Source organism: Bacillus sanguinis (assembly GCF_018332475.1).
GTDB classification, from domain to species: Bacteria; Bacillota; Bacilli; order Bacillales; family Bacillaceae_G; genus Bacillus_A; species Bacillus_A sanguinis.
The window spans coordinates 1-57,671 of sequence record NZ_BOQB01000031.1; the positions used below are offsets into that span (position 1 = coordinate 1).

68 protein-coding genes and 1 pseudogene (1 of these 69 running past the window's edge) are annotated in these 57,671 nt (G+C 36.1%); 8 read left to right on the plus strand and 61 right to left on the minus strand.

All coding sequences use genetic code 11. From position 1 onward, the window contains the following. Window positions 1–196, minus strand: a pseudogene (locus tag KI369_RS04830) (YppG family protein); the annotation flags it as partial. A 177-nt stretch (window positions 197–373) separates the two neighbouring features. Between KI369_RS04830 and KI369_RS04835 the strand changes: the two are divergent. Further along, window positions 374–565 (plus strand): YppF family protein, encoded by a 192-nt coding sequence (locus tag KI369_RS04835; RefSeq protein WP_000242661.1) that lies wholly within the window; start codon window positions 374–376, stop codon window positions 563–565. Window positions 566–591: 26 nt separating this feature from the next. On the opposite strand, the gene KI369_RS04840 is transcribed toward KI369_RS04835, so the two are convergent. Then, a complete protein-coding gene (locus tag KI369_RS04840) occupies window positions 592–936 on the minus strand; it encodes a YppE family protein (RefSeq protein WP_212955221.1) in 345 nt (114 codons plus the stop codon). A 15-nt stretch (window positions 937–951) separates the two neighbouring features. Continuing rightward, window positions 952–1,194 (minus strand): hypothetical protein, encoded by a 243-nt coding sequence (locus tag KI369_RS04845; protein WP_212955222.1) that lies wholly within the window; start codon window positions 1,192–1,194, stop codon window positions 952–954. A gap of 85 nt (window positions 1,195–1,279) precedes the next feature. Here KI369_RS04845 and KI369_RS04850 point away from each other — a divergent pair, with 85 nt between their 5' ends. Beyond that, a complete protein-coding gene (locus KI369_RS04850) occupies window positions 1,280–1,456 on the plus strand; it encodes a hypothetical protein (protein ID WP_001982922.1) in 177 nt (58 codons plus the stop codon). A 205-nt stretch (window positions 1,457–1,661) separates the two neighbouring features. Here the strand turns inward: KI369_RS04850 and KI369_RS04855 are convergent, their stop codons facing one another. Next, window positions 1,662–2,687 carry a DUF2515 domain-containing protein gene (locus KI369_RS04855; protein WP_212955223.1) on the minus strand — a complete coding sequence of 342 codons (1,026 nt, stop codon included), beginning with the start codon at window positions 2,685–2,687 and terminating at the stop codon, window positions 1,662–1,664. A 103-nt stretch (window positions 2,688–2,790) separates the two neighbouring features. Here KI369_RS04855 and recU point away from each other — a divergent pair, with 103 nt between their 5' ends. Both recU and KI369_RS04865 read left to right on the plus strand, forming a co-directional pair. Continuing rightward, the gene (gene recU / locus KI369_RS04860; protein ID WP_212955224.1) at window positions 2,791–3,393 is read left to right on the plus strand and encodes a Holliday junction resolvase RecU; all 603 of its coding nucleotides are present in this window, start codon (window positions 2,791–2,793) and stop codon (window positions 3,391–3,393) included. Window positions 3,394–3,458: 65 nt separating this feature from the next. Then, complete coding sequence (locus KI369_RS04865; protein ID WP_212955225.1) at window positions 3,459–6,149, plus strand: PBP1A family penicillin-binding protein; 2,691 nt, start codon at window positions 3,459–3,461, stop codon at window positions 6,147–6,149. Window positions 6,150–6,171: 22 nt separating this feature from the next. Here KI369_RS04865 and KI369_RS04870 read toward each other — a convergent pair whose 3' ends face one another. The 10 genes from KI369_RS04870 to panB form a co-directional block, all read right to left on the minus strand. Beyond that, on the minus strand, window positions 6,172–6,690 hold the full coding sequence (locus KI369_RS04870; protein WP_212955226.1) for a YpoC family protein: 519 nt from the start codon (window positions 6,688–6,690) through the stop codon (window positions 6,172–6,174). A gap of 3 nt (window positions 6,691–6,693) precedes the next feature. After that, window positions 6,694–7,341 (minus strand): endonuclease III, encoded by a 648-nt coding sequence (nth, locus tag KI369_RS04875; protein ID WP_000933025.1) that lies wholly within the window; start codon window positions 7,339–7,341, stop codon window positions 6,694–6,696. Between the two features lie 15 nt (window positions 7,342–7,356). Next, entirely contained in the window at window positions 7,357–8,064 is a 708-nt protein-coding gene (gene dnaD, locus KI369_RS04880) for a DNA replication protein DnaD (RefSeq protein ID WP_144610620.1), read from the minus strand. 121 nt (window positions 8,065–8,185) lie between these two features. Continuing rightward, on the minus strand, window positions 8,186–9,373 hold the full coding sequence (aspB, locus tag KI369_RS04885) for a pyridoxal phosphate-dependent aminotransferase (protein ID WP_212955227.1): 1,188 nt from the start codon (window positions 9,371–9,373) through the stop codon (window positions 8,186–8,188). Between the two features lie 18 nt (window positions 9,374–9,391). Then, window positions 9,392–9,895 (minus strand): cell wall elongation regulator TseB-like domain-containing protein, encoded by a 504-nt coding sequence (locus KI369_RS04890; RefSeq protein ID WP_212955228.1) that lies wholly within the window; start codon window positions 9,893–9,895, stop codon window positions 9,392–9,394. A gap of 7 nt (window positions 9,896–9,902) precedes the next feature. Beyond that, complete coding sequence (locus KI369_RS04895; protein ID WP_061679511.1) at window positions 9,903–10,073, minus strand: YpmA family protein; 171 nt, start codon at window positions 10,071–10,073, stop codon at window positions 9,903–9,905. 250 nt (window positions 10,074–10,323) lie between these two features. Then, complete coding sequence (dinG, locus tag KI369_RS04900) at window positions 10,324–13,128, minus strand: ATP-dependent DNA helicase DinG (RefSeq protein WP_212955229.1); 2,805 nt, start codon at window positions 13,126–13,128, stop codon at window positions 10,324–10,326. Between the two features lie 128 nt (window positions 13,129–13,256). Beyond that, window positions 13,257–13,640 carry an aspartate 1-decarboxylase gene (panD, locus tag KI369_RS04905; RefSeq protein WP_000490177.1) on the minus strand — a complete coding sequence of 128 codons (384 nt, stop codon included), beginning with the start codon at window positions 13,638–13,640 and terminating at the stop codon, window positions 13,257–13,259. A gap of 12 nt (window positions 13,641–13,652) precedes the next feature. Beyond that, entirely contained in the window at window positions 13,653–14,501 is an 849-nt protein-coding gene (gene panC / locus KI369_RS04910) for a pantoate--beta-alanine ligase (RefSeq protein WP_212955230.1), read from the minus strand. Then, window positions 14,501–15,337 (minus strand): 3-methyl-2-oxobutanoate hydroxymethyltransferase, encoded by an 837-nt coding sequence (gene panB, locus KI369_RS04915; protein WP_212955231.1) that lies wholly within the window; start codon window positions 15,335–15,337, stop codon window positions 14,501–14,503. The genes panC and panB overlap by 1 nt, the downstream gene beginning before the upstream one ends. Window positions 15,338–15,745: 408 nt before the next feature. On the opposite strand from panB, the gene KI369_RS04920 reads away from it, so the two are divergent. Continuing rightward, entirely contained in the window at window positions 15,746–16,135 is a 390-nt protein-coding gene (locus KI369_RS04920) for a cupredoxin domain-containing protein (protein ID WP_212955232.1), read from the plus strand. 26 nt (window positions 16,136–16,161) lie between these two features. Here the strand turns inward: KI369_RS04920 and KI369_RS04925 are convergent, their stop codons facing one another. From KI369_RS04925 to KI369_RS04955, 7 genes are read right to left on the minus strand one after another with little or no spacing between them, the layout of a single operon-like run. Next, on the minus strand, window positions 16,162–17,142 hold the full coding sequence (locus tag KI369_RS04925) for a biotin--[acetyl-CoA-carboxylase] ligase (RefSeq protein WP_212955233.1): 981 nt from the start codon (window positions 17,140–17,142) through the stop codon (window positions 16,162–16,164). Further along, window positions 17,127–18,320, minus strand: coding sequence for a CCA tRNA nucleotidyltransferase (locus KI369_RS04930; protein WP_212955234.1), 1,194 nt, complete (start codon window positions 18,318–18,320; stop codon window positions 17,127–17,129). The genes KI369_RS04925 and KI369_RS04930 overlap by 16 nt, the downstream gene beginning before the upstream one ends. Then, window positions 18,307–19,452, minus strand: coding sequence for an N-acetyl-alpha-D-glucosaminyl L-malate synthase BshA (gene bshA / locus KI369_RS04935; protein WP_166702173.1), 1,146 nt, complete (start codon window positions 19,450–19,452; stop codon window positions 18,307–18,309). Before bshA ends, KI369_RS04930 begins: the two co-directional genes overlap by 14 nt. Next, window positions 19,449–20,153 (minus strand): bacillithiol biosynthesis deacetylase BshB1, encoded by a 705-nt coding sequence (gene bshB1 / locus KI369_RS04940; protein ID WP_212955235.1) that lies wholly within the window; start codon window positions 20,151–20,153, stop codon window positions 19,449–19,451. The genes bshA and bshB1 overlap by 4 nt, the downstream gene beginning before the upstream one ends. An 11-nt stretch (window positions 20,154–20,164) precedes the next feature. Continuing rightward, window positions 20,165–20,560 carry a methylglyoxal synthase gene (mgsA, locus tag KI369_RS04945; protein WP_000684755.1) on the minus strand — a complete coding sequence of 132 codons (396 nt, stop codon included), beginning with the start codon at window positions 20,558–20,560 and terminating at the stop codon, window positions 20,165–20,167. 14 nt (window positions 20,561–20,574) lie between these two features. Continuing rightward, window positions 20,575–21,375, minus strand: coding sequence for a dihydrodipicolinate reductase (dapB, locus tag KI369_RS04950; protein ID WP_000658802.1), 801 nt, complete (start codon window positions 21,373–21,375; stop codon window positions 20,575–20,577). Next, a complete protein-coding gene (locus KI369_RS04955) occupies window positions 21,375–21,716 on the minus strand; it encodes a nucleotide pyrophosphohydrolase (RefSeq protein ID WP_001992677.1) in 342 nt (113 codons plus the stop codon). Before KI369_RS04955 ends, dapB begins: the two co-directional genes overlap by 1 nt. A gap of 268 nt (window positions 21,717–21,984) precedes the next feature. Here KI369_RS04955 and KI369_RS04960 point away from each other — a divergent pair, with 268 nt between their 5' ends. Then, the gene (locus KI369_RS04960) at window positions 21,985–22,866 is read left to right on the plus strand and encodes a YitT family protein (protein WP_000203305.1); all 882 of its coding nucleotides are present in this window, start codon (window positions 21,985–21,987) and stop codon (window positions 22,864–22,866) included. 28 nt (window positions 22,867–22,894) lie between these two features. Here the strand turns inward: KI369_RS04960 and KI369_RS04965 are convergent, their stop codons facing one another. From KI369_RS04965 to KI369_RS05105, 29 genes are all read right to left on the minus strand, one after another. After that, window positions 22,895–23,536: a uracil-DNA glycosylase gene (locus KI369_RS04965; protein ID WP_212955236.1), complete on the minus strand. Its 642-nt coding sequence runs from the start codon at window positions 23,534–23,536 to the stop codon at window positions 22,895–22,897. 100 nt (window positions 23,537–23,636) lie between these two features. Continuing rightward, complete coding sequence (locus KI369_RS04970; RefSeq protein WP_000499536.1) at window positions 23,637–24,317, minus strand: zinc metallopeptidase; 681 nt, start codon at window positions 24,315–24,317, stop codon at window positions 23,637–23,639. A gap of 112 nt (window positions 24,318–24,429) precedes the next feature. Continuing rightward, a complete protein-coding gene (gene ypjB, locus KI369_RS04975; protein ID WP_000831600.1) occupies window positions 24,430–25,218 on the minus strand; it encodes a sporulation protein YpjB in 789 nt (262 codons plus the stop codon). 107 nt (window positions 25,219–25,325) lie between these two features. Further along, complete coding sequence (gene lit / locus KI369_RS04980; protein WP_212955237.1) at window positions 25,326–26,012, minus strand: lipoprotein intramolecular transacylase Lit; 687 nt, start codon at window positions 26,010–26,012, stop codon at window positions 25,326–25,328. 25 nt (window positions 26,013–26,037) lie between these two features. Further along, window positions 26,038–26,628, minus strand: coding sequence for a lipoprotein heptaprenylglyceryl N-acetyltransferase LhaT (gene lhaT, locus KI369_RS04985; protein ID WP_212955238.1), 591 nt, complete (start codon window positions 26,626–26,628; stop codon window positions 26,038–26,040). A gap of 121 nt (window positions 26,629–26,749) precedes the next feature. Then, window positions 26,750–27,517: a menaquinol-cytochrome c reductase cytochrome b/c subunit gene (qcrC, locus tag KI369_RS04990; RefSeq protein WP_000554600.1), complete on the minus strand. Its 768-nt coding sequence runs from the start codon at window positions 27,515–27,517 to the stop codon at window positions 26,750–26,752. Window positions 27,518–27,560: 43 nt separating this feature from the next. Further along, a complete protein-coding gene (qcrB, locus tag KI369_RS04995; RefSeq protein ID WP_000932700.1) occupies window positions 27,561–28,235 on the minus strand; it encodes a menaquinol-cytochrome c reductase cytochrome b subunit in 675 nt (224 codons plus the stop codon). Then, window positions 28,236–28,748 (minus strand): menaquinol-cytochrome c reductase iron-sulfur subunit, encoded by a 513-nt coding sequence (gene qcrA, locus KI369_RS05000; protein ID WP_001290419.1) that lies wholly within the window; start codon window positions 28,746–28,748, stop codon window positions 28,236–28,238. 140 nt (window positions 28,749–28,888) lie between these two features. Next, window positions 28,889–29,344: a YpiF family protein gene (locus tag KI369_RS05005; protein ID WP_212955239.1), complete on the minus strand. Its 456-nt coding sequence runs from the start codon at window positions 29,342–29,344 to the stop codon at window positions 28,889–28,891. Between the two features lie 154 nt (window positions 29,345–29,498). After that, complete coding sequence (locus KI369_RS05010; RefSeq protein ID WP_001095923.1) at window positions 29,499–30,035, minus strand: ReoY family proteolytic degradation factor; 537 nt, start codon at window positions 30,033–30,035, stop codon at window positions 29,499–29,501. A gap of 73 nt (window positions 30,036–30,108) precedes the next feature. Continuing rightward, complete coding sequence (locus tag KI369_RS05015) at window positions 30,109–31,371, minus strand: tetratricopeptide repeat protein (RefSeq protein WP_212955240.1); 1,263 nt, start codon at window positions 31,369–31,371, stop codon at window positions 30,109–30,111. Window positions 31,372–31,691: 320 nt separating this feature from the next. Further along, window positions 31,692–32,804: a histidinol-phosphate transaminase gene (gene hisC / locus KI369_RS05020; RefSeq protein ID WP_212955241.1), complete on the minus strand. Its 1,113-nt coding sequence runs from the start codon at window positions 32,802–32,804 to the stop codon at window positions 31,692–31,694. 120 nt (window positions 32,805–32,924) lie between these two features. Beyond that, complete coding sequence (gene aroB / locus KI369_RS05025; RefSeq protein ID WP_212955242.1) at window positions 32,925–34,010, minus strand: 3-dehydroquinate synthase; 1,086 nt, start codon at window positions 34,008–34,010, stop codon at window positions 32,925–32,927. Beyond that, a complete protein-coding gene (gene aroC, locus KI369_RS05030; RefSeq protein ID WP_212955243.1) occupies window positions 34,010–35,182 on the minus strand; it encodes a chorismate synthase in 1,173 nt (390 codons plus the stop codon). The genes aroB and aroC overlap by 1 nt, the downstream gene beginning before the upstream one ends. Window positions 35,183–35,455: 273 nt before the next feature. Next, window positions 35,456–35,902, minus strand: coding sequence for a nucleoside-diphosphate kinase (gene ndk, locus KI369_RS05035; RefSeq protein WP_000415885.1), 447 nt, complete (start codon window positions 35,900–35,902; stop codon window positions 35,456–35,458). Between the two features lie 124 nt (window positions 35,903–36,026). Further along, window positions 36,027–36,989, minus strand: coding sequence for a heptaprenyl diphosphate synthase component II (gene hepT / locus KI369_RS05040; RefSeq protein ID WP_212955244.1), 963 nt, complete (start codon window positions 36,987–36,989; stop codon window positions 36,027–36,029). A 31-nt stretch (window positions 36,990–37,020) separates the two neighbouring features. After that, window positions 37,021–37,734: a demethylmenaquinone methyltransferase gene (menG, locus tag KI369_RS05045; RefSeq protein ID WP_212955245.1), complete on the minus strand. Its 714-nt coding sequence runs from the start codon at window positions 37,732–37,734 to the stop codon at window positions 37,021–37,023. A 29-nt stretch (window positions 37,735–37,763) separates the two neighbouring features. Then, window positions 37,764–38,513 (minus strand): heptaprenyl diphosphate synthase component 1, encoded by a 750-nt coding sequence (locus KI369_RS05050; RefSeq protein WP_212955246.1) that lies wholly within the window; start codon window positions 38,511–38,513, stop codon window positions 37,764–37,766. Window positions 38,514–38,725: 212 nt separating this feature from the next. Next, window positions 38,726–39,295, minus strand: a complete 570-nt coding sequence (gene folE / locus KI369_RS05055; RefSeq protein WP_001151482.1) for a GTP cyclohydrolase I FolE — start codon at window positions 39,293–39,295, stop codon at window positions 38,726–38,728. Window positions 39,296–39,415: 120 nt separating this feature from the next. Continuing rightward, window positions 39,416–39,688 (minus strand): HU family DNA-binding protein, encoded by a 273-nt coding sequence (locus KI369_RS05060; RefSeq protein ID WP_001043860.1) that lies wholly within the window; start codon window positions 39,686–39,688, stop codon window positions 39,416–39,418. Window positions 39,689–39,987: 299 nt separating this feature from the next. Next, on the minus strand, window positions 39,988–41,466 hold the full coding sequence (gene spoIVA, locus KI369_RS05065; RefSeq protein ID WP_000416522.1) for a stage IV sporulation protein A: 1,479 nt from the start codon (window positions 41,464–41,466) through the stop codon (window positions 39,988–39,990). Between the two features lie 242 nt (window positions 41,467–41,708). Then, complete coding sequence (locus tag KI369_RS05070; RefSeq protein WP_212955247.1) at window positions 41,709–42,422, minus strand: YphF family lipoprotein; 714 nt, start codon at window positions 42,420–42,422, stop codon at window positions 41,709–41,711. A 65-nt stretch (window positions 42,423–42,487) separates the two neighbouring features. Then, entirely contained in the window at window positions 42,488–42,691 is a 204-nt protein-coding gene (locus KI369_RS05075) for a DUF2768 domain-containing protein (RefSeq protein WP_212955248.1), read from the minus strand. Between the two features lie 265 nt (window positions 42,692–42,956). Beyond that, a complete protein-coding gene (locus KI369_RS05080) occupies window positions 42,957–43,208 on the minus strand; it encodes a stage VI sporulation protein F (RefSeq protein WP_000369753.1) in 252 nt (83 codons plus the stop codon). Between the two features lie 115 nt (window positions 43,209–43,323). Continuing rightward, the gene (locus KI369_RS05085; RefSeq protein ID WP_212955249.1) at window positions 43,324–44,346 is read right to left on the minus strand and encodes an NAD(P)H-dependent glycerol-3-phosphate dehydrogenase; all 1,023 of its coding nucleotides are present in this window, start codon (window positions 44,344–44,346) and stop codon (window positions 43,324–43,326) included. A gap of 18 nt (window positions 44,347–44,364) precedes the next feature. Further along, window positions 44,365–45,675 (minus strand): ribosome biogenesis GTPase Der, encoded by a 1,311-nt coding sequence (gene der, locus KI369_RS05090; RefSeq protein WP_048527026.1) that lies wholly within the window; start codon window positions 45,673–45,675, stop codon window positions 44,365–44,367. 124 nt (window positions 45,676–45,799) lie between these two features. Next, window positions 45,800–45,985 (minus strand): capping complex subunit for YIEGIA, encoded by a 186-nt coding sequence (locus KI369_RS05095; RefSeq protein WP_061677809.1) that lies wholly within the window; start codon window positions 45,983–45,985, stop codon window positions 45,800–45,802. Then, a complete protein-coding gene (locus KI369_RS05100; RefSeq protein WP_212955250.1) occupies window positions 45,982–46,875 on the minus strand; it encodes a YIEGIA family protein in 894 nt (297 codons plus the stop codon). The genes KI369_RS05095 and KI369_RS05100 overlap by 4 nt, the downstream gene beginning before the upstream one ends. Next, complete coding sequence (locus tag KI369_RS05105; protein WP_212955251.1) at window positions 46,868–47,479, minus strand: YphA family membrane protein; 612 nt, start codon at window positions 47,477–47,479, stop codon at window positions 46,868–46,870. Before KI369_RS05105 ends, KI369_RS05100 begins: the two co-directional genes overlap by 8 nt. Window positions 47,480–47,595: 116 nt before the next feature. Here KI369_RS05105 and KI369_RS05110 point away from each other — a divergent pair, with 116 nt between their 5' ends. Continuing rightward, window positions 47,596–47,730, plus strand: coding sequence for a YpzI family protein (locus tag KI369_RS05110; RefSeq protein ID WP_000513900.1), 135 nt, complete (start codon window positions 47,596–47,598; stop codon window positions 47,728–47,730). A 318-nt stretch (window positions 47,731–48,048) separates the two neighbouring features. Here KI369_RS05110 and KI369_RS05115 read toward each other — a convergent pair whose 3' ends face one another. From KI369_RS05115 to KI369_RS05130, 4 genes are all read right to left on the minus strand, one after another. Continuing rightward, on the minus strand, window positions 48,049–49,098 hold the full coding sequence (locus KI369_RS05115) for a type 2 isopentenyl-diphosphate Delta-isomerase (RefSeq protein ID WP_212955252.1): 1,050 nt from the start codon (window positions 49,096–49,098) through the stop codon (window positions 48,049–48,051). A gap of 12 nt (window positions 49,099–49,110) precedes the next feature. Further along, window positions 49,111–50,259: a 30S ribosomal protein S1 gene (rpsA, locus tag KI369_RS05120; RefSeq protein ID WP_212955253.1), complete on the minus strand. Its 1,149-nt coding sequence runs from the start codon at window positions 50,257–50,259 to the stop codon at window positions 49,111–49,113. Window positions 50,260–50,593: 334 nt separating this feature from the next. After that, window positions 50,594–51,271 (minus strand): (d)CMP kinase, encoded by a 678-nt coding sequence (gene cmk, locus KI369_RS05125; RefSeq protein WP_144610560.1) that lies wholly within the window; start codon window positions 51,269–51,271, stop codon window positions 50,594–50,596. Window positions 51,272–51,399: 128 nt separating this feature from the next. Beyond that, window positions 51,400–51,573, minus strand: a complete 174-nt coding sequence (locus tag KI369_RS05130) for a YpfB family protein (RefSeq protein WP_186327128.1) — start codon at window positions 51,571–51,573, stop codon at window positions 51,400–51,402. A 180-nt stretch (window positions 51,574–51,753) separates the two neighbouring features. Here KI369_RS05130 and ansA point away from each other — a divergent pair, with 180 nt between their 5' ends. Beyond that, entirely contained in the window at window positions 51,754–52,728 is a 975-nt protein-coding gene (ansA, locus tag KI369_RS05135; protein ID WP_071757508.1) for an asparaginase, read from the plus strand. A gap of 37 nt (window positions 52,729–52,765) precedes the next feature. Here ansA and KI369_RS05140 read toward each other — a convergent pair whose 3' ends face one another. The 7 genes from KI369_RS05140 to KI369_RS05170 form a co-directional block, all read right to left on the minus strand. Then, entirely contained in the window at window positions 52,766–53,746 is a 981-nt protein-coding gene (locus KI369_RS05140) for a YpdA family putative bacillithiol disulfide reductase (protein ID WP_212955254.1), read from the minus strand. Between the two features lie 109 nt (window positions 53,747–53,855). Further along, window positions 53,856–54,386, minus strand: coding sequence for a peptidoglycan recognition protein family protein (locus KI369_RS05145; RefSeq protein WP_212955255.1), 531 nt, complete (start codon window positions 54,384–54,386; stop codon window positions 53,856–53,858). 79 nt (window positions 54,387–54,465) lie between these two features. Beyond that, window positions 54,466–54,702, minus strand: a complete 237-nt coding sequence (locus tag KI369_RS05150; RefSeq protein WP_097949100.1) for a DUF3961 domain-containing protein — start codon at window positions 54,700–54,702, stop codon at window positions 54,466–54,468. 92 nt (window positions 54,703–54,794) lie between these two features. Continuing rightward, window positions 54,795–55,004 (minus strand): hypothetical protein, encoded by a 210-nt coding sequence (locus tag KI369_RS05155; protein ID WP_048527009.1) that lies wholly within the window; start codon window positions 55,002–55,004, stop codon window positions 54,795–54,797. A 78-nt stretch (window positions 55,005–55,082) separates the two neighbouring features. After that, window positions 55,083–56,369, minus strand: a complete 1,287-nt coding sequence (gene gudB / locus KI369_RS05160) for an NAD-specific glutamate dehydrogenase (protein WP_000225171.1) — start codon at window positions 56,367–56,369, stop codon at window positions 55,083–55,085. Window positions 56,370–56,718: 349 nt separating this feature from the next. Then, window positions 56,719–57,327, minus strand: coding sequence for a genetic competence negative regulator (locus KI369_RS05165; RefSeq protein WP_212955256.1), 609 nt, complete (start codon window positions 57,325–57,327; stop codon window positions 56,719–56,721). A 77-nt stretch (window positions 57,328–57,404) separates the two neighbouring features. Then, on the minus strand, window positions 57,405–57,671 hold the final stretch of the coding sequence (locus KI369_RS05170; protein WP_212955257.1) for a MerR family transcriptional regulator. Its footprint extends 609 nt past the window's final position; the window shows 267 of its 876 coding nt (coding positions 610–876); its start codon lies beyond the right edge, outside the window; the stop codon is at window positions 57,405–57,407.

Sequence of the window (57,671 nt, forward strand, 5' to 3'; positions counted from 1 at the left end):
GATCCATATAAGGTTGCTGCTGTTGTTGCGGTTGATTCATAAACGACACTTCAAACGGCTGGTAATAATTCTGATTTCCATAATGAGGCTCGAAAGGATACATATTATATCGTAAATATGTATCCGTGTTATATTGGTACATATTTTGCTGTGCATATGGATTAGATTGCTGATATACGTTAGATTGTTGAAACATGCATTCTCTCCTCCTTCACATAAGTTTCTACATATATAATATGTACTTTTAAAATAATTTGTGTGACGGAGTATCTGTCTATTTTTGTCGGAAGTTTAAATTTTTAAAAAATTAAAAAAGAAAACCCTTCCATGCTATGATAATAAAGAAGAAGATTCTCATGGGGGAGGAATCAACATGGTATTAGGGGATTTAAAACAAGCGTTTTCTCAAAAAAAAGGGTATTACACAGAGAATGTAAATGAACTGTTAGACTTTGCGAGACATTGGTATCTCGAAGGAAAAATATGTATTTCAGATTACCGAACATTAATAAAAGAATTAGAAATAAACGGTGCAACAAAACCTACAACAATGACAGAAGCATAAAAAAAACAAGAGGGCTCTCCCTCTTGTTACTTACATTGCTCAATTATATTTTGCAAAGTATACGAAATAGCTTGATGTGTTTCAAAGAATCGCTTACCTTTACCTTTATTTACAAAACATTGCAACACATTTGTCTGTAAATTATCGTACACTTGATCAATTTGCTGTACATGTATATACTTTGGTTTTTCTTCCTTAATCCATGTATAAGCTAATTCTTTCCACACCTTTAATTCCTCATCTACCATATCTACAAATGGTTTCATATCTTTATAAAAATCGTATTCAATCATTTCTCTTTTTTTTACATCAGCTTCATTATTATACTGCATGAGTTTTTCTGAAGACTGTATTAATGCTTCATACTTCATTTCATTCCCACCTTATTATGCACTCACTACGACGTTTTGAAATGCCTTCACCCAATTCCCTTTTTCTTCGTGATGCACTAATTTATTTTCCATATGCTCAATATGCATTTCTGTTATTTCTATCTTATTACATATTTTTTCACTCTTATCCTTCAATGCATGATTCATTCTAATCCCTATATTCATTTCCAGCAAATCGAGAGAACTTAACACTTGATCCATTGTCTTCATTACATCTTCCTTCTGAACCATCGCCATATACAAAACGCCCCCTTCTTTGCTTTTCCTTTGTCATGTAATTTCGCCGAATGATTCCTCACTCCTGCCCACATGACAAAACTAGTTGTTATTCGTCAAAGAAATCATTTTGTATGTCATTTATAGAAATGGTAACAATACAAAAAGGAGGTGTATGAAAATGGCAAAGAACAAAAACGAAAAAAAGAAAAAACAAAACAAACAAAATAAACCCGAGACTGGCAATCCAAAGTTAGATGGTCCAAACTTCCCTGCTACATAAAGTGAAACTTTAATCAGTCGGGGATTTTTACCCTCCATTGATTATTAGTCTTCACCAATCGGGCTTTTACAAAAAGCTAATTTTTGAAGCACCCTTAATCTCTTATGTTCATTACGTTTTGAGATTAAATTTTCCGAACACATGGCAGGATTACTTCACATTAAGAAGTCCCGTCTTCATAAATGAAGACGGGACTTCTTTTTTATTATATCACGAACTCATCCATCCTTTTAACAAAACGATTTACAATAGAAACAACATAGATTTGCTCCCTCTTTCTTTCATACCATTCTGTTATATCAACTTCACCTTTATACCCTTCCGGTAAAAACAACTCATTTATTTCCGTATCTCTACAAAACCAATCTCTCATACTTATTTCTTTATGTGCAACGACAGGATAAACCTCTCTAAGGGCTCGCGTACAAGATTTTCTCGCTCCTCTTACATAACATTCATAATCTGCTCTTGATCCTGTGTGTATAGTTTGCAATGCAAACCTATGGAATAAGCTTTTATAATTCGGATGAAACAGTAAATCCGCTAATTTCTTCCCTAATTCTATACGCTTTTGTAACGTTTCAAATTGATAAACTGAAAAACCATACATCCTCCCTTCAACGGTTGGAAAAATAACAGCACTAATATGAAGCATTTCTTGCAATTTAAAAAGTACAGTATGGAATACATGTTTTTTAAAATATGCATTCTCAATAACTGGTTTTTGAATTTTATTTTGCTCATTTATAATAAGCGCTGTCATGAGCCTATTTATATCTTTTTTCTCCCAAAAATATATCCATTCTTTTTCCATAAAAATTGATACGTTGAAATATTGTAACAAATAGAATAGCGGTACCTGCCTCTTCTTACTTTCTTCGTATAACAATAGCTGAGGAAATGCATCTAAAAAAATAAGCCAATTCGCTTCTTCATAAGTCAGAAACAAATGTTTTTTTACCGTTTGAGGTAAAACAGTAGCATAATACCTCCCTTTTAAATCAGTCATATTCCATCCCGCATTTCTCGAGACCATACTTGCTAAAAAAGCCCACCTAATTTCACTATTTCTTACATAAAATTCTTGATAGGACTGTGTTCGAGAAATGTTGTCCATATTAGCTATTTCTATTCTCCTCTTAATGTTGTAAACGATTGTTTTTTCTTCTTCTGTACAGACCATATTTTTACGATATTGTTTAATTTTTTCATAATCATTCCAAGTAAACATGAATAAGTCATCATACCTTTCTTCAAAAAGGTCACATCTTTTTTCATTTTTTGTTATAATCACCTTTGTAAGTAATTCTTAGCAAGTTGGGAGTGGACACACTATGACCATTCGTTACCCAAACGGAAAACGATACAATCAAGCTTCACAACCTCATAAAACACCAATTAAAAAACATACTTATAGTAATAGAGGTATGTCCCTGGAAGAGGAATTGAATGAAACAAATGAATATTACTTAACCCATAATATTGCATGCGTACATAAAAAACCTACTCCTCTTCAAATTGTAAAAGTAGATTACCCCGCTCGAAGTGCTGCAGTGGTAAAAGAAGCGTATTTTAAACAACCTTCTACAACAGATTACAACGGTGTATATAAAGGGAAATACATCGATTTTGAAGCGAAAGAAACAAAAAATAAAACCAGCTTTCCACTTCAAAACTTCCACCTTCATCAAATTGAACATATGAAGCAAGTAATCGCTCATAATGGAATTGCATTTGTCATTATTAAATTTACACTTTTTGATGAACTTTATTTATTAGATGCAAAACATATTATTGTATTTTGGAATCGTCAAAATACTGGTGGACGGAAATCGATTACGAAAGAAGAAATAGAAGAGCATGGATCTTTATTATCATGCGGTTATCACCCTCGGATTGATTATATCCGTGTACTAGACACGGTTTATTTTTCGTGATAGAGTCATCACTAAGGCTCTTTTTTCGACTTTTGGGGAGAGAATGAAAGGTAGGAGAAAGTATAATGTCAGATAATTATCGTTCTCGTACAGAACGAAATCATGTAAAAAATCAAAAGCAAGAAACAAATAAAGAGAAAAAACCAAAGAAAAAAGGCTCCTTTTTTAAAAAATTCCTTATAGGTTGTCTACTTCTTGGTATCGTTGGTCTTGTAGCTAGCGTTTCCGCTTTCTTTGTTATGGTGAAGGACGCTCCAAAATTAGACAAATCAAAACTTGTCAATCCTTTATCAACAAAGTTTCTTGATAAGAATGGGAACTTTTTCTATGAATATGGTGCTGAAAAACGAACCCACGTTACGTATGATCAAATTCCAAAGGTAGTTGAAAGTGCATTCCTTGCAACTGAGGATTCACGTTTCTATGATCATAATGGAATTGATTTTAAACGAACTACAAAAGCAGTTATGGAAAATGTCACTGGAGGGTTCGGATCTCAAGGTGGTAGTACGATTACACAACAAGTAGTCAAAAACTATTTTCTAACGATGGACAAAACTGCAAAGAGAAAAGTACAAGAATGGTACCTATCTTACAAATTAGAGCAACAATACTCTAAACATGAGATCTTAGAAATGTACTTAAATAAGATTAACTTAGGTAACCGTTCGTACGGTATTGCAACAGCTGCCAAAAAATATTATAACAAAGATTTAAAAGACTTACAGTTACATGAAGCTGCAATGCTTGCAGGTTTACCCCAAGGTCCTAATATTTATGATCCAACAAAAAAAGACAACGTTGAACGAGCTACACAACGTCGTAACGTCGTATTATCATTAATGAATCGACATGGTTATATAACAAAAGATGAAATGAATAACGCAATGAACATCTCTGTAACTGAGGGTCTTCAACCGTCTTCAGAAGTAACTGAGATGAAGTATCAAGCATTTTTAGATGCTGTTGTAAAAGAAGTTGAAAAAGAATATCCCGATATAAATATCGGTTCAGATGGTTTAACAATTCATACAACACTTGATCAAGATGCTCAAGATTACGCTGATAAAATTATGGACGGCAATCTTATTAAGTATCCGAACGATCAATTCCAAGGATCATTCGTATTTATGGATACACAATCTGGAGAAGTTCGAGCAATTGGAGCTGGGCGTAAAGAAAGTAAGTCTACTTTCAAAGGTCATAATATGGCCATCGATTTAAAACGCCAAGTTGGTTCAACAATGAAACCAATTTTCGACTACGGTCCAGCAATTGAGAATTTACAATGGTCTACATACCATCAATTAAATGACTCAGAGTATACGTATTCCAATGGTAAAAAAATACGAAATGCAACAAATAGTTACAAAGGTGACGTTTCACTACGTGAAGCTTTGAAAAAATCATTAAACATCCCAGCTTTAAAGACAGCCCAACAGGTTGGTCTTCCTAAGTCACAAGCGTTTGCTGAAGGCTTGGGTATGACATTTAAAGACGGCAAAACATATGAATCAACAGCAATTGGTAGTAACGATAGTTCTCCATTAGAACTAGCAGGTGCATATGCCGCATTTGGTAATGACGGTGTATATAATAAGCCTCATTTCGTAAAAGAAGTCATCTTCCCAGATGGGAAAAAGAAAAACTTTAAGCCGAAAGAACAACGTGCAATGCACGACTATACAGCATATATGGTTACTGACGTACTTCGTGACGTAGTAAAACCTGGGTCTGGTGGTACAGGTCCAACAGCATACGTTTCAGGTATAGACGTAGCAGGTAAAACAGGAACACAAAACTTTGATGAATCAGTTATAAAAAAATATGGCATACCAGCTGATGCAAACAGAGATAGTTGGTTCGCTGGATATTCACCGCAATATACAATGGCAGTGTGGACTGGTTACGAAAAAGATAGCCCAGAAAATTACATTGGTGATCGCTCTACTAGAATTGCACAGCAAATGTTCCAAGTAATGATGAGTAAATTCGCTACAGATAAAACTCGTTTCGAACGCCCTTCTTCTGTACAAGAATTAAATGGTGAATTGTACGTAAAAGGTGCTAAAAAAGATGCAATTAAACAAATTAAAGTAGATGCACCTAGTGGTCTTAATGTCACTTTCGATGGCGCTAGCACAGTTACACTAAACTGGTCTGGACCAGCAGAAGTTGATGCGTATGCCGCAAGCTATAAAGCGACTGACGGTTCAAGTGGTAGTTTATCAATAAAAGGTACAACAGCTACTCTTGGGGGTATTAAACCAGGCGTTACTTACAGCTTCTCTGTAGTAGCGAAAAAAGGTACTGGAACAAGCCCTGCAGTTGGTGCATCCTTCACTGCACCTGGCGGAACTCCAGACCCGAAGAAAGCTGAAGAAGAGGCTAAGAAGACGGCTGAAGAAGAAGCTAAGAAAAAAGCTGATGAGGAAGCTCAGAAAAAAGCGAATGAAGATAAACTAAAACAAGAAGAAGCTAAGAAAAACGCTGATGAAGAGCAGCGTAAACAACAAGAGCAACAAGAACAACAACGTAAACAACAAGAAGAAGCTCAGAAAAAGGCTGCTGAAGAAGAAGCCGCTAGAAAGAAAGCCGAAGAAGAAGCTGCTAGAAAGAAAGCTGAAGAAGAGGCTGCTAGAAAAAAAGCTGAAGAAGAACAGCAGAAACAACAAGAGCAACAACAGCAAGAACAACAAAATACCGGTGGAGATACACCTCACGCAGACGGAAATGTTGTTACAACAGAGTCTTAATACAAAAAAGAAGTCCTTTCTCTTAACGAGAAAAGGACTTCTTTTTTGTTATCATTTTCTTTACGTATAGCTTTTCTATTTCAATATACAACTGCGCTAACTGAATATAGGAATGATAATTATTCGGTTTCTTTATAATGAATGAATATCTCTCCATAAAATTAACTGGTTGCACTTCCAATTCACTCGTAAAATCTTCTATTTTATTCAAACTATGAACAGGTTGCTCATTTAGCCAATATACAATTGATAATAAATGTGCTGCAAAAAGAATCATCGGACCTTCAGCTTCTTGTTTCTTTCTGTTTCGAAATAAAGTAGCAATGTCCTCATGATTATTTTTCCATACATTCAACATTACCGGAATACTGTTTTCAATTTCATTCCATGGCTCATATCGTCTTTCAATATCATATATAAAATAAGTCTTTTGTATTGTTTCTTCAAAAGATTGTTCTGTATAATACGCAATCGAATTTATACTTTCTTTAAAAAATGGTAAGCACCGAAATTCTCTCGGTATTTCTATAACTCGCTCCATCCTTTATTTCCCCTTCATTCGCTTCTTTCCTTCTCGACATACTTCTAGTAAAGGGCACTCTTCACATTGTGGTCGCTGTGCCTTGCAGTGATAACGTCCAAAGAAAATCATACGGTGATGTGTAACGCTCCATTCATCCATCGGAATTTTCTTCATTAACGTCTTTTCTACTTCTAACACCGAATCTTTCCATCTACAAATCGCTAACCGTTTACTCACTCTCTCTACATGCGTATCAACAGCAATTGCCGGAATACCAAACGCTACCGAAACAACTACGTTTGCTGTTTTCCGACCTACACCTGGTAACTTTGTAAGCTCATCTCGATCCTTCGGCACTTCCCCATTGTAATCATCTAATAACATTCTGCACAATTTCTGAATGTTTTTTGCTTTATTTCTATACAATCCAATAGAACGTATATCTTGTTGTAATTCTTCTAGAGAAACACTTAAATAATCTTCTGGTGTTTTATATTTTTGAAATAAATTTTTCGTCACTTTATTTACAAGTGCATCTGTACATTGTGCAGATAATGCTACTGCGATTACTAATTCAAACGGATTATCATGAATTAATTCACAATGTGCTTCTGGGTACATATCCGCCATTGTATCTAAACAATAGCGAATTTGCGTTTTATTTAACATACACTTCCTCCTATATTACTGCTCCAACCAATTATAAAAAGGCACTTTCCCAGTAAATTTCGTCTCTTGTTTTGTCGTTTGCTGCGTTCGTTGTTGATTTGCTCTAAATTTTCGTCCTTGGTTTTGGGCTTGATCTACTGTTTTAATACCATTCTTTTTCCACTCAAATAAAATACGATCAATATATCGGAAATTAAGCTTACCACTCATTACGGCTTCTCTGAGGGCCGCTTGAATTAAATTCGGATGATGTTGATCTTGATCTTCCCACATTCCCAATGTCTCACATTCAAATGGAGAAAGTGGTCTTCCAAATTCTTTTTCAAATACTGTATATAAATTTACTTGCAATTGTTTTATTTCTTTTTGTTCTTCCTCTATTGATTCATTCATTAAGAAATGCAATATTTTTTCCCAAAGCGGTTGTAAAGAATAACTTTCACACATCATCGCTTCTGATTTTTGTCCACCTTCTAATGATAAAAAACCTTTTTGAATCAATGTCTGAATTACTTCCATACATTTCATTTCACTAATCGTCATCCGTTCTGAAATCTCTGACGGAGTCGGAAATGTATTACCCGATTCTAAAAATGTGTGTACATGAAGTACAACCATAAATTCCGTTTCATTTAACCCTAATTTTTTATAATGCATCATAAGTAATTTTGGAATTGCAATGCTTCCCTGCTCAAACCATTGTAACATCATTTTCTTTTTCATCACCAAACACCTCGCTCTCTAGTATAACACACCTTTCGCTATTTCTTTTTGCCACAATTCGTCAAAAAAACCTCCCTATTATGTAGGAAGGTTTTTTGTATTGCGTTAATAAAATATACAATTAAGCTTGCACTTTACTTTTCATAAACGTATGAATGCGCTCTAACGCTTTCTCTACTTGTTCAAGAGATGTCGCATATGATAAACGAACGTTATTTGGAGCACCAAATCCTGTACCTGGTACAAGAGCCACTTTTTCCTCTTCTAATAGAGCTTTTGCCCAATCATCAACGTTTTCGTATCCTGATAAAGCTACAGCTTCTTTTACATTAGGGAATAAGTAAAATGCACCTTGTGGTTTAATGCAAGTAAAGCCAGGGATTTGAATTAATTTATCATAAATAATGTTTAATCTCTCTTCAAATGCTTGACGCATTGTTTCTACAGGTTCTTGTGAGCCTGCATATGCCGCGATTGCGCCGTATTGAGCGATTGAAGTAGGGTTTGACGTACTATGACTCGCTAAGTTCGTCATCGCTTTAATAAGCTGCTTATTTCCTGCTGCATATCCAATACGCCATCCTGTCATAGAATGAGATTTAGATACACCATTAATAATAAGTGTTTGTTCTTTTAATGCATTAGAAAGCTGGGCAACCGAAGTATATTCTGCTCCACCATAAATTAATTTTTCATAAATTTCATCTGAAACGATTAAAATATCATGTTCTAAACATACTTCTCCAAGCTGTTGTAATTCTTCTTTGCTGTAAATCATTCCTGTTGGATTGCTCGGTGAATTAATAATAACTGCTTTCGTTTTCTCTGTAATTGCCTCACGCAGCTGCTTCGCTGTAATCTTGTATTCATTGTCTTCAAGGCCTTCTACATAAACCGGCTTACCACCAGCAAGCTTTACTTGTTCCGGATAACTTACCCAGTAAGGCGTAGGGATGATAACTTCATCTCCTTCATCAAGTAATACTTGGAATAATGTATATAATGCATGCTTTGCGCCGTTACATACAATAATTTCGGAAGAATCATACGCAATTCCTTGATCGCGAGTAAACTTCTTCACAATCTCTTGTTTTAAAGCTTGTAATCCACCTGTTGGTGTATACTTCGTATGTCCTTCTAACATCGCTTTATGTGCAGCATCCATAATATGTTCTGGCGTATTAAAGTCAGGTTCTCCTGCCCCTAATCCAATTACATCATGACCTTCAGCTTTTAATGCTTGTGCCTTTGCTGTAATTTCTAAAGTTGCAGATGGTGTTAAAGCAGCTACTCGCTTTGCTAATTTCATTTGTAGTTCCCCCTACATCTATTTTTCAATGCTATATCGTTTTAAAAACTGACCATCTTGAAATGCAAGATTGTAGTAACTATAACGATTGTCATCATCAATATATGTAACTTCCCATAGTGGTATATTGTTTTCAACGCCTAATTTTACTTTTAAAATTTCTTTAGGCCTACTCTTGGGCTCTTTACTGTCATCTCCGACTTGTTCAATCGTTCTTTGTAAAGCATCTTTTTCGGAAATACCTTCGCTCTTTTTCCTTACTATAGTTTCCCCTTTTTTCTCAGGCACCCAAACAATAAGTTGTTCTCCTTTTTCATCTGTACCTTGTACGACTGTATATGAAGATTCTCCGTTATAATAATCAACAGATTTTACTTTTGTAAGCTTTGCCTTCTCTTTCGCAATTTCTACAGATTTTGCCTCTTTAGGGATTTTCTTTTCCATTGCTTTATTATAAACATACGCCCCATATATTCCGCTAGCAACGATTACGATAACGATTGCAAAGATCCACTTTTTCATTGTATCACTACGTTCTGTAAATCGTAAATACAGCTGTTTCTTTATCTTTTTCGTCTAATGCTAATCCGAACATGAGGTCCTGCTCTTTTAACGTACGATTCAAACTATCAACGACTTTATACAAGTCAGACGAATATTTAAGACGCGTCGTTGATAGGACTTCGATTTTCTTATCCATGAAAAAACTCCTCCGTTACACAAAAATTTCTAATTATAGAAGAACGCAATGCGGTTACAATAAGAGTACATTCTTTACAACCCCTGCTTCATCACCCATCTATTATAGCAGGACATGTACTGCAAAAAAAGGTTTCAAGTCGAAAACCAATACATTTTGTATACAAGAAGTAAGAAAAATAAAATTCCTCCTACCCACATTTTTTACGCCTGAAGTTTAAATGTACTTCAGGCGTATTTTTCTTCCAATTTTATTCAGTTGGCCGTTCTCTTAATTGTTCTAACAATTCTTCTAAAGGGCCTTCATAAAGCGGGACAGTTGGGATTGATTGTAAAAAACGTTTCCCATAAGAAGCGCTTGTCAAACGACGATCTAATACAAATACCGTTCCGGTATCTGTACTTGTTCTAATCAGACGACCAAATCCTTGTTTGAAACGTAAGATTGCTTGCGGGAGTGCTAACTTAGCGAATACGTCTTCTCCTTGATTTTTTAACCACTCTCCTTTTGCTTCCATCATCGGTTGATGAGGAGGTGTAAAGGGAAGCCGGACAATAACAAGACAACTAAGGGCATCTCCAGGTATATCTATCCCTTCCCAAAAACTACTTGTTCCTAACAAAATCGATTTGTCGAATTCTTGAAATTTACGGATGAGACGACTTCGGCTCTTATTATTCACACTTTGCGTTAATAATAAATACCCTTCTAATTCCTCATCGTTTTTCAAATTCGTATACGTTTCTTTCAACATTTCATACGAAGTGAACAAAACAAGCATTCTACCTTTTGTAGCTTTCGCTATTTTTGCAATATGTGCTGACACAGATTCAATATACTCTTCATTACTTGCTTGCTTAATAAACGGCACATCTGTTGAAACCATTAATTTCATCTGTTCTTCAAAATGGAATGGTGACGGGACCTGTAATGTATTTGGAGCAAAATCATGTAAACCTAGCTCCTCTTTTATATAGTCAAATGAATCATTTACTGTTAACGTTGCTGATGTGAAAATAACACTCTTTTTTTGTGTTAAAAATTCATCCGCAAATCTTTCACCAATATGAACAGGCTGTGCATATAAAACCGTTGAATGAATTGTTCCCTTCGTTTCAGTTTCCATCCATGTCACGTATGAATTTTTTTCTAAAATGAGTAACTGTAAAGATTGTTCCATCTTTCTCAACAACTCAATTAAATGCATAAATTCACCTGTAACAACATGCATCTCCCATTCTAATTTACTTTGCAATATTTCAACTTGCTTCTCAAGTGCATTCAACAGTTTTCTTACATCGTATACAAAACGATTTGTTAACTCGGTAATACTATCCCATAACTTACCTTTCTCTACTTCCGTGTTATATCGATAAATGAGTGGCATATTGCTTATCCCTTGTTCCTGCTTTGTTTGCTTAAAGATAAAAGCACGTAACATTTGGAATAGCTCATCCGCATCAAATTTCAATTCCTTCAAACTATGACTCACCATACGGAAAGTTGAACGAGAGGCTTGCTCTGATTTTTTCATCATTTTATATACTTTAGAAAGTACATCATCTGTTTCTAGCGTACCAAGACGAGATAAAACTAGCTGGAAATACATACAGGAGAACTGTTCACCTAATGTTCTACTCGCCGCTTCCTCGATATGATGAGCTTCATCAAAAATAATATGTTCACATGAAGCAAATAATGGTTCTTCACTTGAAAAATCTTGAAATAATAAAGCATGATTTGTTATGACGATATCTGCAAATAATGCTTTATTCTTTGCTCGTTGATAAAAACAACGGCTATACCAGTTGCTTTGTATCCCACCTGGACTATGCACATCGCTACAAATACGGTTCCAAAGTAACTTTCCGCCCTCAGGAATATTTAATTCATCCCGGTCACCAGTTTCCGTTTGCAATAACCACACTAAAATTTTTGCCTTTGTGAGCGCCATATCATAATTTTTCTCTTCCTCTTGCAAAGCATATTCAAATTTATGTAGACAAAGATAATGCTTTCTTCCTTTCAAAAGAGCTACTTCAAATGAAAATGGCATTATTTTCTGTAATAACGGAATTTCTTTTTCTAATATTTGTTGTTGCAGTTGTACTGTTTGGGTACTTATGATGACAGGTTCCTCTTTTTTCGTTGCAAAATAAATACTTGGAAGTAAATATGCAAGAGTCTTTCCTGTTCCTGTTCCTGCTTCAATTAGCGAGAACCTAGAATCTCTTAGTGCTGTATATATTTCCTTCATCATAATTTGTTGGCTTTCTCTTTTTTCAAACTTTGGCATATTCAATTCAAGTTTATCAATTGTCTTATGCAAGAAAGCATCAAATTTAGATGAACATGTTTCACTGAGATTTAAAGAATAATTCCGTTTTCGAAGTGCAATATTTCGATACACTTCATACCCCTCAGCCGCTTTTTTACCGTGCATCATTTTCTTTAAAATATTTTCAGAAAGTACATCCGCTATATCACTTTGAAAAACATCGCTTAATTCATAGAGCGATTGCAAGGTGACAAGTGGTAACTTTTCAATTTCATTTAAAAATTGTAAAAACAATTCCGCTGTTGCAAGAGCATCACTATCCGCACGATGCGGTTGATCGTGCTCTAGTTCGTGTTGTTTAGCTAAATCACGTAATTTATAACTATCAGCTGTCGGCAAAAGAATTTGCGCCAACTCAACTGTATCAACTTTTGGACAATGTATTTCTGTATATCCAGCCTGCCTTAATTCTTCCGTTAAAAAATTCCAATCAAAGTGAACGTTATGTGCAACAAAAGCTGCACCTTGTAATAGCTCAACAACCATCGGGGCTACATCTTGAAATAACGGGGCTTGCTTAACCATACTCTCATCAATCCCTGTTAACTCTGTAATAAATGGCGGAATCTCTCTCTTCGGATTAATAAAAGATGAAAAAATTTCTAATATCTCTCCATCTTCCACTACAACAGCTGCAATTTGGGTAATTTTATCTTTCCCATCCTTCCAGGAGTTCCCTGTCGTCTCTAAATCCACAACGACATAACGCTTACTCATATATGTAACACCTCAATTTCTTACCTATCAAACACAAAATTATATAATGTTACTATACCACGTTTTATCTCATCTTAATGAAAAGATGCACAAAAAAGCTATCTCCGTAATAGAGATAGCCTGCTCACTTATAATATCGTACCCGCTTTTTCAGCACCTAACATTTCAATAATTTGATTATTATCGTCTAATACTGCAATTTTCGGCTCTTGTTTATGAATATTTTCTTCTGCCACTAAACCGTAGCAAATAATAATAACTTTATCCCCTGGTTGCACAAGCCTTGCAGCTGCACCATTTAAACAAACAACACCGCTACCGCGTTCTCCCTTAATAACATATGTCTCTAAGCGAGCACCATTATTGTTATTTACAATTTGTACTTTTTCATTTTCTACAATATTTACTGCATCCATTAAATCTTCATCAATTGTAATACTACCTACATAATTTAAATTTGCTTCTGTTACTGTTGCGCGGTGTAACTTCGCTCTCATCATTGTGCGAAACATAGATGCTCCCCCTTATTCAACCGTTAATGTTATATTGTCAATTAATCGTACATTCTCAAATTTAACTGCGATCGCTAAAATAATTCGTCCTTCAATTTCATCCATTTCTTGTAGTGAAGGATAAGCATATAAATCAACATAATCTACAGTTCCTTTCGTATACGTCTCAATATACTCTTTCACAAGAGTTGTAATGATTTCTGCATTACGTTCGCCTGCCTCAATTCTCTCCTTCGCTACACATAGACTGCGGTATAATTGAGGGGCCTCTTCACGCTCTTCTTGTGATAAATACACGTTACGAGAACTCTTCGCTAATCCGTCTTCTTCCCTTACAATATCTACTGGTACGATCGTAACCGGAATATTAAAATCAGCGACAAATCCTTCAATAACAGCAACTTGCTGCGCATCTTTCATACCGAAATAAGCACGCGTTGGTAATGTAATATTAAATAGTTTCATTAGTACAGTCGCAACACCAGCGAAATGACCAGGTCTTTGTTTGCCACATAATACATCGGTACGCTTCACAACTTCTACTGTTGTCGTTTGTTCTACTGGATACATTTCTTCTACGCTCGGATAAAATAAATAATCTACACCGTTTTCTTTTGCTACATTTTCATCTCTATCAATATCACGAGGGTATCGATCTAAATCTTCATTCGGTCCAAACTGTAGCGGATTAACAAACACGCTTAACACTACAATTTCATTTTCTTTTCTTGCCTGACGTAATAAAGTCGCATGCCCTTCATGTAAATAACCCATCGTTGGGACAAAACCAATACTTTTTCCACTTGCATGCAGTTCTTTTGTAATTTGCTGCATCTCTTGCACTGTAGTTACGATTTTCATTATTGTTTTCCTCCGTATAACGCTAAGCACTCTTCCTCTTTCATTGTGAATGAATGTTTTTCTTCTGGAAATTGCCCTGTCTTTACTTCAGTAACGTATTGTGAAATCCCTCGTACAATCTCCCCTTGAACAGACGTATATTGCTTCACGAATTTCGGAACACGATTTACGCCGTATGAGATAAGATCATGATAAACAAGTACTTGCCCATCTACTTTTTTCCCTGCTCCAATTCCAATCGTCGGAATTGTTAATTGCTTCGAAATTAATTCCGCTAATTGCATTGGCACACATTCTAACACAAGCGCAATTGCACCAGCTTCCTCACATCTCTTCGCATCTTCTATTAATTTCCTTGCACTTTCAGCATCTTTTCCTTGTACTTTATACCCACCTAGTACTCCTACAGATTGAGGAGTTAAGCCTAAGTGCGCCACGACAGGAATTCCCGCGTTCGTCAAGTAATGAATCGTTGATACCACTTCCCCTGCACCTTCTACCTTCAGTGCATGAGCACCACTTTCTTGAACGATGCGGCGTGCATTCACCATCGTATCTTGCAGCGACACATGGTACGACATAAATGGCATATCAGTTACAATAAACGTCTCTTTCGCTCCTCGGCGTACAGCTTTCGTATGATGAATCATATCCTCTACTGTTACAGGTACTGTTGAATCGTAGCCGAGCACAACCATCCCAAGGGAATCTCCAACTAGAATCATATCAACTTCAGCTTCTTCTGCTAACTTAGCAGATGGGTAATCATACGCCGTTAGCATTGTAATCGGCTCACCTTGCTCTTTCATTTTCAAAAAATCTGTTTTTGTTTTCAAAAACTACTCCTCCTTTATGCAGGAGAGAGGAGATGGCCGAAATCATATAAAAAACCCCTCTGGCCATAAAAGGGCAGAAGGGTTGTGTGTTAGTCGGCATTATTCATCCCTCTGTCCCAGTCCGTTATTGGATCAAGGCAGAATCCAAGTTATTATTTTTCATATTGCTTCGAATCATGGTGCAGTTCGATCTGATACTGCCCACATTCGAACTAATTATAGCAAACTCCAAAAAGGAATTACTACATTTTTTTGAAAAAATAATTTTTATCCCCATTACGGTATGTGAAATTTTTACAATTAACGCACTTATAGAAAGGAGAAACAGCTTTTTTACATGCATTGTATAACTCGTGAACTAATGATGCAGGTTAATTGGGGAAAGTACTTACAAAAGGAGAATTACGAATGTCTATGAACAAATGGTTATTTCGATTCACCGGTCTACTTGTGATAATTGTAGGGATGATAACTTTTAGCTCCTTCCATGCATTTGCCTCAGTTAACGTCGTAACACAACCTATCGATGCAACGAAAGTCATTGAAGTTGAACTGAATGATGATTACTTTAACCCTAATGTCGTCACGATTCCGATTGAACAATCCACAACCTTTCTTTTGAAAAACAAAGGTAAAAGCGAGCACACCTTTACAGTAAAAAAACTCGGCATTGACGTCGTAGTCGAGTCAGGAAAAGAAAAAAACATTACCGTAAAACCTAAAAATACTGGTACATATGAATTAATATGCCGGTACCATCTTCTTAAAGGAATGGAAGGCAAAGTAATAGTCAAATAAAAAGAAGTTCCAAAAAGGAACTTCTTTTACTTAATTTCGATATCCGCAGAATGAATGTGATGTACTTTTCCTTCGTGGTCCTCTAGAAGCAATACACCATCCTCTGTAATTCCTTTTGCTACCCCTGTAATCGTCTCTCTCATCGTTCGAGCGGTAATTTCTTTCCCGATGCTCACAGCGTAACTTTCCCAAAGAATTTTAATGACAGAGAAACCATTTTGTAAATACTCTTCATATAATTTTTCTAGTTGTAAAAAGATTTGTTGCATAAGCTCCGCGCGAACAATCGGCTTACCAGATTCAATTGCTAAAGAAGTAGCAATATGCTGAATTTCCTCATCAAAATGTTCTTGCTTTTGATTCGCATTAATACCAATACCCATAATGACAGCATTAATTTTATCAGGATCCGCCTGCATCTCTGTTAATATACCTACAGCCTTTTTGCCTTGAATCAAAATATCATTTGGCCATTTTATTCCTACGTTTACACCCGTACACTTTTCAAGTGCTTGTGCAACGCTAACAGCCGCTAACAAAGTAAGTTGTGGTGCATGATGAACCGGGATTGATGGACGTAAAATAATACTCATCCAAATTCCAGTTCCTTTTGGCGAATACCATTTCCTGCTTAAACGACCTCTGCCCGATGTTTGTTCTTCTGCCACAACAATCGTTCCTTCTTCTGCACCTTCATAAGCAAGTTTTGCTGCAATATGCTGCGTAGATTCTACAGATTCTTCAAAATACACCGTTCTACCAATATGTTTCGTTTGTAGTCCTAACTGAATTTCATTAGCAGTCACTTTGTCTGGCTTACCCGCAATTCGATAACCTAATCGACGCACAGCTTCAAGTTCATATCCCTCATTCCGAAGGTCCTCCATATGTTTCCACACGGCGGTTCTTGAACAACCAAGTTTATCACTAATCGTTTGGCCAGATACAAACTCGCCATCCGCTTCCGAAAAAACTTGTAATAACTGCTTTCTTATAGTAGATTGCATTCTTGCAGCCACTCCCTTATACACTCTTTCTCATTAACTACATTTCCTTGTACGATTGCTTCTTCAACTTTTTGAATTATTTCAGCAACCCACGGACCTGGCTTTTTATTTGCCCAGTTTAATAAATCATTCCCAGTCACATTCATTTCTTGGCGACTCTTGATTGGCAACGCTTCAAACAACGTTTGTACTCGTTTCACAGATGTATTATCGTAGCTTTCAATCATCGCTTCATATACTCTTTCTGCCATTTCAGCGATATGAATTCCCGTTTTATAAAGAAGAATTGTATCCCAATCCTTCTCCTTTCTCGTACGGATTGTTAATAAAACTGCGACGATATCTTTTATTTTTTTATTCGAAAACTTCCATTGACGTAAAAAGACAGATGGATGCTCTTCCCCGATACAATATAAGAAAAATGCCCATGCCTCAATGTCTGTTTCAAAAGAATCCCATTTATACTGCGTAGCTTTTAACAATCTCTCTTCTGACATTTGTAAATATGGCAGATGAGAAAAGAGCTTCGTTTCTACTAATTCTTGCAAACCCTTCACGCAGTATGTGCCAGTTAACAGTTTCTCAAACTCCACTGTAATTCGCTCAATTGCTATATGTTCCAGTAAATGTCCATATGTTTCAATTGCTTGTTTCGTTTTCGTTTCTAAAGAAAAACCTAACGTACTTACGAACCGAATACCACGCATCATTCGCAGGGCATCTTCTTGAAAACGATCCGCAGCATTGCCAACTGTCACAATTTCTCTATTTTGAATCGCTTGCTGTCCAGCAAATAAATCAACCATTTTGCCTTCTTCTGTCATTGCAATTGCATTCATTGTAAAATCACGACGTTTTAAATCCTCTTGTAATGAACGAACAAATTGAACACTACTTGGTCTTCGAAAATCTTCATATTCGCTCTCTGTTCGAAAAGTAGTTACCTCATAAGGTTCACCATTTTCTACTACAATTACAGTTCCATGCTCAAGACCAACAGGAACATGTCTTGGAAATATAGCCATCACTTCTTCTGGTAAAGCAGATGTCGCAATATCAATATCTCCAATCGGCCTATCGATAATAAGATCTCGTACGCTTCCACCGACAAAGTAGGCCTCATGCCCTTGTTGCTTTAAAGTCTCGATAATAGAACTAGCTTTTTTAAATCTTTCCATTTTTGTCATCCCTTAGTACATCATAGTAAATCGTTTCATATTGTGAGACGATTTTTTCAGAGCGGAACTGCTCGTAAACACTTGCTCTCGCTCGCTCTCCCATATTACGATGAAGTTCTTCATCCTTTAATAGCTGAATGGCTTGATTTGCCACTCCTGTTGGATCGCCAACTTCACATAAATATCCTGTTTCACCATGTTGAATGACTTCTGGAATACCTCCAACCCTTGTTCCGATACAAGGTACACCACACGCCATCGCTTCTAATAAAACAAGACCAAAACTCTCTTTCTCTGATAGAAGTAACATTAAATCACTCATCGCAAGTAGCTCTGCAACATTATCTTGCTTCCCTAAGAATAAGACGCGATCTTCAATATGTAAATTTTTCACCAACTGTAAAATCGTGCAAAATTCTGGTCCATCTCCAACAAGAAGCAACTTCGCATCTACTTCTGTAACAATTTTAGCAAATGCCTGCACAACATCTTGCACACGTTTCACTTTACGGAAGTTTGAAATGTGAATGAGTATCTTTTCACTCTCACTTATACCGTATTCTTTCTTTAATTGGGTCATATCACGTTTGAAATATACACGTTCGTCTATAAAGTTATATACGGTTTGAATGTCTTTATTTGGTTTTACAAGCTCATGCGTTTCGTTAATTAATGAATGCGAGACAGCCGTCACAACATCAGATTGCTCAATACCAAAACGAATTAAATTATTTAGCGAAGGGTCGGATCCTAACACAGTAATATCTGTTCCATGCAAGGTTGTAACAATTTTAATACGCTCTCCAATCATTTGTTTTGCTAAATAAGCACAAATGGCATGTGGTATTGCGTAATGCACATGTAAAATGTCTAGATTTTCTCTTTGTGCAACCTCTGCCATTTTACTCGCTAATGCTAAATCGTATGGTGGATATTGAAATACAGAGTATTGATTTACCGTCACTTCATGAAAATAAATGTTTGGATACACTTTATTTAACCGGAATGGTAAACCCGATGTAATAAAATGAATTTCATGCCCGCGTTCCGCTAATTGCTTTCCTAATTCTGTTCCAACAACTCCAGAACCACCTACAGAAGGATAACATGTAATACCTATTTTTAATTTCATTTACATCCCCCTATTAAATCAGCATGTAATAAAACCGGTTTCTTACTCATAAACCCTTCGGCATATAAAACTCCAACTTCTTTTCCAAACATTTTCTCACGGGCAACTACAGTTTCAACGTAACCTTCTGTTAACGGCGTTTTCACACCATCACTCCCTGTTGAAAACTGACTTTCATACGCTTCTAATGCTTCCACTTTTTGCGATACGTATTCACTAATATCTATACAAAAATTCGGTTTATGAAAACCATTAATCATATAATGATAAAAAGACTCCACACGATGTGGTGGAACCTCTGGCATATATTTGCGAATTCCCGCTGAAAAAATAGCTTCTTCCACAAGTTTTGCAAAATTTGCATGATCTGGATGACGATCTTCATAATACGGCGCAAAAACTAGTTTTGGTTTATATGTACGAATTACCTTTACAATTTCACGTATATACTCTTCTTTCATATACAAACCACGGTCTGGCATCGCTAAATTTAGTCTCGTTTTTACTCCCATTATACGAGCTGCCGCCTTTGCTTCTTCTTTTCTTAACTCTATCGTTCCGTTAGAAGAAAGATCAGCTTCTGTTAAATCACAAATACCTACTTCATACCCTTGCTTCGTATATTTAGCAATGGTACCCGCCATGCCGATTTCAACATCATCGGCATGAGCACCAAACGCTAATATATGTAATCCACTCATAATTGTTCCCCTCATTTTCTTAACTTGCGGTAATCTAAATCTCCTCGCTCTAATGCGTGCATTAACATTTCAGCACTTGCCATATTCGTCGCAAGTGGAATTGCATATACATCACATAAACGAAGCAATGCATTCACATCCGGTTCATGCGGCTGTGCTGTTAATGGATCGCGGAAGAAAATTACCATGTCTAAATCATTTTTTGCAATCATTGCACCAATTTCTTGATCGCCGCCAAGAGGACCAGATTGATATCTTGTTACAACTAAGCCGGTCGCTTCCATAATACGAAGTCCTGTCGTTCCTGTTGCAAATAATTCATGTTGTTCAAAAATTGGTTTATATGCGTATGCAAACGAAACCATGTCGTCTTTCTTTTTGTCATGTGCGATTAAGGCAATTTTCATCCATTGTCTCCCCTTTAGTCGATAATATTTTCTAAACCGTACACAAGATGATCTAGATTCATTACTGTCTCAATTGATAGTTTTACACCAGACATAAATGATGCACGATTGAATGAATCATGACGAACTGTTAACATTTGTCCGTCTCCACCAAACATTACTTCTTGGTGTGCAATAAGTCCTGGTAAACGTACACTATGAATATGAATGCCATCTACATTTGCACCACGAGCCCCTTCTAGTTGCTCTACTTCATTTGGATGACCTTGCTGCTTTGATTCACGATTTTGACGAATCAATTCTACTGTTTTTACCGCTGTACCAGATGGTGCATCTAGTTTTTGATCATGATGCAATTCAATTACTTCAACATCTTGGAAATATTTCGCTGCCATTTGTGAGAATTTCATCATAAGAACTGCACCAATTGCAAAGTTTGGAGCGATAATTGTTCCTACTGCTTTTTCTTTCGCGGTCTCGGTTAATTGTTTTAGCTCTTCTTCTGTAAATCCAGTTGTACCAATAACAGAACGAAGTCCACGCTCAACTGCTAGTGTAACGTGTTGTTTCCCAACTTCTGGCGTTGTTAAATCTAACAACACATCTGCTTCTACTTCCTCTAAACAAGTATGTAAATCTGCGTAAATAGGTGCATCTAGCGCTGGCATTCCCGGTAAATCAGAGATTTTCTCTCCACCATGCTTATAATCCACTGCTGCTACTAAATTAAAATGTTCCGTTCTTTCCATAAGAAGAACTGCTTCATGTCCCATACGTCCTCTTGGTCCAGCGATAATTACTTTAATTTCTTTCATTATTCTTTCTCTCCCTCATCAATACGTGTCCAGCGATCTTTATCGCGAGTATTAAATTTATTCATTACAATGTTATGTGCTGTTTCTAAATCAATATTTAAACTATTTGCCATACAAATCATAACAAATAATACATCTCCAAGCTCTTCTTCAATACTACGTTCTGTTTCAGTTGTTTTCTTCGGTTTCTCACCATAATAATGATTAACCTCTCTTGCAAGCTCCCCCATTTCTTCCGTTAAACGAGCCATCATTGCAAGTGGACTGAAATAACCTTCTTTAAACTGACCAATATATGCATCAACTTCTTTCTGCATATCCTTCATCGTTTTCGCTTCCATACAATTCACCTCTAATCCTTCCTCTTTCATGTTAGCCAATTCATCGCGATTTGACAAATATTATTCCCCGCCAAACACCTATTTGCGACCCTTTTTGGGAAAGATTATAATAAAGTGAAACTTCTTTTGCGTTTTTGGCAAAAAATCAACCAGAACCAATCGATTTTTATAGCCTTCACTATTTTCACTAGCAACTAGAAATTACTTATCATTATGTTTTACCGTTTCAGCGGAGCAATGCCATTTACATAATTAGGGGGATTTCTATATGACATCAAATTTGAAGATTCGAAATATCATTTTTATTTTAATCGGTTCCGCTATTTTTTCTTTCGGTATTGTGAATATCAATATTGAAAATCACCTTGCAGAAGGTGGGTTTACCGGTATTACACTATTATTGTATTTTCTATTTAAGTTTGATCCTTCTTATTCAAACTTAATTTTAAATATCCCTATATTTTTCATCGGTTGGAAATTACTTGGAAGAACAACATTTATCTATACACTAATCGGTACCTTTAGCGTATCTTTATTTCTATGGATTTTTCAGCGTTACGAAGTTCTCAACTTACATTTAAACTTACAAAATGATATGACACTCGCAGCTTTATTTGCTGGGGCATTTATTGGTATCGGTCTCGGGATCATATTTAAATACGGCGGAACTACTGGCGGTGTAGATATTATTGCGAGACTCGCTCATAAATATGTTGGCTGGAGTATGGGGAAAACGATGTTTATGTTTGATGCTATCGTCATTATCGTCTCTATCCTTACCTATTTATCATATCGCGAGGGTATGTATACGTTAGTTGCTGTTTTTATCGGGGCGAAGGTCATTGATTTTATGCAAGAAGGAGCCTATGCAGCAAAAGGAGCAACTATTATCTCAGATAAAAACGATGAAATTGCTGCTAAAATTTTATCTGAGATGGAGCGCGGAGCAACCTTTTTAAAAGCTGTTGGATCGTATACAAAAGTGGAACGGAACGTATTGTATTGCGTTGTTGCTAAAAATGAAATCGTGAAATTAAAAAATATTATTACTTCTGTAGATCCTCATGCATTTGTTGCAGTAAGTGACGTACATGATGTAGTTGGTGAAGGTTTTACGTTGGATGAAAATAAAAACCCATTACATACATAAACATAACTAGAAAAGCTTTTTAGCTTTTCTAGTTTTTTATTACATATTGCTTAAGTTTCTCTAAATCCTCATAAATAAGCTCCAATAAGCTCCGATTATAAAAAATGGAAGCAGGATGGAAGGTCGGAAAAATATGATATTCTTTCTCTGACCATGTAAATTCTGCACTTTGCATATCCTTTAATTTTTGAATGGGCTGTTTTAATAATTGCCCGTGTACATCTGTGATTTTTTTATCTTTTCCTGTTAAACGTTGAAGACCGATATTGCCAAGCGTGACGATTAGCTTCGGATTTAGTTTCTCTAATTCATAATCTAACAAAGGTGCATGGGCAACTATTTCTCCTTGATTTGGCGTTCTATTATACTTTTTTTGTATAATAGAACCATTTCGTTCTTTTTTCTCTCGCCACTTATAAGGTCTACTCCGAACAGCGCTCGTAATATATACTTCTTCCCTTGTAACGTGAATACGTTCTAAAAAACCCATTAATTGTTTTCCCGCTCTCCCGCTAAACGGAATCCCATTATGAATTTCTGTTTCACCAGGCGCTTCTCCTAACAACATAAATTCCGGATTTTCAGGGCCTTGTCCACTTAAAAAACCTTCTAATTGATAAGGAGCACTACGCTCTTTCACCTGTTTTACTAAATGGTCTGGATATTTCATTCCCCCCACCGCCTTTCCACATTACTTCTATTATTTCTATTTGCAATACATTATATAATTCAATCCACAAAACAAAAAAGACTATCAAAATTGATAGTCTTTAGTCATCGCTACGCTGCATACCAGTATAAATCAATACGAGACGTAATAATTCAAATACCGCTACGGCTGCAGCTGCTACATATGTTAATGCTGCCGCATTTAATACTTTACGAGCTTGCCCATATTCATCTGTTGATACGATACCTAACGCTTCAATTTGTTGCATCGCACGCTTTGATGCATCAAACTCAACTGGTAATGTAACAAGTTGGAACACAACACCTGCTGCCATTAAAATGATACCTAAAAATATCATGTTGGCCATCGATGCAAAAATACCGATCATAATAAATATCCAAGAAATATTCGATCCAAAGTTCGCAACTGGCACTAACGAATGACGAATACGCATAAAGTTATAATCTTTTGCATCTTGAATTGCGTGTCCTACTTCGTGTGCTGCAACTGCTGTACCAGCAACTGAATGACCGTAATAGTTATCTGTTGATAATCGAACTGTTTTGGCAGTTGGATCATAATGGTCTGATAAATGACCTGGTGTTTCTTCTACAGCTACGTTGTATAATCCATTTTCATCTAAGATTTTCCGAGCCACTTCTGCTCCTGTCATACCTGATGTTGAATAAACTTGTGAATACTTGCTATAGGCACTACGTACTTTTGACTGTGCATACAACGGTATGATCAAAATGATCGCGAAGTAAATTAAATAAAACATCATGAATCTCTGAACCTCCATTGAAGTTTTAAGTATAGTACTTCTCATTCTATTTTCTTCTGCCACCATTGTCAATGAATAAACCTTACAATCCGTATCTTTATTTATTACATTATCTATTCTTAGAATGGACATTACTTTTTCTTTTTTCTCTCTCTCCTTTATACTTTCTCCATCCAACATAAGTTAATGTGAATAAAATAAGACCTCCAGTAATCGTCATAAACCAAATGAGAGAAGGTGCAATTTCATCTTTTTTTACTGTATGAAATATTTTTTGCAAATCCCCTTTAATGATTCCTAATTGCATTTGCCCGCCTTTTGTTTTTAACATAACGTTACGAAATTCATCCAAATAAGATAAATGGGCATTTACACGCTGCACTTCATTTTCTGGCAAGGCAATCATTAAGCTTGGATAAATAATATTAAATTCATGTAAAAATGTGTTTAACGTTTGTTGAAACTGTCCCGTATCTTCTTTTTTCATCGCTTTTTCCATTTGAGAAAAGGCATCCATTACTTTTCCTTCTCTTTCCATCCAAAGTGGTTGATATTTCGATACTTGTGCATCGACAGCGAGCTGCAGGGCTAACACATTATCAATTTTAACTTGTTTCCTTACATCTTCTTCTGCGAGAGATTGTTTCGCCCTATCGTAAGCTAAAGAAATAACTCTAACTTGATCTGGCGTTACTTCCTGCTTCTTTTCATTCCCCTTTATGACAAACTGCTCCGAGAAATGTTGTAGTACTTGTACTGCTTTTTCATCTTCATTACGCTTCACTAATTGTAATGAGTCATCTAACAACCCTGTTAGTTCACTCCACTCCTCAGCATATATACGTAACGGAAACATGATAATTAGAAATGCAATCAGTCCAATTAATGTTCTCTTCATCACGGTCCCCCCTATAACTACTAGTACAAAATATGTTCATTGGGACAAGAATAGAACAGAACTGGACCGAAAAATATATTATCGTTTTACAAACAAAAAAATTCTCTTTAAACAGAGAATTTTTCCTTTGAAATCCTTTTCTTTTTTACGAAATATCTATACAAGCTGTAACAAAGTATGCTACCAAATAAAATGAATAATAAAATAGCACACGCAGCAAGCATAAAGAATTCTTCTGGTAACATTAATATAATCGGATCCTTCTCAGGATCAAAAACCCAATAATCATTACTGAATAAAAGCTTATGGAATATCACAAAACTCTTTTCAAAATTAATAGCAATCGGTAACATTAACGCTATTGGAAAAATGATTGTTAAAATAGATCCATGTAGTAAAAACTTTTCATTTTTCTTTTTTAACAAATACATGCCGCCTATCATTGCAATCATAATTGTCGCATACATCACATATTGAATCTTTACTAAAATATTTTTAACATCTACAAAATGAATACGGCCATTTGTAGACATATCTAATGTTGGCAACTGCAATGCTCCATCATAAAACGGCGATAAATATGTGATAAGCACATCGTAATTTCTTTTAATATCATCCTTCGTCATATCCGCTAAATCTGGAATGTTTAAAAAATCAATTTCAAAATAATATAGCCATTTTCCGTATACAACCGCTGTTGTTGCGAGTGCAAATATAGAAAATGCTATGCTATATGAAACAACTATCGTAATCAATCGATTCAATATTTTTGTACCACTCTTATTTTTCTTCATTTGCTCCCCCTAAATGTTCTAACTATCATAAAGAAAACTGTTTTCGGTTCTCACGTAAGCAATAATAATATGTAATACATAATGTGGCGATGCTTAGCCAGAACGTAAAATAACCAATTTCTTCTACAAACAAATGCATAATTCCATATCTCGGCATTTGCCAAAATAAATAATCAATTGCATCATTATGTAATGTCCATATAGCAGCTACCGCAAAATGCCATTTTTTTATACGGTAAAACGGTGCATATAACAATCCTTGTACTGCCATCGCAAAATGCGAAAGCATTAGCATATACCCCATAAGACCAATAGGACCTTTTACATAGATCATAACCCCATTTACAACAACAGCCCATATACCATATTTCATTAAAGTAACAATCGCTAGCGCCTCTATTAATCCCCAATTTCTCTTTATTAAAAAAGCAATTAAAACAAAGACAAAAAAGAGACTCGCCATCGGGCTATCGGGTACAAACGGCCAAAATACAGGTGAAGTTTCTTTTAATTGATTTCCATACCATATAAATCCGTATATTGTACCTAATATGTTAACAACTAATAAAAATAATAATACGGAGCGCTGTCTTAACATTGCATACAAGTAAACCAAGTTGTATGTCCAACACCTTTCAAACAAAGTCATTCTTTCCTCAAACTCTACTCTATTATATAGTAAACTTTCTTTCATCAAAATAAAAAGCTGACTACAATTTTTTGTAGTCAGCTTTTTATTATTTTTTATTATACTTGGCAATGAATTCCGAAAGCTTCTTCAATTCCTCATCCGTACCTTTAAATACGCCTTTAGGCATTGAACCTTTTCCATCTTTCGCAATTTTAGCAATTTCTTCTGGTTTTAAAGTTAAATTTTGCAGTGCTGGTGCCGCTGCCCCGCCCTGTAAATTGTCACCGTGACACGTTAAACAAGTATTTTTTTGCATTAATTTATAGCCGTCATCATTTTTATCAACTGGTGCTGTTTTTACAATTGCTCCTTGTTTTTTTGCAGCTTCCCAGTCGTGGTGTGCTACAGATTCCCAAGTTAAAAAGATAATTGATGCAATTGCTAAAAGCATAAATCCAGTTGCCACAGGACGCTTCAACGGGCGTCTTTCTGGTCCACGATCAAGAAATGGAGCTAACAGTAATGCGCCAAACGCAATCCCTGGCATAATAAACGCTCCAATTACAGTAAATGAGCCAGAAGCATAAGAATACTTTAATAACTGATACAAGAATAAGAAATACCAATCTGGAAGTGGTATATATCCCGCATCAGTTGGATCCGCCATTCTCTCAAGCGGTGACGGATGCGCCACTGTTAAACATAAATAACCGATTAAAAAAACTGCACCAACCATCCATTCTTTTAACAAGAAGTTCGGCCAAAACGCTTCTGTTTTTCCTGGGTATTCAGAATAGTCTTTCGGAATATTTGGTTTCCGAGCTACTGGTACCCGAGAATCTCCTACAAACTTCATCCCTTTGCCGCGATGCATAATCTCCCTCCTTTAGTTCTTTCCCCTTTAATTTAGCAATCTCTTATAGCGGACCGGAAATACCTTGTTTGCGAATCATGATGAAGTGGAAGGCCATTAAACCTAGAAGTGCTGCTGGTAAGAAGAAGACGTGAATAGCAAAGAAGCGAGTTAATGTTTGAGCGCCAACAATTTCGGAATGACCAGCGAGTAATGTTTTAATATAAGGACCAATGAGCGGTGTTTGCTCTGCAATTTGAATCCCTACTTTCGTAGCAAATAATGCTTTCATATCCCACGGTAATAAATATCCGGTAAAACCAAGACCTAACATAACAAAGAAAATAAGAACACCAACAATCCAGTTTAACTCACGAGGCTTTTTATACGCACCCTGGAAGAAAACTCTAAGTGTATGTAAAAACATCATTACAATGACGAGACTAGCACCCCAGTGGTGCATACCACGAACAATTTGTCCGTATGCAACTTCATTTTGTAAATAATAAACCGATTCCCAAGCATTTTTAATATCAGGCACATAATACATCGTCAAAAACATTCCAGATAAAATTTGAATTACAGTAACGAAAAAGGTAAGTCCTCCAAAGCAATAAACGAATGCAGAAAAGTGATGTGCCGGGTTTACATGTTCAGGTACTTCATGATCAGCGATATCACGCCATATTGGTGTAATATCTAACCTTTCATCTACCCAATCATAAATTTTATTTAGCATCTACTTTGCACCCCCTTTTGGCTTCGCTTTGCCTAAATACAGCGTTCCATCTTTTACTTTGGACTCGTATACATCAAGCGGAGCAAGGGGCGGCGTGCCTTTAATGTTCATCCCGTCTTTTGTGTAACGGCCCCCGTGACATGGACAAAAGAATTGATTTGGATGTGCTTTGTCCGAATTCCAGTTAACTGTACATCCTAAATGTTTACATACTGGAGAGAACGCAACAATGTCTCCGCTTTCATCTTTATGAACCCAAGCTGATTTTGGCTCTTCGGACTTGTACCAACCATCAACCTGCTTCACCTTAAAGTCGAAACGTTTCGGCTCTGTTGTAATATCCTTTACTTGTGCAACAGCAACCATATCCGTTCCCGCTTCTTTTCTTAACACCGGATCAAGTGCAAATCGCGTCATCGGCATTAAAATACCCGCTGCCATAAAGCCTCCTACCCCTGTAAGGGTATAATTTAAAAACTGTCTTCTTGACACACGATGTTCTTTCTCGCTCACGAAAATTTCCCCCCTCTATCAGAAATTGTCCCCTCGTGATAAATTATATAAAAAATAAATACTAGGACACTATCATGATATAATACGCTCATGCACAGGTCAATATCATACTACTCATAATAATAAGAACTTTCTGTTTATTATTTTCCCCATTTTTCTTCTAACATCACCATTATATTTTTTATATGTGCATGAATAACTTCTCTTTTCGCTTGATCACTAAATTGTTCTAACGCTAATGAAGGAAACCAAAATAAATCTCCCTGTAATTCTTGCATATCTTCTTTCCATGAAAAATCACTTGTAACATAAGTAATATGCTTAAAACCTTGCTTTTGCAAATGATTTGTCCATTCTTGCAAACGATCTTTTTCATTTTTTTGACTTTCTACTAAATACGTAAATGCAGGTAATAAAAGCACTCTTCCTTTATATTCTCTTTCTAACTCCATGCTCAACAATTCGATAAATTCACCTTGTTCTACTACCATTTTCATTTCTTTTGCTGCCGAAATTGATAACAGTGGTATTACACCTGTATCTACATACTCTCTCGCTTGCTCAAACTGTTCCACATCTTTTACAATCCATTTCAAATTTCTTCCCTCCCCTCACTTACAAATGACAGAACTTTCACTTTATATATATTAAACCATACTAAAAGAGGTAAAAAAAGAAAAACTACCTATATTAAGGTAGTTTTTCTTAAAAAGTCTGAAATTTGTAAAATTTTATGAATCCAAATGAATTTTATAACATCTTTAACTCCGCTGTTAACCTATGAAACGCTTCCTTATCTTGCTTATCCAACGCTTCATCAATTTGTTTTAAAAGACGTTCTCTTCTAAAAGAAAATACACTTTCTTCTAAAAATCTTTCTGCAAGTAAACGATCTTTTTCATTTACTTCAATATGCTTTGGTAAATACGGGTTTTCTTCTAATACAGCTACATAATTGGCATTTTGAAACGATGATTTAAAATTGAGTTGAATATAAATATCCTCATCTCGATTTAAACGAATATCATGAAACGATTTTTCAGCATCTGTTGTCATAACATTTTGTTTAAAAAAGTGAAATGGTGTGTCTTTCACACAATTCGCGGACATCACTAAACCACGCGGACAATATTTTGCATGCTCTACGAAGTGGACTTTATGCATCAATTGGTCGTGACTCATTAAATAATTCAAAATCCATACACATTCACGCTGTTTCAGTTGGTAATTATTCAAAAACCATTTTACAAAATCCTTCTTCTCGTTTACAGAAACAGGGGTATTCATAGCAATTAAGTCCCTCCTCTGTCTTGCTCTTTTCTTTTTAGATTCAAGAAGCGGCATTCAGTTTCCTTCCAACTTATGAAAAATCCTCTAAATTATATAACAATTCTTCAATATGAATTTGTGTCGGGTCTAGTTGTATTAACTGAGTAAATACTTCTTTCGCCTCTTTTCGCATACCTTCTTCCAATAAGAAATAACCGTACTCTTCCAAGAAGTCTGGATGATTCTTAAAAGAAGTATATGCACTTTCATAGTGTTTTAATGCATCCGAATACATTTCTAATTGTTTTTTTGCAAACGCAAGGTCCCAAAGTAGTTGTGTATCTGGTTCTCCGCTTTCAATTGCATGCTCTACAACAGCAATTAGCTCTTCATATTTTTCTTGTTCCTTTAAAATATACGCATATTTTAATGTTGCGCCTAAATGTCCTGGATCTAACTCAAGCGCTTTTTGAAGCACTCCCTCTGCTTCCTCTATTTTTCCTAATTTCGCCGCAATGTTCGCTAGTTCTACATAAAATGGTACAGAAAGCTCATCTACTTTAATTCCTTCATGAAGTGTTTCATAGCTTTCTTGAAGCATTCCCTCTTTTTCATAGCTTTTCGCTAAATACATGTAAAGCGATGCATACTCAGGATCTAATTCTTTTAGTTCTTGCCAAACACCAATTGCTCTTTGGAATTCTTCACCTTGGTATAATGTGAAGGCATATCCAAATAATGAGTGGATATCTTTTTGTTCCTCTAAACCTGCTTCATAGTAAGAAATCGCTTCTTCCCAATTTCCAATCGCACTTAACGTTTCTGCGAGGCGAAGTGCGATAACAACACCACCCATTATTTTATGTTCCGCTAATAACGATTCATAATGAGTGATTGCCTTTTGTTCTTCCCCTTTACTACTATATAACTCTGCTAGCCCAAACGTAATAACAGGTTCGTCAGGCATCATTTCTTTCGCCTTTAATAGTTTTTGTTCTGCTACATCATCGAAACCTTGCATTTGGAATAAATCCGCAACAAGCAGTAACGATTGAACATATAAATCATCATTTTCTGGAATATCATGAAGCACTTCAATCGCTTCATCTTCTTTGTCTAGATCAATATATAATTCTGCTAAAAATACAGTGAATTCACTTTCTTCCGGATACAATAAACGCAAGTCTTCTGTAATAGCTAACGCTTCATCCGTAAATCCAAGTGTATGATAATAGCGAGCGATATCATACTTCTCTTCATCATTCGCAATTTTTAATTGTTCTTTTAATAATTGTAATCCTTTTTCCGCTTCACCATTTTCAATATATGAAACCGCTTGTTCAAACTTTTGCATAGACGTCTCCTTTAATTCTAAAAAATATTCTTTTCTGTTCATTTACCCCGATTGATTCGAGCTGATTAAAGTTTCACTTTATCATAAGCAACTAGGTGTAACAACGCAACCTTTAGAAAGGGCATACTTCTTCTTATACTTTCACTAATAACGATTCAATTATGACACCGATACCGCATTACTACTTTCTATTGTACCGTTTTCTTTCATTACCGTGCAAATAACTTCCCTTATTAATTATTGACCCGCACGAACTCTTTACAGTCCTTCTTCTTTCTTTAAATAAAAAAGACTCCTATATTAGGAGCCTTCACAAACTCTTAAGAGTATGTCTCTTCTTTCTTTACTTGCTCATTTACAATCTCTTTCAATAGTTCTATAATTTCATCATTTTCTTCTTTCAAACCGACAGTAATACGAATACCATCATCGATACCAAATGCAGCACCAGAACGAACAATATAGCCTTTCTTCATTAATCGTTCGAAAGCCTCATTACCAGGAATACCGAGCTTTAAGAAAAGGAAATTTGTTTGAGATGGATAATAGAATACGTTATATTCCTTACAAAATGCGTAATATTGATTTAATCCTTCTTCATTCTTTTTTACACATTCTTGTAAAAATGCTTGATCTTCTAATGCAGCTATTGCCACAGATTGCGCTACAGTCGATGTATTAAATGGTAACCTTGCTACTTCTAGCTGCCCGATTAATTTCTCATTACCAACCGCATATCCAATACGGAAAGCAGCTAAACCATATGCTTTTGAAAACGTGCGTAAAACCATAAGATTTTCATACTTTTCAAGAAGTGGTACTGTTTGCGGGTAGTCTTCTGCCCCCGCATATTCATAATATGCTTCGTCCATAATAACGAGCGCTGACTTAGGAACTGATTCTAAAAATGAAAGTAAATTTTGTTTCTCTACATATGTACCTGTTGGATTATTCGGATTACAAATCCACACAATCTTCGTTTTATCATCTACTTGCTGTAACATCGCATCTAAATCGTGAATGCCATCTTTAAGTGGTACTTCACGAACTTCTGCTCCTTCAATAACAGCATGGTGATGGTATTGCGAGAATGTTGGATTCGCCATTACAACATTTGTTCCTTCGTGTAGTAATGCACGGCTAATCATTTGAATGACTTCATCTAGCCCACTACCAAATAACAGTTGTTCTGCTTTGACACCTAACTGCTCTGCTACTTTTGTCCGAAGTTCAAAGGCATATCCATCTGGATAAAGAGCGTATTGACTCGCTAAAGAAGTTAATGCTTCGGTTACTCGTGCTGAGCAACCGAATGGATTTTCGTTCGATGCTAATTTCACAATTTTTGATAATCCATATTCCCTTTTTACTTCTTCAATGTTTTTCCCAGGTACATATGCTCTCAAAGTTAACAATTGCTCTTTCACTCTCATTTTTCTTCCCCCAGTCATTTTATTCAATTCGATTACAATACAGTTGTAATCCCGCTCTGTAATCGTTTATCTTAACCGCCACTATTACGAGAATACCTCTAAACAAGCACTTCACACTTCTTAAGCCATATCCTTTTGAAATGCCTCTAACGCAATATGAACAGTCTCATCTGGAATAGATACGACATTCACTACCCCATATTCCTGCATTAGCACCATATGAATTGCTCCAGCATTCGCTTTCTTATCTTGTTTCATCAACTGGACGAGTCGCTCTACATTCAAATCACTTGGCATTTTTGGATAGCCGTACTTTAAGAACCACTGCTTCATCTCTTCATAGGAAAGATCAACCTTGTACACTTGCTCACTTAAAAACAAGGCAAATAACATTCCAACCGCTACTCCGTCACCGTGAGTAATATTTCCATATCCTAGCTCTTTTTCAAGAGCATGGCCTAACGTATGTCCAAAGTTCAAATGAGCACGTACACCTTTTTCGGTTTCATCTTGTGCTACAATATTTGCCTTTACAGGAATCGCCTTCGTTAATATATGGATTAACTTTTCATCACGAAGGTCTGCTAATGTTTCCACTTCTTCTTTTAGCCAATGATACAGCTTTACATCACCAATAAGAGCATGCTTTATCACTTCTGCATAACCTGAACGCCATTCATTTTCAGGAAGAGACTGTAAAAACGGTGTATGGTATACAACTGCTTCTGGTTGATGGAATGCCCCTATCATATTTTTACCTAACGGGTGATTAATCGCTACTTTCCCACCTACAGCGCTATCGTGAGCTAATAAAGTCGTTGGAACTTGAACGAAGCGAATTCCACGCATAAACGACGCAGCAACAAAACCAGCTAAATCCCCAATCATCCCGCCTCCAAGTGCAATAATTAAAGAGTTTCTATCTAATTTATTTTCAAGAGCTGACGTATGAGCCGCATAGAAATTTTCAAAAGACTTCTCTTTTTCGCCACTTGGCACAACGAATGAAAATACGTTTTGCTCTACTTGCAATGCATCTATAACTGTCTGTAAATGGAACGATGCAACAGCTTCATCTGAAATGATCATAATGTTTGATACAGATGGCTGCATATTTTGAACGATTGTTGTCAAATGTGACAACGATTCTTTTCCTACGTGTACATCATATTCTTTTGATTTCGTTTGAATATGTATGTTTCCCATTAAAATCCCCTCGCATATTCATTATGTTTCTCAATATTTTCACGAATAAGGTCCATACGATCTAATCCGAATTGTTCAATTAAAGCTGTCGCTAATTCCCAAGCCACAACCGCTTCTGCAACGACACTAGCTGCTGGAACAGCACAACTGTCTGAACGTTCAATGCTCGCTGTAAAAGGCTCTTTCGTATCAATATCTACACTTTGAAGAGGTTTATATAGTGTAGGTATCGGTTTCATCACACCTCGCACAACAATCGGCATTCCAGTTGTCATACCGCCTTCTAGTCCACCTGCGTTATTCGTTCTTCGTGTATATCCACGCTCTTCATTCCACAGAATTTCATCATGAACTTCACTTCCCGGTCTATGTGCTGCTTCAAAACCAATTCCAATCTCGACACCTTTGAAGGCATTAATGCTCATAATTGCGGCTGCTAATTTTGCATCCAGTTTTCTGTCATAATGCACATAGCTACCAACCCCAATTGGCATTCCTTCCACAATTACTTCAACGATACCACCAATTGAATCACCATTTGCTTTCGCATCATCAATTGCTTTTATCATTTGGTTACCAGCTTCTTCATCTAAGCAACGTACAGGTGATGATTCTGTAATGCTTTTTAATTCTTCAATTGAACTATACGTAATTTCCTTAGCCTGTACACCACCAATTTCAATTACATGACCCGCCACTGTAATACCAAGTTCTGCTAACACTTTTTTAGCAACCGCACCAGCAGCAACACGCACTGTCGTTTCGCGTGCTGAAGAACGTTCTAGTACATTTCTCATATCTCTATGACCATATTTAATCGCACCATTTAAATCAGCATGTCCAGGTCTTGGCTTTGTTACTTTCCTTTTCATTTCTTTTTCTTCTTGTTCCGTTAAAGGCTCTGCACCCATAATTTTTGTCCAATGTGCAAAATCACAATTTTCAACAACAAGTGCAATTGGGGAACCTAATGTCTCTCCATGTCTAACACCACTTACAATTTGCACTTGATCAGTTTCAATTTGCATGCGTCTACCACGCCCATACCCCTTTTGCCTTCTACCTAACTCTTCATTTATATCATCCGCTACTAAAGGCAGGCCTGCCGGAACACCTTCTATAATCGTTGTAAGTTGTGGACCATGAGATTCACCAGCTGTAATATATCGCATACGTTATTCCTCTTTTCGTATATGTATTTATCCCGCTATATTAAGCAACGATATTATCTTTCCTTACTCTAAAAATATAAAAGAAATTATATAATACATCAGCCATTCGCTTATCCTCCGATAGGCCTTTTACTTTACATATCAATATATCATAACAGCTCTAACTTCGTAACTAATTGCAATAAAAAAAGTGCAAGAAGAATACCCCTATTCTCCTTGCACTTTCTACTATTATCACAGTTATTAAAGCGTTTACAAATTATTTCAAAATAATTAGTAAATCCATTCATTCATTAATTTTGAGTAGTCAACTAATTCTTCTTCTTTAAAGAAAATAGCAATCTCGCGCTCTGCACTTTCTAACGAATCAGAACCGTGGATAATATTTTTCGCAACAGTTACACCGAAATCTCCACGAATTGTTCCAGGAGCTGCTTCATGTGGTCTTGTTTTACCCATCATGTTACGAGCTGTATCTACTACACCTTCACCTTGCCATACCATTGCGAATACAGGGCCAGATGTAATAAAGTCTACTAATTCACCAAAGAAAGGTTTCTCTGTGTGCTCAGCATAGTGTTGTCCAGCAATTTCCGGAGTGACTTGCATTAATTTTGCACCAACTAATTGAAAGCCCTTCTTCTCAAAACGAGCTACAATTTCCCCAATGAAGGCACGTTGTACACCGTCTGGTTTTACCATTAGAAATGTTTTTTCCATAAAAAATCTCTCCACTTCTGAATTATGTATGTAATTGTATATCCCCACACACATATTAACACCCTTATCACAATTGTGCAATAGTTTTGAAATAGAGAGATTATTTTATTTTTTAGAAAAAACACTAAAATTTTCGTTTTCCAATATACTTTGCTACATTTTGTAATGCATACTTCGCTTGTCCACGTGGGAGTGGTTTTATAATTTCTAATGCTTTATGTAAATAACGTTCACTAAACGCAAACGCTTTATCAATAGCGGCACTATTCTTTACATCCTCAATAATTTCTTTCATTTCGTCCGCTGTTGTATTTTCATGTACAGATATAATTTTCTCACGAAGTACTGGATCTTCCATTGCATATAGGGCAGGAAGCGTAATATTCCCTTGTAGTAAATCTCCGCCAGCAGGTTTTCCAAGCTTCTCTTCTGTAGAAACGAAGTCTAAAATATCATCAATAATTTGATACGACATCCCTACAAAATACCCATACCAAAATAGTCGATTTACTGTATCACGATTAGCACCAGCAGCAATCGCTCCTAGTTGACAACTCGCTGCAATTAACAATGCTGTTTTTCGCTTTATTCTTCTTAAATATGTTCGTAAATTTTGGTCATAATTGTATTTATCTTTAATTTGTTCAATTTCACCTTTACAGACTTCTAAAATGGTATGCGATAGCGCCTGATGCGCCTCTGGAATTTCGATATTTGTTATACATTCAAGAGACTTAGCAAACAAATAATCCCCTGTATACATAGCAATTCGATCTCCCCATTTCGCATTCACAGTTGCACTACCACGTCGTAAAAATGCAGCATCAATAACATCATCGTGAACAAGAGAAGCCATATGAATAAGTTCTAACGCAACAGCTACATGCTTAATCGCATCTAACTTATAATCTCCAAATTTCCCCGCAAGTAACACAAATACAGGACGAATTCGCTTCCCACCAGCTTCAATAAGTTGCAATGCCGCCTCTTCTACCAATGGCTGTTCAGAAGCAACTGTCTTTTTTAATTCTTTTTCTATCACATTAATATCCGATCGTAAAAAAGAGTACATAAGTTGTAACTTCATATTGTTCACCTTAACCTAAAACTTCTTTTTTCTATTTTGATTCTGGTTTAATACCTAAATGCATCGCTGCTACCCCAAAAGTAAACGGCTTCACTTGTACACGTTCAAGTCCAGCTTTTTCAAACATATTAGCCAATTCTTTCATACCTGGGAATGTACTAGCAGATTCTTGCAGCCATGAATATTCTTTATAACTTTTCGCAAATAACTTTCCAAATAACGGCATGATATATTTAAAGTATAAAGTATACCCTTGTCGAAAACCAATCATTGTTGGTTGAGATGTTTCTAAACAAATTACTTTGCCACCTGGTTTTACTACACGTGTCATTTCTTTTAATACGTGCATATAATCCGGTACGTTACGTAAACCAAATCCAATCGTTACATAATCAAATGTGTTATCTTCAAATGGAAGTTCCATTGCATTCCCATGTAGAAGTTCTACTTGTTTTAATTGTAACGCCTCTACCTTTTGCTTACCGACAGATAACATATTTTCACTGAAGTCTAAGCCAACAACTTTGCCTTGTTCACCTACCGCACCAGCTAGTGCAATTGTCCAGTCCGCTGTCCCGCAGCATACATCAAGTGCTTTACTACCTGGTTTTACATCCATAATGCGCATCGTCTCTTTACGCCAAGCTTTATGTTTTTGAAAACTAATTACAGAATTCATCACATCGTATTTATCAGAGATTTTCTCAAATACATCATGTACTCTTTCTTCTTTTGATTGTTGCATGCTCGTACCTTCTTCCAATGTAAAATTGCTTATGTCTTCGATTTATCTCTTAACACAGAATTTATTTCACTTATATCTGTGTGATTTTCTAAAAATTGATTTTCTTTCTTTTCGAGTTCCATCATCCATCCATTAATAAAGGCTTCTTCATCCGCTTTATCGTTCAAAATCTCTTGAACAGCTTGAAAAACAGGTGAATGTCGTTTATCAGCGTATAGTTCACATTCTTTTTGAAGACGATTTTTCCCTAGTACATACGTTATAAATGGCTTCCAATGCGATAAATGAAAATGATCACATGTTTTTTGTAAGAGTGCAGACTCAATCGTTACTACACTTTCCATTATGTCATCCATCGTTTTATGCGCTTTTTGATATAACATTATTTTGTGTTCATTAATTTCTTTAATTCCTTCGGCAAGCGCACGAATTAAAACAATATCACGATTCATAGACAATAAGTAATAATATAACCCACTATAGTAATCACCAGCAAGTACTGTTAACTGGCGACGTTTATGCGATTCAACAGCTTCTTCCCCTGCCTTATTTGATACTCTTTCATGTGTATCAAGCGCAATTTGAACAAGCATAATCGTTACTACATAATGCTCAATTTGTTCTATATGTAATTTTGCACTTTTTAAAGCACCATATAACAATGCTATTTTCTCTTCATCAATATATGGTTCTTCAATATAGTTTATAAAATAAGGATGGCGCAATTTCTCCATCAATTTCTCTCTTATACCCGCATACCCTCCGTAGATGTCACACACAAAAATCACCCTTGTTTTCTAATTCATAAAACTTATTATAACACATACATTCTATTTTCTATAACCAAAACTTGGCTACTCTTTCCAAACTTCCACCAAACGAAATAACATCTTTCATTCTTACAAGTAGTCTTTCTATTCTCAATCTGTCTTGCTAAAACTATATCATTTATTTACATAAAAAAAAAAGAAAAGCAGTTTCCTACTTTTCTTTACTTCGTTTTAATAAAAGATAAAATTTCACTACGTGCCGCTGCATCGTTTTCTAATACACCACGTACTGCTGTTGTTACTGTTTTCGCACCTGGCTTTTTCACACCACGCATCGTCATGCACATATGTTCCGCTTCTACTACTACCATTACACCGTGCGGCTCTAGTACTTCCATAATAGAGTTCGCTACTGTTGATGTAATACGTTCTTGTAGTTGTGGACGACGTGCAATTGTATCTACAGTACGAGCTAATTTACTTAACCCTGTCACTTTTCCGCCTTGCGGAATATATGCAACGTGAGCAACTCCATAGAATGGAACTAAATGATGCTCACACATCGAATAAAACGGTATATCTTTTACTAGTACAAGCTCCTCGTGATCTTCTCCGAACACTTTATGCAAATGTTCTTTCGGATCTTCATGCATACCCGAAAACACTTCTGCGTACATTTTTGCAACACGCTTTGGTGTATCAAGTACTCCCTCACGATTTGGGTCATCTCCGATTGCCTCTAAAATAAGGCGTACTGCATGTTCAATTTGTTCTAAATTAACTTTTGCCATCCGCTAGCCCTCCCGAAAACCTAAAAGTGATACGAACACATTCTAGCATATTTATGTTTTTAAAAGCAAAAAGAAGAGTTCCCAAAAAGGAAACTCTTCTTCCCTGTTAATATGTAAGGATTATTTAACCGCATCTTTTAACGCTTTACCAGGTTTGAATGCAGGTACTTTACTTGCAGCGATTTCAATTTCCTCACCTGTTTGTGGGTTACGACCTTTACGAGCCGCACGCTCACGAACTTCGAAGTTACCGAATCCGATCAGTTGTACTTTATCACCTTGTTTTAAAGCTTCTAAGATAGAATCAAAAACAGCGTCTACTGCTTTTGTTGCGTCCTTTTTAGAAAGGGAACTTGCTTCTGCAACAGCATTGATTAAATCTGTCTTGTTCATGCCATTCACCTCCTCCCAAAGATAAGACTGTATAATGATCATAAAATGAGTCTTACTTTCATTTGTAGGCAATTTTTGCAAATTCTATACTACAAAGATGTAGATAAATCATTATCAACGCCTATATTATACGATTCTCCTTTATAATTCAATATTTTTAAGGAAATTGTTACTCTTAAAATGTGAAAATCTGATGAAACTTGACAATTTACAACAATATATTAGATAATGACTGTTTATTTTTCTATTCCATACGCAAAAATCAAAAAAAATCCCTCTACGATGAGAGGGATTTTTTCTTATAATATAATCGCAATTAATCCGCCAGATCCTTCATTAATAATTCTTTCTAGCGTTTCTTTTAATTTATATCTCGCATTTTCTGGCATTAAAGATAGTTTCGCTTGAATACCTTCTCGTACAATAGAGCTAAGCGAACGTCCGAATATATCAGAATTCCAAATTGATAATGGGTCATCTTCAAAATCTTGCATTAAATAACGAACTAGTTCTTCACTTTGCTTCTCAGTACCAATGATTGGCTCAAACGTTGACTCCACATCCACTTTAATCATATGAATAGACGGAGCTACAGCTTTTAATTTCACACCAAACCTTGAACCGTGACGAATAATTTCTGGCTCATCTAAGCTCATATCAGCTAACGCAGGCGCCGCTACACCATATCCTGTTTGCTTTACCATACGCAGGGCATCCGCCACTTGATCGTATTCTACTTTCGCATGAGATAAATCGAGCATAAGCTTCAATAAATGATCTTTCCCTCGGATTTCTACTCCTACTACTTCTTTTAAAATTTGATCGTACAACTCATCCGGTGCATATAAGTCAATCTCTGCTACACCTTGCCCCATATCAATGCCAGCTAGGCTCGCTCGATCAATAAATTCATACTGACTAAACTGCCAAACGACGCGGTCCACATCACGAAGACGTTTTATATCCTTCACAGTCTCTTGAACAGCTTCTTGATAACTTTGACGTAACCAATGCCCTTCATTTAGCACCATCACCCAGCTAGGAAGGTTCACATTCACTTCTAAAACAGGGAACTCAAATAACGCCTCTCGAAGCACATTGTACACATCTGTTTCTCTTAAACTTTCGACACTCATCGCAATGACTGGAATATCATATTCTTCAGATAAACTTTGGCGCAATTGCTCTGTATCTGGATGATACGGCTGTACAGTGTTGATGATCATAATGAAAGGTTTTCCCACTTCTTTTAACTCATTTACTACACGTTCTTCTGCCTCTATATAATCTCTTCTTGGAATTTCACCAATCGTTCCATCTGTTGTAATTACAACACCAATTGTTGAATGCTCTTGAATTACTTTACGTGTGCCGATTTCTGCAGCTTCATGGAATGGAATAGGCTCTTCATACCAAGGAGTATTAATCATGCGCGGGCCATTCTCATCTTCATAGCCTTTCGCTCCTGGAACCGTATATCCGACGCAATCTACCAATCGAATATTCACTTCAAGACCTTCATCTACTTCGATAGAAACCGCTTGGTTTGGAACAAACTTCGGTTCCGTCGTCATGATTGTACGACCAGCAGCACTTTGAGGCAGTTCATCCTGCGCCCTTTGACGGTCAGACTCATTCTCAATATTAGGAATAACTACAAGTTCCATAAATTTTTTAATGAATGTTGATTTCCCTGTTCGAACAGCTCCTACAACTCCAAAATAAATATCACCGCCTGTGCGTTCCGCAATATCTTTAAAAATATCTACCTTTTCCAAGTGATTCCCTCCCTCAATATTTTTGGGAATAATTCCACGTTTATAGTCAACTAATACCTTCTCTAACGTTGCCTATAATATCTGATATAATATAATGGTATTCTAGAAGTTCGGACAATATATCATATAATTTTGTCCAATTTCATATGACTATTAAAAAATACCTTTTGTTTGCATCACAAGTTGTGTAACATAAAAAACCTTTCTTCTAGAACTTATTCACTAAAAGAAAGGTTCATGACTTATGATTTTAAAAAAATTGGTTCTCCATTCTTTACCGTGTACGGTAAAGAATACGCAGGTACAAACGGAGAATCTTTCGAAAGTATATTCCGAATATCTTCCCCCTCCTTAAATTGCCCTTCATTTTTTTTCAACGCTTCATATAAGTCGATTCGATAATCAACATAAACTTCTCCCTTTTCATTGATTACAAAAGGAAGTCCTTTACCAGAATACGGACTTGTCACTTGCGGCACATCTTTATATCCTAGTTTTTTGAAATCTAATTCATACACACCATCTGAAATTACCTTTTTAAAAGGTGGGTATTGATGTTCATCCCGATACATCCTAAGCTTTAATGATAACTCCTGAATTTGTTCAGCCATCCTAACATCAATTAACTTTACTGTTGGGTTTGTTTCAACATCTATTAATACGTATTGATATACTCCTCCGCTTTCATACGCGTTCCCTGGCGCTTCTTGTATGTAACGCGGAGCAATCTTTTGAAAATCGATTGGATACTTTTGATAAATAGGCGTATTCATCTCCCGAGTCTTAATTGGTAATATCCCATCATTTTGCTCCTTAAATGTCGCAACGGCTTTTTGAACGACCTGTAGCTGATCTTCATAAGGAACAGCATTTTGTTTCATATTTTCTTTCGGATACAGACATCCCGTTAAAAGGCTCATACAACAAAATATTAAAATAATATGTACTTTTTTCACTAAAAATCACCTTTTCATACTAAATATGACTTGCTCCGTATGTTGCATTTTCGAGACTACTCCCTTTACTGCTGTACAGGTCCACTAAATACTACAAGAAAAATAACAATTCCTGACACAATCATAAGGGTGTAGGCTACTAATGCTGTAATCCCTTTCAATAATTTATTCTTTATTTTATATCTACTTAGTAAAATAAAACTTACTGCAAAAAACATAAATCCAATTGCTCCTAAAGCAAACCACATTTTTAAAAGCCCTTCTGACATATACACACCCCTTTTTATTAATCTATTTTTATACTATTTTAACAAATTAAAATCTTTAAACAAATACAAAAAGAACATTTTACTACAAATTACGAATATATAGCTTGAATCAACAGTTTTTTTCGCACCTTTCACTACTCTAGACAAAAATAAAACCGAAGCGAGTGTATCTCTCGCTTCGGTTGACCAAATATGCCCAAACAGCTCTATTCCCATACTTTCATAGCTATCATATGCAATCTACAAACTCTTTGTTTCTCATATTTTATTTTTTAAACATTTTGCTTAACGAACCAAAATCTGCCGGCATATTATTGTTAATAATCGCTTTTACAATTTGATCCTCTTGTTCTTTCGGCACTTCACGTCCTGCCATAAGAGCCACTTGATGAATCAATTGACGAAGCACAGTCTCATCACGTAAATTCGCATTTTGTACAGATGATGCTAATTTAAAAATATCTTCTTTATTCACTTTTGCTTCTTTTTCAATGTTATTAAAAATGTTATTATCCATCCTTTTCACCCTCTCCTCAAGTTACTCTTTATCCTATGCAAAAATAAAAATATGGTGAAAAGACCCAAAAAAATAAAAAGCGACAGAAGTACGAATGTACTTCTGTCGCTTTTCTTTACAGTAAGTCAGGTATAGCTTCTACTTCATGTTTTCGAACACGTCCCATTAATGAGCCTACTGCATCTTTTACATCATTCCCATTAAATAGCACGTCATATAAAGCGGCTGTAATCGGCATTTCCACTTCCATTTTCTCTGCCAATTCATGAGCAGCTTTCGTTGTTCTTACACCTTCGACAACCATACCCATGCTTTCTAACACTTCTTCTAAAGAGTGTCCTTTTCCGAGCATATTCCCAGCGCGCCAATTTCGGCTATGGACGCTTGTACAAGTTACAATTAAGTCTCCCATACCAGTTAGACCAGCAAACGTCAACGGATTTCCGCCCATTTTTCTTCCTAAACGAGCAATCTCTGTTAAACCACGTGTCATTAATGCCGCTTTCGCATTATCACCTAATCCAAGTCCATCAGTTATCCCCGCAGCTAATGCGATAATATTTTTTAACGCACCACCAAGCTCAACTCCAACGATATCTGGATTTGTGTATACACGGAAGTAGCTATTCATAAACAAGTCTTGTACTTCCTCAGCCGCTTCCATACGCTTTGCTGCAGACGTAACAGTTGTCGCTTGACGTAAACCAACTTCCTCAGCATGACTCGGTCCAGATAGTACAACAACATCTTTAATCAAGTCCTCAGGAATTTCTTCCTCAATCACTTCCGAAATACGTTTTGACGTACCAGGTTCAATTCCTTTACTTGCATGAATCCAAGTAGTCGGACCTGCTACATATTTTTTCATATCTTGCAATACTTCTCTATACGCTTTCGTTGGTACTACAAGAAGTACTACATGTACATCTACTAATGCTTCTTCTAAAGAAGAGTAGGCTACGATTGTGCTTGGCAATGTAATTCCTGGAAGGTATCGACTATTCTCATGTTTTGTATTAATCTCATCCATAAGTTCAGAACGATTTCCCCAAATACGTACATCATGCCCATTGTCAGCTAATACCATCGCTAACGCTGTTCCCCAGCTACCTGCTCCAACTACTGTGATTTTTGTCATAAAATCACATCCTCTCCATTAGTCTCTTGCTCTAGCGATAATGTGAATCGGCGTTCCTACAAAGCCAAATGATTCACGTAAACGATTCTTTAAGAAGCGCTCATACGAGAAGTGCAATAATTCTGGATCGTTTACAAATACAACAAATGTTGGTGGTTTTACCGCAACTTGTGTTGCATAGAAAATCTTCAGACGACTACCGTTATGCGTTGGCGTTGGGTTCATCGCTACCGCATCCATAATTACATCATTTAATACATTCGTTTGAATACGGATACTGTGACTCTCATTTACCTCATCGATAACCGGAATTAACGTTTGTGTACGTTTTCTCGTTTTCGCAGATAAGAACACAATCGGTGCGTACTCTAAAAATTGGAAGTGAGCACGGATGTTTTCTTCAAATGCTTTCATTGTTTTCTCATCTTTTTTCACTGCGTCCCATTTGTTTACAACGATCACAACAGCTCGCCCTGAATCATGAGCATATCCAGCGATTTTTTTATCTTGTTCAATAATTCCTTCTTCACCGTCTAAAACGACTAAAACAACGTCAGAACGTTCAATCGCTCTTAGTGCACGAAGTACACTATACTTTTCTGTACTTTCATACACTTTTCCTTTTTTACGCATACCAGCTGTATCGATAATTACATAATCTTTTCCGTCTTTACTATATGGTGTATCGACAGCATCACGAGTTGTTCCTGCTACATTACTAACAATTACACGCTCTTGACCAAGAAGAGCATTTACAAGTGATGATTTCCCTACGTTTGGACGTCCAATTAAAGAGAAACGAATTGTATCTTCATCATATCCGTCTTCTTCAATCTTCGGAAAATGCTGTGCAGCTTCGTCTAATAAATCACCTAATCCTAATCCATGTGTACCTGAAATTGGGAATGGCTCGCCAAATCCTAATGCATAAAAGTCATATATATCACTGCGCATTTCAGGATTGTCCACTTTATTTACCGCAAGAACAATTGGTTTTTTAGAACGATATAAAATTTTTGCAACTTCTTCATCCGCTGCTGTTACACCGTCACGACCATTTGTCATAAAAATGATAACATCTGCTTCATCAATCGCTACTTCAGCTTGTTGACGAATTTGTGTCAAAAACGGCTCGTCTCCAATATCAATTCCACCTGTATCAATAATGTTAAATTCATGATTTAACCATTCTCCAGCGCTATAAATACGATCGCGCGTTACACCTGGAATATCTTCTACGATTGAAACTCTCTCTCCAACAATTCTATTGAAAATAGTAGATTTCCCTACGTTCGGGCGGCCTACTATTGCTATTACTGGTTTCGGCATATACTTTCATCCTTTCAACTTGCTTCTGTTTATTATGTAAAAAACCCTTCTTTGTGCAAGAAGGGATTTGCATTCCAGAATATTTCTCAACGTATCAAAACACCTCACATTATAACACACGTTGCTAATGTTTCACAATAATATATACATTCTCTTGTAAGCGATGCGCAATACCATCTAAAATTGCCTCTAAATTATTTGCAACAAATTCTAATTCCTCTGTCGATTCACAAGTAAACAAAGGGGCACCACCAGCAAATTTCTCCGGCGCTGTTGTAATAACTGCAAGAATTACACTTTCTAACATCATCTTTTATCTCCCCTTCCTTTCGGGGCTTCCGATGACATATGAACAGCACTTTCTAACGTCGGTACATTCCCTATGACACCTATCGCTTTCTCTGCATCTTGATCTTGTGGCAAGACAAAGATCCCAACCCTACCATCTTCTAAATCACGTTTTGCTAACGGCACAAGCGCCGGCGTACCAGAATCTCTATAAATCCCTAAAGCGACAGAAACATCATGTAAAATAGCCTGTCGTTGCCCTAAGTTTGAGATTGTCACCATCGCATCAATTGATTTTGGCCTTAAAATAAAGCCCATTCCATATTTCATAATCTCCTCTTGCCTTGCTGGTAATCCAATATTCATAATGTAAATATTATCAATATACAACCCCGCTCCTTCAAAACGAAGTGGAACATGCTCGATATCAACAAGATCATGTAACCTTCTGCCTGACATTAATTTTTTCGCGATAAAAAATGCGATTATAGCCATAATTACTCCAGCAATCCATGAATGGAACCCTATATACGCAAACGTCGTTGCAAACGACGTTAACATCGCCAAATAGTTGCGACTTTCAAAAACCAATGCAATTCCTTCAATGTATGTATTTCCACGCGGTACGAGCTCATATCCATCTAATTGTTGAAGTGTATTTCTTTCCATATTACGCACATCACGAAACTGTGTTGCTGCTAACGTCAGAAACGTAATGGCAGAAAAATCTTTTTTCAAAATTGATGGAATTGCAATTGCACCTAAAGCCGCTGCAATTAACCCCATCGCAATGTGAATAATTTTCCCGTGGAGCCTCGTCGGATATTGCCGCGTATCTGTCCTAAGCATTAACACTCTCGTTACTGTCCCCGCTATTACGCCGCATAAAATGGCCGGTGTATATTCAGTCATGTATTACCCTCGCCTTTCTTTTACGTGTTTTCCTCTTGAACTGTTCCATATATACTGATGCTTTCGCAATCCAAAACAAAATTGCCATAAAAAATGTAGAAACGGCGACGATATCAAAAAACGCTAAACTACCGTAATCATACGGAAAATGTAGTTTCCGAAAAATAAACGTCACTAATAATTCTCCCTGTAACATTCCTATATAAAGAGAACATAATCGTAGTATGCGATCTTCATGTAATAAAACCGATGCATACACAAGGACACTACTTAACAAAAACAACCTGTCCACTACAATCCAAATTGGATCATATACTTCTAACAGATGAAAACTTGTATATAACATTGCAATAATAAGTGCCGAAAGTAAGCTATATAATTTTTTCCAAATAGAATAGAGCGTGATTCCTATAAAAGCTACAATACAAAGCAAAAGTGCATTTACTGATACCATGAATGAAGCAATCGTTACATGTAACGGAGAGCAAATAATAAAAATCAATATACAGGCGCTTATCTTCCAACGTATAGAATCCTTTTTCATAAGAAAAGTTACGATAACCCACCCTATCCAAGCTACAAAATAAAAAGTACTCCCTTCCATCATTTCACCTCCTATGTTTTCCATTATGGGAACTTTTTATGAAAGTTAATCCACTTTCTTCGCGCATAGTTTTTTCATATAACAGCAACACTTTTAATAAGGAGGTGCTATTCATTATGGGTAAAGATCGCCAAGAACGAAAACTAAGAGAATCACGCCGCGTTGAATCTGACCGTGACCAATCACTACAATATCCGGGTGCAACTGGACTAGATACACCAGAGCAAGCTCGCAAACAGAATCAGCACTAATGAATACAAAAAGACGGTTTCGATATTGTACGAAACCGTCTTTTTCATTTTTACTTATATCAAAATAACATTTCACATATAAATCTTTCTAGGATTTATTTTTACCTCCACCTATTTTCTTTGACAAAATTAAACCCTTTCCAATAATTTATCCGTACAATATCTTCATTTTTCAGCCTCTATTTCAGTCGCAATTTTCACAAGCTAATGTTTATACACATAATAACAATTTTATTTTGATAGAATATTAATTCATTCCTCACTTTATATTACTAAAAAAGAACAAAAAACAAAAAAACCAACCAAACGGTTGATTTTTTATCTTCTACTATAATGCGTAGTATCAATTCCACGCTGCGTTAACCAATGATACGTTTCGCCCTTTACAACAAGAGGTACAGACTGTAACTCTTCTATCGTCTTCGCACCGAGAGCTGTCATAATAAATTTCAAATCTGTATGTAAAAGATCAATTTCATCCACTAACTTCTCGATACCATCTTGCATTAAAATACGTAAAAAGTATCCAGCAAACGCAGTTGTATTCGCCCCTAATGCGATTGCTTTCGCTACGTCAAGCGCTGTTTGTATACCCCCAGATGCAATAAAAGAGAGGTTATTATTTGTAGAGGTTGCTTCAATAATCGAGGTTGTTGTTTGTATGCCCCAGTTATTAAAATAAGAAAGCATTCGCTGTCTTCTTTCATTTTCAACAGCAGCAAAATTTGTACCACCTTGTCCGCCAATATCAATTGCGGTTACACCTATGCTCGCCAACTGTTGCATTGTTTCCTTACTCATCCCAAATCCAACTTCTTTCACAATGACAGGAACTTTACTATTTAAAACAATTTTCTCAATGCGCTGAAGTACACCAGTAAAGTCACGGTCTCCTTCTGGCATCGTTAACTCTTGTATGACATTTAAATGAATTTGCAATGCATTCGCTTCAATCATATCAACGGCACGCTCTGCCTGTTCGATAGTTGCCTCACTACCTAAATTAGCAAAGAAAATACCATTTGGATTTACCTTTCTGATAATCTTATAAGAAGCAGCCTCACTTTCATCTTTTAACGCCGCCATTTGCGAACCTACAGCCATAGCAAGATTATGTTGTTTTGCTACATATGCTAATTGCTCATTAATATGTAACGTTTTCTCTCCTCCACCACCAGTCATCGCATTGATAAAAATCGGCGAACTTAGTGAAAGTTCGCCGATTTTTGTTTCACATGTTATTGTGTCATAACTTGAATTTGGCAAGCTTTGATGCACAAAATCAATATCATGAAAGCCATGCGCACGAGACTGACCAGTAGAAAGAGCGTATTCAATATGATCTAATTTACGTTTTGCCCTTACCACTTGTACCCCTCTTTATTTCTTTAATTTTTTCAGTTGTTCACCAATAATATCACTTAATTGGAAAGTAGCAGAATCAGCATTTGGTTCATACTGACTGTAATCTTCAATTACATTATTTTCCTCAAGCGCTTCTTTTATACTTAAAGAAATACGTTTCTCTGCTACATGGACTTCAAGCACTTTCACTTTTACTTCTTGTCCCATTTCCAATACTTCATTTGGATTTTTCACGTGACGATTTGCAATTTGAGATACATGCACAAGACCTTCAACGCCAGGTAAAATTTCAACGAATGCACCGAATGTAACAAGACGTTTTACTACTCCCTCACGAATATCGCCAGCTTTTATTTCTCCAGCAACATTTTCCCAAGGTCCCGGTTGAGCTGCTTTAATGGATAAAGAAATACGTTGTGTATCAGCATCAACAGATAATACCTTTACCTTTACCTTTTGACCTTGCTCTAATACTTCAGAAGGTTGCTCTACACGTTCGTGCGAAATTTGTGAAATATGAACTAAACCGTCCACACCACCAACGTTAACGAAAGCACCAAAATCCGTTAATCGTTGCACTGTTCCTTCAACAACGTCTCCTTCTTTTAATGAAGAAATCGCTTCTTTTTTCTTAGAATCTAGTTCTAATTCTACTACTGCTTTATGCGAAAGGATTACACGATTTTTTTCGCGGTCTAATTCAACAATTTTCACGGCTAATGTTTTGCCTTTATAGTCAGTAAAATCTTCTACATAATGTACTTCTACAAGTGAAGCTGGGATAAAACCACGAACACCAAGGTCCACAACTAATCCACCATTCACGATATCTTTTACAGTCACATCAAATACATGACCAGAAGTAAATTTCTCTTGTAATTCTACCCATGCTTTTTCTGCATCAACAGCACGCTTAGATAAAACAAGATCTTCTTCTTCTAATTTAATAACCTTTAATTCTAGCGTTTGATCTAATTCTACAACATCGCTTGCTTTTTCAATATGAACGTTAGCTAATTCACTAATTGGAATTACGCCATCTGTTTTGTATCCAACATTTACAAGCACTTGTTTCTCTTCAACTTTCGTTACAGAACCTGTAACAACGTCACCAACTTGTAATTCTTTTGAATCCATAACTTCTTCATTCATTTTCTCTACCATGGAAATACCTCCCTACAGAATTGACAAAGCATTTTTTATGTATATACGAAATGAAAACAATTGTTTTCATTTGCATGTTTAAGAATTTATCATCACATACTCAGTTTTCATACATTTCACTAGAAAATATATTAAACCTATATAAATAGTATACAGCAAAATCACCTTGAAGAAAGTATGTTTTGAAATATAATAGCGAATATATTCTGAAAGTTTTATCTCTCTTTTACTAACTTCTTACAAATACGATCATTTGTCAAGGAAAGAGACTCACAATTCACGTATCCTTTACATTTCTATACAAACAAAAAAAGAAAGAGGCTATCCCCTTCCTTTATTTCGCAAACACTCCTGAAACAATACTCATAATTTTTTGGACAACTTCTTCAATTGATAAAGAAGTTGTATCTAATTCCAATGCATCATCAGCTTTCTTTAGAGGAGAAACCTCGCGTTCTGAATCTAATTTATCACGCTGAGCAATTTCTTTTTTTAACTGCTCTAAATTAGAATCGAAACCTTTATTCATATTTTCTAAATGTCTTCTTTCTGCTCTTTCTTCAACAGAAGCAAGCATAAAGATCTTCACTTCAGCATCTGGTAACACATGTGTACCAATATCACGGCCATCCATTACAACGCCGCCTTTTTCCGCTAACTCTTGTTGACGACGTACCATTTCTTCACGAACAAGTCGATGTTTCGCCACAATAGATACTCGATTCGTCACCTCAGGTGTACGAATTACTTCCGAAACATCTTGTCCATTTAAAAATACAAGTTGTGTATTTTCTCCTTGTTGAAACTCAATATTTACATTCTTTACAACTTCCATTAACTTCTCTTCATTTTCAATGTCCACTTTTTGTTCAAGGGCTGCATATGTAATCGTGCGGTACATTGCGCCTGTATCAATATAAACGTAAGAAAGTTTCTTTGCCACAACTTTTGCAACCGTACTTTTTCCAGCAGCTGCTGGACCATCTATAGCAATTGAAATTCGTTTATCCATTGTAACACCTCATTTTTTCACTTATAAAACAAAACGAAAAGCAGGTATTCTCCTGCTTCTTCTCATTTGCTTCACGTCATTAAATCCTCAATTATTGTAGCATAATCCTTCATAGAAGAAAATGAAAACTACCTATTCACCTGTAAGATTTCTGCTTTGTTTTTTACCATGACACCTTCATAATAAACAATTTTAGATAAATATTTCACTGATGACTTATGTATAAATAACAATTGCACAACAAAAAGACAAATGAATTGTATTACTAATATACGAATAAAAATTTTCTCCATCTTTTTCAACGTAATTGCTACCTCCTATCTTATATTTACACATTTCGTTTCATGATTTTATACATCGTACATATAACAGCTAACTTTATTGTCATTTTCGAGGCATACTTTTATACATTTCCATTGTCGAATTTACTTAAAACATGTTATGTTCTAAATGTATTTTTTTACTTGAAAGGGGTATAAGCATTGAAAAGAATCCTAGTTTTACACACAGGTGGAACAATTGCAATGGAGGAAGATAAAGAAACTGGGGTCGTACAACCAGGTGAAAAAAATCCTCTTTTAAAATTTATTCCTGATTTAGAAGGCGATGTTGATTTAATCGTTGAAGATGTGTTCCATCTACCATCTCCTCATATGACACCGAGCGAAATGTTACAGTTACAAGTCATCATTGATGAAAGAGTAAAACAAGACAACATTCATGGCGTAGTCATTACGCATGGTACGGATACATTAGAAGAAACTGCCTATTTCTTAGATTTAACAGTACAAGCAACTATTCCGATCGTTGTGACAGGCGCAATGCGCTCTAGTAATGAATTAGGTGCTGACGGTCTATATAACTTCTTATCAGCTGTAAAAGTCGCTAGCAGTAATGAAGCCGCAGAAAAAGGCGTTTTAGTCGTATTAAACGACGAAATTCATTGCGCTACAAATGTAACGAAAACACATACAAGTAATGTAGCAACATTCCAGAGTCCACAATATGGACCAATTGGTATGGTAACAAAGCGCGGCGTTGTATTCCACCATGCTTTAGTACATCACGAAACATATTCAGTAAAAAAAGTTTCTAAAAATGTAGTCGTTCTAAAAGCGTACGCTGGTATGGACGATACATTGTTAGCAGCAATTGAAAATCTTCCAGTAGACGGGATTGTTATTGAAGCACTTGGACAAGGTAATTTACCTCCAAGAACACTTCCTAGTCTAGAACGATTAATAAATAAAGGAATTCCTGTCGTATTAGTTTCTCGCTGTTTCAACGGCATCGTTCAAGATGTATATTCATATGAAGGTGGCGGCAAACAATTAAAAGATATGGGGATTGTATTCACATATGGTTTAAATGCCCAAAAAGCACGTATTAAATTATTAGTTGCACTAGAGAATACGACTTCACATGAAACAATCCAAAATATGTTTATGCACGATTAAAAAAGAAGCTGTCGAAGTTTATTTCGACAGCTTCTTTTTACATCTCTCTTGTTGCAATGGTTTGCGCAATCGCATCTCCATGAAATCGACCATTCTCAATAAATATTTCATTTGCATTATTTCCAGCAGCGATTACACCTGCAATGAAAATATTTTCAGCGTTTGTTTCCATCGTATCCTCTGCATAAATCGGACGTCCTGTCTCCTCATCAATTCGAACACCCATCTTCGTTAAGAAGCTATGATCAGGATGGTAACCAGTCATCGCAAATACAAAATCATTTTGGATTGTATATGCCTCATCATCAACTGTAAACGTTAACGTATGTTCAGTAATTCCCTTCACGTGAGCCCCGAAATGCATTTGAATTGTGCGGCTTCGTACTAATGCCTCAAACTCCGGCAAAATCCACGGCTTTATACTTGGTGAATACTCACTTCCGCGATATAGTACCGTTACACGTGCACCTGCTTTAACAAGTTCTAACGCGGCATCTACACTCGAATTTTTTCCACCTATAACTACTACATCTCGATCAAAATAAGGATGCCCCTCTTTAAAATAGTGAGCTACTTTCTTCAATTCCTCACCTGGAACATTCATATAATTTGGATTGTCATAATATCCAGTTGCTACAACAATATATTTCGCTATATATATTTCTTTACTTCCGTCACGCTTTGTCGTCTCAACATGAAAAACTTCTCCATCTTTTTGAACTTTCTCCACTCGCTCAAAAGCATTTACACGTACAGATTTACGCTTTACTACTTCACGATAATACGCAAGCGCTTGATTTCGAACTGGCTTACGATTTTCCGTAATAAAAGCTACATCACCAATTTCTAATTTTTCACTAGAAGAGAAAAATGTTTGATGAGTTGGATAATTATAAATCGCATTTACAATGTTTCCTTTTTCAATTACTAACGGATTTATCCCTACCTTTTGCAACGAAATTGCTGCTGCTAATCCGCACGGACCGCCTCCAATTATGATAGCTGTTTCTTTCTGCATACCCGGCTCACTCCTAGTCTTCTACCAATACACTATTTATAAAAACAAGAAAAAACCTACTTACAGCAGTAGGCACCTATCTTTATTGTATTCATTTTTCATATATTTGTCATCTAAACGAAACGTACATCCGATAGACATCTGCTAAAAACTGCTGAAATTTAATACCTTGTTTCCCTAATACATTTTCAGGATCAATCTTTCTAGCTGGGTCAAGGGTTTTATGTGATACGATAGCTTTTTTCGGATTCAAGCCGAAGTTTTGGCATAAATACGCATGATACCACGTAAAACGGGTATACGCTTCCCAAAAGTTAACATCACCACCATAACAAAGTTCCACTCCAATGGCCGCCTTATTCGCATCATAACCATATAAGTCATTATCCGTCGACACACCATATCGAACATGGTAGGCCACTTCATTTATAGGAACAATTTCCAATATTGTTTTATCATCTATAAATGTATGTGCCGAAGCTTTCGGTTGTATTTCATTAAAATAATCCCGATTCCCTATCGCATTGCTACCAGGGTTCCCCGTATCATGACTTACAATAAATCTTACTTTAGAGAGAGGAATTCCCGGTCGTGAACTTCCATATCCAATATAGTTACGCTCTATAGGAAACATCGCCATTACTACCAACTCCCGATTTAGAAGATTACCTTACTTCTTTATATATGTATTCGGTAGCAATGTCCTTATCGCATATTTCTTACGCGAAGAGAAAATCGAAAATATTCGATGTGAACACCATAAATAATAAAATACTTACAGCAACACCATAAAAACCGTAAAACCAAACACAATCTTCTTTCGTATCTAAACCGAAAAAATTATTTACTGATTGTAATAATGTGCCACGCTTACTTTGTTTGTTTCTTAATACTTCCACTCGTTCTACAACATCTGCTGGCATCATAAATCTTTGGTCTACTGTCATTTTCATCATTTATCTCTCCTTAAAATCATTTCCGTTTTGTTTATCTAAGGAAAGTATAGCACATTTGTTCGTGTAGAACAAGCGTTCTTTTATTTTTCTTTTTATTTTTCAGCAAACGAAGTAAGAATCGTGATTACAAAGGCGATAATCGGCCCTACTACAACCGCACCAAATATTAAAAACAGCAGTCCTTCCCCAAACACCCGAACGATACTTGTTTTTTCGGATTTCGTCGTTCTCGCTAGTTCTCCCTCTAACCTCTTAACCTTTTCTTCTAATTGTTCTACTCGTTCCATCATTTCATTTTCCATATACAACACCTCGCTCTAATACTTCAACAAAAAAACGTGATTCCCTCGAAAGGAATCACGTTTTCTCACGCTATAATATTATACCCAACCTCTGAAGCGACTTGCTTCAGCCATTTTACGAACACCGACCATATACGCTGCTAAGCGCATGTTCACTTTACGAACTTGTGCTGTTTCATAAATAGAATCAAATGACCTTACCATTACTTTTTCTAAACGTTGTTCTACTTCTTCTTCAGTCCAGTAGTAACCTTGGTTATTTTGTACCCACTCAAAGTAAGATACTGTTACACCACCAGCACTTGCTAATACGTCTGGAACAAGTAAAATGCCGCGATCTGTTAAAATTTTAGTTGCTTCTAATGTTGTTGGACCATTTGCAGCTTCAACAACGATTTTCGCTTTAATATTATTAGCATTCTCTTCTGTAATTTGGTTCTCAATTGCAGCTGGAACTAAAATGTCGCAATCAAGTTCTAATAATTCTTTGTTTGAAATTGTATTATTAAATAGTTTTGTTACTGTACCGAAGCTATCACGACGGTCTAATAAATAATCAATATCTAATCCGTTTGGATCATGCAATGCACCGTAAGCATCCGAGATTGCAATAACTTTCGCGCCTGCATCATGCATAAATTTAGCTAAGAAGCTTCCAGCATTACCGAATCCTTGAACAACAACGCGTGCACCTTTAATATCAATGTCGCGTTTTTTTGCAGCTTCACGAATACAAATTGTTACACCTTTCGCTGTTGCTGTTTCACGTCCATGTGATCCACCTAATACAAGTGGCTTACCTGTAATAAATCCTGGTGAATTAAATTCATCGATACGGCTATACTCATCCATCATCCATGCCATAATTTGAGAGTTTGTGAATACATCTGGAGCTGGAATATCTTTCGTCGGTCCTACGATTTGACTAATTGCTCGTACATAACCGCGACTTAATCTTTCTAACTCACGGAATGACATTTCACGTGGGTCACAGATAATTCCACCTTTACCTCCGCCATATGGTAAATCAACAATACCACATTTTAAACTCATCCAGATTGAAAGTGCTTTCACTTCGTTTTCTGTTACATTCGGATGGAAGCGAATTCCACCTTTCGTTGGACCAACAGCATCATTATGTTGTGCACGATATCCTGTAAATATTTTAACAGTCCCGTCATCCATACGAACTGGTATTTTCACTGTCATCATACGAATTGGTTCTTTTAATAATTCATATACTTCGTTTGGATAACCCAATTTTTCTAATGCTTCACTAATAACAATTTGTGTCGAATTCAATAGTTCAAAATGTTGTTCCCTTTGTTGTTGTGTTTTTGTTTGAGTTCCCTTTTCGGCTACCATAGTAAGTAAACCCCCTGTAATTTCACTTGTTTAGTAAACCTTCATTGCCTAGTATACACCGTTAAATTTGGAATGCAATAGAAAACGCTAACAAATATATACAAACCGTTTTTTGTTGCAAGCGTTTTCACTATCATTATAGTCTTTTTATTACTTTTAGAAAAGTAAAATACTTAAATATTTAAATATTTTTTATTTTATTTATATATAACACCTTAAGAAGATACTTTTAAGTAAAGTAAAGAACGCCCAAGTATTTATGATTCCCGCTATACCATTGATTATTTTGACATTGTCAGACCAACATTTTAGGGTTTCCAAATAAAAACAAAACCTTAGCTTTGTTATATTAGCTAAGGTTTTGTTTTTTCACAAAGTAATTGTGTATTTGTTCAATTGCTTGAGAAGCCATTAATTCTTTACCATACTCCATTAGACGATAAATAGTAGCTGTAGACGGATTACCATATTCTGCTAAAATGGCTATAAAATCTGCCTTCAGCAATTGAACTTGCTCCTCTTCTTCCATCCAAAGATAGAAGCGATTATCCCACGTGTATAGTTTTCCGCCAGTTACATCAAGGTTATATAAACGATTCGACAGGTTAATTACGTCGTCTAGTGTAGCAAACTCATAAAGTATATGCTCACTTTCATCTAGAGTCACTTGCATTTCAATAAACTCATCACGGAACTCATCATCTGTATCCACATCTTGATGTTCTTTCGTTACAATTACGACCATCCCTTGCGCTTGTAGAGAAAATACTTCAACTGCAATCGGACCATCCGCTTCAAATCCTAGTTCCTTATTTGCTTCTTGCATCATATCACGAAACAATTGCTGTACTTTCGGTGCATTTCTCCACAAATCTTCTTTCGTTAATCCTCGTTCAGATAAATCATCAAATGTTAAGAAAATTTTTATCTTATTGTAATTTAATCGTTCCAGCCTCATCCCATACCCTCCCTACGTAACCAATGAATATAATTTTTATTATATGAAATAGAAAATAGATGGTTCTTTTCGAACAACTATTCTAACATTTTTAACCAATCATCCCATTCTTCTTTCGTATCACCAATTAGGCTTGTTTGAATGTTCAACTGATCTCGAGCACTTATTTCTCCTATAAATCCAACTGAAAGGTTCTCACTTTTTTCTTGCAACAAATTCACGTAGTTCATGGCGTTCTTAAGTTCTCGCCCATCATCAAAAGAGACTACTACATATGTAGGTTGTATTTGCTCAACAGCTTGCAAAATACTATCTCCTGCTAAGCTTGACCTAATATATATCAC

What these genes read in the sequence shown, in the direction of transcription:
- aspB (WP_212955227.1), bottom strand. Translation starts at nt 9,373, where the DNA reads ATGAAATTAGCAAAGCGAGTAGCTGCTTTAACACCATCTGCAACTTTA.
- KI369_RS04855 (WP_212955223.1), bottom strand. Translation starts at nt 2,687, where the DNA reads ATGTTTACTTGGAATGATTATGAAAAAATTAAACAATATCGTAAAAAT.
- KI369_RS04965 (WP_212955236.1), bottom strand. Translation starts at nt 23,536, where the DNA reads ATGAAATATCCAGACCATTTAGTAAAACAGGTGAAAGAGCGTAGTGCT.
- KI369_RS05015 (WP_212955240.1), bottom strand. Translation starts at nt 31,371, where the DNA reads ATGCAAAAGTTTGAACAAGCGGTTTCATATATTGAAAATGGTGAAGCG.
- KI369_RS05110 (WP_000513900.1), top strand. Translation starts at nt 47,596, where the DNA reads ATGGGTAAAGATCGCCAAGAACGAAAACTAAGAGAATCACGCCGCGTT.
- KI369_RS05100 (WP_212955250.1), bottom strand. Translation starts at nt 46,875, where the DNA reads ATGACTGAATATACACCGGCCATTTTATGCGGCGTAATAGCGGGGACA.
- KI369_RS04890 (WP_212955228.1), bottom strand. Translation starts at nt 9,895, where the DNA reads ATGAAAAAGTGGATCTTTGCAATCGTTATCGTAATCGTTGCTAGCGGA.
- rpsA (WP_212955253.1), bottom strand. Translation starts at nt 50,259, where the DNA reads ATGGTAGAGAAAATGAATGAAGAAGTTATGGATTCAAAAGAATTACAA.
- KI369_RS04835 (WP_000242661.1), top strand. Translation starts at nt 374, where the DNA reads ATGGTATTAGGGGATTTAAAACAAGCGTTTTCTCAAAAAAAAGGGTAT.
- ypjB (WP_000831600.1), bottom strand. Translation starts at nt 25,218, where the DNA reads ATGAAGAGAACATTAATTGGACTGATTGCATTTCTAATTATCATGTTT.
- KI369_RS05080 (WP_000369753.1), bottom strand. Translation starts at nt 43,208, where the DNA reads ATGGATAATAACATTTTTAATAACATTGAAAAAGAAGCAAAAGTGAAT.
- panC (WP_212955230.1), bottom strand. Translation starts at nt 14,501, where the DNA reads ATGAAAATCGTAACTACAGTGCAAGAGATGCAGCAAATTACAAAAGAA.
- KI369_RS05150 (WP_097949100.1), bottom strand. Translation starts at nt 54,702, where the DNA reads ATGATGAAAATGACAGTAGACCAAAGATTTATGATGCCAGCAGATGTT.
- dinG (WP_212955229.1), bottom strand. Translation starts at nt 13,128, where the DNA reads ATGAGTAAGCGTTATGTCGTTGTGGATTTAGAGACGACAGGGAACTCC.
- KI369_RS04865 (WP_212955225.1), top strand. Translation starts at nt 3,459, where the DNA reads ATGTCAGATAATTATCGTTCTCGTACAGAACGAAATCATGTAAAAAAT.
- dapB (WP_000658802.1), bottom strand. Translation starts at nt 21,375, where the DNA reads ATGAAAGAAATTAAAGTAATTATCGCTGGACCAAGAGGACGTATGGGA.
- der (WP_048527026.1), bottom strand. Translation starts at nt 45,675, where the DNA reads ATGCCGAAACCAGTAATAGCAATAGTAGGCCGCCCGAACGTAGGGAAA.
- bshA (WP_166702173.1), bottom strand. Translation starts at nt 19,452, where the DNA reads ATGAAATTAAAAATAGGTATTACATGTTATCCTTCTGTAGGTGGTTCT.
- hisC (WP_212955241.1), bottom strand. Translation starts at nt 32,804, where the DNA reads ATGAGAGTGAAAGAGCAATTGTTAACTTTGAGAGCATATGTACCTGGG.
- hepT (WP_212955244.1), bottom strand. Translation starts at nt 36,989, where the DNA reads ATGAAGTTACAACTTATGTACTCTTTTTTACGATCGGATATTAATGTG.
- bshB1 (WP_212955235.1), bottom strand. Translation starts at nt 20,153, where the DNA reads ATGAGTGGATTACATATATTAGCGTTTGGTGCTCATGCCGATGATGTT.
- KI369_RS05145 (WP_212955255.1), bottom strand. Translation starts at nt 54,386, where the DNA reads ATGGCGATGTTTCCTATAGAGCGTAACTATATTGGATATGGAAGTTCA.
- menG (WP_212955245.1), bottom strand. Translation starts at nt 37,734, where the DNA reads ATGCAACAATCAAAAGAAGAAAGAGTACATGATGTATTTGAGAAAATC.
- cmk (WP_144610560.1), bottom strand. Translation starts at nt 51,271, where the DNA reads ATGGATAAACGAATTTCAATTGCTATAGATGGTCCAGCAGCTGCTGGA.
- qcrC (WP_000554600.1), bottom strand. Translation starts at nt 27,517, where the DNA reads ATGCATCGCGGCAAAGGGATGAAGTTTGTAGGAGATTCTCGGGTACCA.
- KI369_RS05075 (WP_212955248.1), bottom strand. Translation starts at nt 42,691, where the DNA reads ATGTCAGAAGGGCTTTTAAAAATGTGGTTTGCTTTAGGAGCAATTGGA.
- KI369_RS04970 (WP_000499536.1), bottom strand. Translation starts at nt 24,317, where the DNA reads ATGTTTTATTTAATTTACTTCGCGATCATTTTGATCATACCGTTGTAT.
- mgsA (WP_000684755.1), bottom strand. Translation starts at nt 20,560, where the DNA reads ATGAAAATTGCCTTAATCGCACATGACAAAAAGAAAGACGACATGGTT.
- aroB (WP_212955242.1), bottom strand. Translation starts at nt 34,010, where the DNA reads ATGGGAAACATACATATTCAAACGAAATCAAAAGAATATGATGTACAC.
- KI369_RS05010 (WP_001095923.1), bottom strand. Translation starts at nt 30,035, where the DNA reads ATGAATACCCCTGTTTCTGTAAACGAGAAGAAGGATTTTGTAAAATGG.
- KI369_RS05060 (WP_001043860.1), bottom strand. Translation starts at nt 39,688, where the DNA reads ATGAACAAGACAGATTTAATCAATGCTGTTGCAGAAGCAAGTTCCCTT.
- KI369_RS04960 (WP_000203305.1), top strand. Translation starts at nt 21,985, where the DNA reads ATGACATCAAATTTGAAGATTCGAAATATCATTTTTATTTTAATCGGT.
- KI369_RS05165 (WP_212955256.1), bottom strand. Translation starts at nt 57,327, where the DNA reads ATGAGGCTGGAACGATTAAATTACAATAAGATAAAAATTTTCTTAACA.
- ndk (WP_000415885.1), bottom strand. Translation starts at nt 35,902, where the DNA reads ATGGAAAAAACATTTCTAATGGTAAAACCAGACGGTGTACAACGTGCC.
- KI369_RS04870 (WP_212955226.1), bottom strand. Translation starts at nt 6,690, where the DNA reads ATGGAGCGAGTTATAGAAATACCGAGAGAATTTCGGTGCTTACCATTT.
- KI369_RS04955 (WP_001992677.1), bottom strand. Translation starts at nt 21,716, where the DNA reads ATGGAAGCGAAAACGATGAAGGATATGCAGAAAGAAGTTGATGCATAT.
- folE (WP_001151482.1), bottom strand. Translation starts at nt 39,295, where the DNA reads ATGGCAAAAGTTAATTTAGAACAAATTGAACATGCAGTACGCCTTATT.
- KI369_RS05105 (WP_212955251.1), bottom strand. Translation starts at nt 47,479, where the DNA reads ATGGAAGGGAGTACTTTTTATTTTGTAGCTTGGATAGGGTGGGTTATC.
- KI369_RS04930 (WP_212955234.1), bottom strand. Translation starts at nt 18,320, where the DNA reads ATGGAAAGATTTAAAAAAGCTAGTTCTATTATCGAGACTTTAAAGCAA.
- KI369_RS05095 (WP_061677809.1), bottom strand. Translation starts at nt 45,985, where the DNA reads ATGATGTTAGAAAGTGTAATTCTTGCAGTTATTACAACAGCGCCGGAG.
- KI369_RS04895 (WP_061679511.1), bottom strand. Translation starts at nt 10,073, where the DNA reads ATGGATAAGAAAATCGAAGTCCTATCAACGACGCGTCTTAAATATTCG.
- qcrB (WP_000932700.1), bottom strand. Translation starts at nt 28,235, where the DNA reads ATGCTAAATAAAATTTATGATTGGGTAGATGAAAGGTTAGATATTACA.
- KI369_RS05140 (WP_212955254.1), bottom strand. Translation starts at nt 53,746, where the DNA reads ATGCAGAAAGAAACAGCTATCATAATTGGAGGCGGTCCGTGCGGATTA.
- lit (WP_212955237.1), bottom strand. Translation starts at nt 26,012, where the DNA reads ATGAAGAAAAATAAGAGTGGTACAAAAATATTGAATCGATTGATTACG.
- KI369_RS04925 (WP_212955233.1), bottom strand. Translation starts at nt 17,142, where the DNA reads ATGCAATCTACTATAAGAAAGCAGTTATTACAAGTTTTTTCGGAAGCG.
- dnaD (WP_144610620.1), bottom strand. Translation starts at nt 8,064, where the DNA reads ATGAAAAAGAAAATGATGTTACAATGGTTTGAGCAGGGAAGCATTGCA.
- panD (WP_000490177.1), bottom strand. Translation starts at nt 13,640, where the DNA reads ATGTTTCGCACAATGATGAGAGCGAAGTTACACCGCGCAACAGTAACA.
- KI369_RS05155 (WP_048527009.1), bottom strand. Translation starts at nt 55,004, where the DNA reads ATGGAAAATGAAATGATGGAACGAGTAGAACAATTAGAAGAAAAGGTT.
- gudB (WP_000225171.1), bottom strand. Translation starts at nt 56,369, where the DNA reads ATGGTAGCCGAAAAGGGAACTCAAACAAAAACACAACAACAAAGGGAA.
- KI369_RS04840 (WP_212955221.1), bottom strand. Translation starts at nt 936, where the DNA reads ATGAAGTATGAAGCATTAATACAGTCTTCAGAAAAACTCATGCAGTAT.
- aroC (WP_212955243.1), bottom strand. Translation starts at nt 35,182, where the DNA reads ATGCGATATATTACAGCTGGTGAATCTCATGGTCCACAACTTACAACG.
- KI369_RS05085 (WP_212955249.1), bottom strand. Translation starts at nt 44,346, where the DNA reads ATGACAAAAATCACAGTAGTTGGAGCAGGTAGCTGGGGAACAGCGTTA.
- KI369_RS04845 (WP_212955222.1), bottom strand. Translation starts at nt 1,194, where the DNA reads ATGGCGATGGTTCAGAAGGAAGATGTAATGAAGACAATGGATCAAGTG.
- nth (WP_000933025.1), bottom strand. Translation starts at nt 7,341, where the DNA reads ATGTTAAATAAAACGCAAATTCGCTATTGTTTAGATACAATGGCGGAT.
- recU (WP_212955224.1), top strand. Translation starts at nt 2,791, where the DNA reads ATGACCATTCGTTACCCAAACGGAAAACGATACAATCAAGCTTCACAA.
- KI369_RS04920 (WP_212955232.1), top strand. Translation starts at nt 15,746, where the DNA reads ATGTCTATGAACAAATGGTTATTTCGATTCACCGGTCTACTTGTGATA.